The following is a 57,671-nucleotide window of genomic DNA, read 5'->3' as shown; positions in this document are numbered from 1 at the left end:
GCAGTGCGCAGCCGATGAGCCGCTGGGGCCACAGCATGCTGCGCCTGGTCATCTGCCGCCCGGGCCGCGCGCCGGGGCCGGATTGCCGGTTGGATCTCGAGTATCACCGCGTCCTGTCCTTCCGCGCCTTCGTCGGCGACGTGCAGATTTCCAACTGGCGGGGGCTGACCGGCGGCTATCCGTCGCGGTTGTTCGTGTTGCCGTTGCAGCAGGTGGTGGACGAGTACACCAAGGTCGAACTGCGCGGGCTGCAATCGCTGCCGCTGGCGCTTGATCGCAGCGAAATCGCCAGCCTGCTCGAGCGCACCGCACAGGTGCACTGGAGCTATGACGGGCGCTATTACTTCGTCAGCAACAACTGTGCGGTGGAAACCGCCAAGCTGCTGCAGGCCGGGGTGCCACGGCTGGGCGAGGCCGGCCTGACCCAGCTGACCCCGCGCGGGTTGCGCCGGCGACTGGTGCGGCTGGATGCGCTGGATGAGCGGGTCCTGGACGACCGTGCCGGCGCGCAGGCCCAGGGCTATTACTTCGCATCGGCACGCGACCATTACCAGCAGTTGTTTGCGGTTGCTGCCGCGCAGAACTCCCTGCCGGCGCACGACGTGCAGGCTTGGCTGAAGCTGCCCGCGCGGCAGCGTGCGCCGTGGCTGCTGAAGGGGGATGTGCGCGCGAGCGCCGGGTTGCTGTTGCTGGAACAGGCCGCACAGCGCCGCGCCGAGCTGCGGGCGCGGGACACCCTGAAGCGGCGCCTGCTGGCCGCGCCGGAAAGCGAGGCCACCGCGCAGCTGCGCGGCCTGCTGGAACAGAGCGGGCAGTGGTTGCGGCCGGGCCGCCTGCTGGCCGATGGCGGCTATGGAGTGCCGCTGGCCGAAGAGCAGGCCGTTGTTGCCGGGGCCGTGGCCACCGCCAGTGCAGCGGCCGTGCCCGCCTGGCAGTCGCTGCGCCAGCAGCTGCGCGTGCAGCTGCCTGCCGGGCAGCAGCAGGAACTGGATGACATCGACGCCAACCTCGCGGCCCTCGGCAAGCGGCTGCGTGAGCAGGCGGCCGCGCCGGTCGCAGGCGTGGCCGTGCGCTGATCCGGGCGTGCTGCGGCTGCGGTCAGGCGGCTTTCAGGCCCTGCCGGTGCCAAGGTGGTACGGTGAGGTGTCCTCAGCAGTATCGACAAGGAGTCGAGCCATGCGTGTAGTTCCCGGCCTGTTGGCAGCCTCCCTGGGCATCCTCCTCACCGCCTGCCAGCCTGCGGCAGCACCTCCCGCAGCGGCGACCGCCGCCGATCTGCCGCCACCCGTGCCCGAGCCGGCGACGGAGGCCGCAGCCGCCAGCGAAACCGCTTACCGCTGCGGCGACCTGGATGTCCACGCGCGCTTCGAGGGCGAAGACGCGGCGACGGTGACGATCGGTGAACGACGCTTCGCGCTGCGTGCGGAACGGGTGGCGTCCGGGGCGAAGTACAGCGATGGCAAGGGCAACAGCTTCTGGGCCAAGGGCAGCGATGATGGCCTGTTGAGCCTGAAGGGTGAGCCCGATCGCGAGTGCCAGGCCCAGCAGGACATCGAAGGCGATGGCAGCGCGGGCAAGGCCGCATTCCGTGCCACCGGCAACGAGCCCGGCTGGCTGGCCGTGGTCGACGGCGATGCGCCGGGCCTGCAGGTGGACGTGGACTACGGCGAGCGCCGTTTCCAGGTGGCCGCGCCCACCACCGGCACGGATGGCTGGGCGGGCAAGGCTGCCGATGGCACCGACATCAAGCTGAGCTTCCAGCGCACCACCTGCCAGGACAGCATGAGCGGCGAATCGTTCGAAGCCAAAGCGATGCTGACCGTCGGTGCTCGCCAGTACCACGGTTGCGGCAATTTCGGCGGCAAATAACGCCGTACCGTAGAGTCGAGCTTGCTCGACTGCCTTTCGCAGAAGCAGTCGAGCAAGCTCGACTCTACGGCGGCCTTGGTGCTTAGTCGGCGCGGCCGGCGAATTCGCCGGTGGCGGTGTTCACCAGCACGCGTTCGCCGTTGGCGATGTACTCCGGCACCATGATTTCAATGCCGGTGTTCAGCTTGGCCGGCTTCGGGCGCTTGGTGGCGGTGCCGCCCTTCAGTTCCGGCGGGGTTTCGATCACTTCCAGCACCACCGAGGCGGGCAGCTGGATCGCCACCGGCTGCTCGTCGATGACCTGCACGTAGATGCCGGTCAGGCCGTCGGTGATGTAGCCGGCGTCGTCGCCGATCACGTCGGCGTCGAGGGTGTAGGGGGTGTAGTCCTCGTCATCGAGGAACACGAACGCATCGCCGTCCTTGTACGAATAGGTGGACTGGCGGCGCAGCAGTTCGACTTCGACCAGGTTGTCGTCGGCATCGAAGCTGGCGTCGAGCTTGTTGCCACCCGGCACGCTGTACATGATGAAGCGGAAGCGGACGTTGCCGCCGCGGCCCTGCGGCGAGCTGCGTTCGATGTCGCGGATCTGGTACACGCCGTTGTTGTACTCGACGACGTTGCCCTTCTTGATGTCGTTGGCTTTCATGATGTTGTTGGTCGTTGGGGGTGGGCGCCGTCCCGGCGCCCGGGGGAATCACTTCGGAGCGAGGCGGGTAGCGCCGTCCAGGCGGATGGTCTCGCCGTTGAGATAGGTGTTGCCGAGGATGAAGCCGACCAGGCTGGCGAAATCGTCCGGCTTGCCCAGGCGCGACGGGAACGGGATGGACGCGGCCAGCGACTGCTGCACGGCTTCGGGCATGCCATCGACCATCGGCGTCCAGAACACGCCCGGGGCAATGGTGTTGACGCGGATGCCGAAGCGCGAGAGCTCGCGGGCCATCGGCAGGGTCATCGACACCACGCCGCCCTTGCTGGCGGCATAGGCGGCCTGGCCGATCTGGCCTTCGTAGGCGGCGATGCTGGCGGTGTTGATGATCACGCCGCGCTCGCCGTCTTCGCCAGCGTCGTTGTGCTGCATGCGGTTGGCCGCGGCCTTGGCCACGTTGAAGCTGCCGACCAGGTTGACCATGACCGTGCCCTGGAAGCCGGCCAGCGGCATCGGACCCTCTTTGCCCAGCACGCGGCCGGCGCCGAGGATGCCGGCGCAGTTCATCGCCACGTTCAGGCCGCCGAGGAAATCGTGGGCCTGGTCGATGGCTGCGGCAACGGCCGCCTCATCGCTGACATTGACGTTGAAATAGCGGGCCGTGTCGGCGCCCAGCCCGGCCACGGCGGCCGCGCCCTTGTCGTCATTGAGGTCGAACAGGGCGACCTTGCCGCCGTTGGCGACCAGGTGCTGGGCCACGGCCAGGCCGAGGCCGGAAACGCCGCCGGTGATCACGGCACGTACGGAAGACAGCTGCATTGAACGGTCCTGCAGGTTCGAGAACCGCCGATTCTAACGGAAGCCACGGCGCGCGCCGTTGTGCGCCGCTGCAATCGAACTTCACCTGTAGAGTCGAGCCATGCTCGACTGGCGGGGGCAGGGCAGTCGAGCAAGCTCGACTCTACCCGGCGAGGTCCCGGGCCATCTCCGGCGGGTCGCGCCCGCGCAGGCGCCGCTTGAACTCATCGGGGGGCAGGCCCGGGGCGAACAGGAAGCCTTGGCCGATGGTCACCCCCAGCCCCAGCAGGCACTGGCGCTGGGCCTCGGTTTCCACGCCCTCGGCCACCACGCCCAGGCCCAGGCTGCGGGCGATCGCGCAGACCGCCTCGCACACGGCCACGTCCGAGCGGTTGCGCGGGATGCCCTCGACGAACAGCTGGCTCAGTTTCAGGCCATGGATCGGCAGCCGCCGCAGGTAGTTCAGCGCGCTGTAGCCCTCGCCGAAATCGTCGATGGTCAACATCACGCCCATCTCGCGCAGGCGGGCGAAGGTGCGCAGGGTGTCCGGCGCGTCCTCGATCAGCACCCGCTCGGTGAACTCCAGTTCCAGCACCGTGCCGGGCAGCTCGAACTCGTCCAGCACCTGCCGTACCCAGCGGGCCAGGTCCTCGCCGACGAACTGCCGCCATGAGACGTTGACCGCCACCCGCATCGTCTCCAGGCCATCGTCCTGCCATTGGCGTATCTGGCGGCACGCCTCGCGCAGCGCCCATTGGCCGATCCGCACGATGTCACCGGTGTGCTCGGCGTGGCGGATGAACAGGTCCGGGCGCATCTGTCCGAGCTGGCCGTTGTGCCAGCGCATCAGGGCCTCGCAGCCGGTGATGGCCGCTGTGCGCAGGTTGATCTGCGGCTGGTAGACCAGTCGGAATTCGTCGCCGTCCAGCGCCTTGTGCAGGCGGCTCTCGATCTGCAGGCGGTCGTTCTGGCGCTCGGCCAGCTCCTGCGAGAACACGTGCCAGCCGTTGCGGGTGCGACGCTTGCACTCGTACATGGCGGTGTCGGCGTTCTGGATCAGCTGCTGCGGGCGGTCGCCATCGCCGGGCGCCTTGGCGATGCCGATGCTGGCGGTGACCTGGAATTCATCGCTGCCCAGCTGGAAGGGGGAGGAGAACGCGGCGGTGATGCGCTCGGCCAGCTGCTCGGCCTGGTCGGGCTGGTCGCGCAGGTCGCAGATCACCAGGAACTCGTCGCCACCGAAGCGGGCGAGCAGGCCTTCGGTGCCGATGGCCGTGGCGATGCGCCGGGTCGCTTCGATCAACAGCTCGTCGCCGGCGTTGTGGCCGAGCAGGTCGTTGACGACCTTGAAGCGGTCCAGGTCGATGTACAGCACCGCCACCCGGTCGTGGCCGGGGCTGCCCATGCGCACGCCCAGGTCGGTGAGCACCGCATCGCGGTTCATGATGCCGGTCAACGGGTCGGTGCGCGCCTGCACGCGCAGGGTCTCTTCGGCCTGCTTGCGTTCGGTGATGTCCTGCACGGTGCCGGTGATGCGCGCGGCATCGACATCGCCGGTGGACACCTCGCCGATCATCCGGATCCAGAACGAATGCCCGTCGCGGCGCTGGCCCTGCAGTTCCAGGCCGAAGCTGCTGCGGTGCTCGATGGTGTCGGCCAGCGCCTGCTGCAGGGAGGTGCGGTCATCACTGCGCAGGCAGTCGAGCAGGTCGGTCATGTCCTGCAGGTCGTCGGGCTGGCCGACGATGCGCCGCGCCTCGTCGGTCAGGTACAGGCGCTGCAGGCTGCGGTCCCATTCCCACCCGCCGATGTGGGCCAGCGACTGCGCGCGCGCGAACAGCAGGTTGTTGCGCTTGAGCTCGGTGATGTCGCTGAACATCGAATAGACATGGTCGGCCTGGTCGCAGCCGGTGCCGAACACCGGCACGTTGGTGGTCGACAGCCACAGCATGCGCCCGCGCGGGCGGTGGTACAGGCCGATGATGGTGCTGCGGATGACCCGCCCGGCCTGGAAGCAGCGGATGGTCGGCCACTGTGCCTGGGTGAGGGTATTGCCGTGCTCGTCGACGATCAGCCAGGCCTCGGGGTCGAGCAGGGCATCAAACGCATTGCCATTGCTGGTGATGCCGAGGACGCGGTGCGCGGCCGGGTTGGCCGAGATCACCCGCAGGTTGCGGTCGAACAGGATCACGCCCTTGTCGATCGATTCCATCAGCAGGCGGTAGCGCGATTCGGCACGCCAGCGCCCGCTCAGGTCGCGCGCCACGGCCACGATGCAGGGCTGGCCATGGTCCTGGAAGCCGGCCGAGTGCACTTCCACCGGGAAGCGGCTGCCATCGCCGCGCATGTTGGTCACTTCGATGACGTAGGTGTCACCGCGGTTCAGCGCTTCCCAGACCGGCTGCAGGTGGTCGCTGGGCAGGTCGGGATTGAGCAGTTCGATCGGCTGGCCGACGATGGCCTCGCGCGGGCGGTCGTAGGCGTGGACGCCGGCGCGGTTGACGTCCAGCACCACGCCGTCGGCGCTGAGGATGCTGACCGGGTCGGGCACCGCATCGAACAGGGCGGCGTAGCGTTCCTGTGCTTCGCCCATGCGCAGGCGGGCGTCGATCAGTGCCTCCATCGCCTGCCGCAGCAGGCGGGCCTGGGCGGCGGGCGGGGCGCCTGCCAGCGCGGCCTGCAGTGCGGCCAGCGCGTCGTCGGTCACGGCGGATGGTTCGCCGTACACCGGAACGTCGCGCGGGCCGCTGTCGTTCATGTCGCCGCCAGGGCCTGCCCGACCCGGCTGGCAGTGGCACGGCCGAGCAACCCGGCCAGCCAACGGCCGGTTTCAGCCAGGGCCGGCAGATCCACGCCGCACTCCAGGCCCAGGCCCTGCAGCAGGTAGACCACGTCCTCGCTGGCCACGTTGCCGCTGGCACCCTTGGCATACGGGCAGCCGCCCGCACCGGACACCGCGCTGTCGACCACGCGCACGCCTTCTTCCAGGCAGCTGGCGATGTTGGCGATGGCCTGGCCATAGGTGTCGTGGAAGTGCACGGCCAGTGCGTCCATCGGGATCTCGGCAGCGACCGCCTTCAGCATGGCCCGCGCCTTGTGCGGGGTGCCGACGCCGATGGTGTCGCCCAGCGAAATTTCGTAGCAGCCCATGTCATGCAGGGCGCGCGCGACGCGCACCACGTCGGCCAGCGGCACGTCGCCCTGGTAGGGGCAGCCGAGCACGGTGGAGACGTAGCCACGCACACGCACGCCGTCCTCGGCGGCACGCCGGAGGATGGGCGCGAAGCGGGCCAGCGACTCGTCGATGCCGGCATTGGTATTGGTGCGGTTGAAGGCCTCGGAGGCGGCGGTGAACACCGCCACTTCCTGCACGCCGACGGCACGCGCCCGGTCATAGCCCTGCTCGTTGGGCACCAGCACCGGGTAGGCGATGCCGGCGCGGCGGTCGATGCCGGCGTAGACCTCGGCCGCATCGGCCAGCTGCGGCACCCAGCGCGGGCTGACGAAGCTGGTCGCTTCGATGGTGCGCAGGCCGGTGGCGGACAGGCGGTTGACCAGCGCGATCTTGTCGGCGGTGGCCACCGCCTGCTTTTCGTTCTGCAGGCCGTCACGCGGGCCCACTTCGACGATGCGGACGAAATCGCTCATCGACGCACCTCCGTGGCGGGCAGGGTGGGGCGGGCGGCAGGGGCGGAAGCGGGTGCGATCACGAGGGTTCCTGGAGAACGGGGGCAACCTGGTCTCCACCGGGCTGCCAACAGGGATACGCAGGTCGGCCGCGAAAGCGGCCACGTTCCTGCGCGGGAATCAGGCCGGGCGGTGGCAGACCGCCTCGATGTTGTTGCCTTCGGGGCAGATCACGAAGGCACCGTAGTAGTCCGGGTGGTACCACGGGCGCAGGCCCGGGGCGCCGTTGTCGCGGCCCCCGGCAGCCAGTGCGGCCGCATGGAAGGCGTCGACTTCGGCGCGGCTGCGGCAGGCGAAGGCCACGTGCACGCCCCGGCTGGGGGTGCCGCCGTTGCCGATCCAGAAGAACGGCTTGCCGTCGCTGCCGAAGCCGGCATGGTCGTGGCCGCCGGTCTGTTCGGCGCCCACCTCCATCACCAGGCCGATGCCCAGCGGGGCCAGCGCCTGCAGGAAGAACGCCTTGCTGCGCGGCAGGTCCGCGCTGCACAGGCCGATGTGGTCGAGCATGTCAGGCCTCCGTCACCCAATGCGGGGCACGCTTGTCGAGGAAGGCGCCGAGGCCCTCCTGGCCCTCGGCCGACACGCGCAGGCGTGCGATCAGGGCAGCATTGTCGCGGTCGAGGGTGTCACGGTCGTGGCTGTCGCGGACCTGCCGCACCAGTTCCTTGGCCGACGCCGAGGCGATCGGACCGGCCTTGTCCAGCAGGGCCAGCTGGCGCTGCACGGCGTCGTCCAGGCGCTCGGGCTCGACCAGCTGGTGGACCAGGCCGATGCGCAGGGCGGTTTCCGCGTCGAAGTGCTCGCCGGTGGCAAACCAGCGGCGGGCCTCGCGCGGGCCGATGGCCTCGATCACATAGGGCGAGATCACCGCCGGCAGCAGGCCCAGGCGGCTCTCGGTCAGGCCGAACCGGGCCGCGCTGGTGGCGATGGCGATGTCGCAGCAGGCGACCAGGCCGACGCCACCGCCGAAGGCCGCGCCATGGACCCGGGCCAGGGTCGGCTTGGGCAGCTCGTCCAGGGTGCGCATCAGCCGCGCCAGCGCCAGCGAATCCTCGCGGTTCTCGGCCTCGCTGGCCGCGGCCATGCCGCGCATCCACTGCAGATCGGCACCGGCGGAGAAGGACGCGCCGTGGCCGGCCAGGACCACCACCCGCACTGCGGGGTCGCGGCCGGCGGCCTCCAGGGCGGCGGTCAGCCGGGCGATCAGGCTGGCATCGAAGGCATTGTGCAGCTCCGGCCGGTTCAGCCAGAGGGTCAGGACGGCGCCATCGCGCTCGATCAGCAAAGCATCGTTCATGGGAATCCGGGGTTACTCCATACCTGTATGGATCATAGCGGGCCATTGGTCATGGGCCATGACGCGACGCGGGAATGTTAGAATCGAGAACCATTTACATCCAGCTGAGATCGCGCTAGATGACGCTGTCCGAACTGCCCCTGCATACCCCGGCCGTGGTCGATTCCGTGCAGGACCTGCACGCCAACGATGCCATCGCCCGGCGCCTGCGCGAGCTGGGCTTCGTCAAGGGTGAGGAAGTGCGGCTGGTGGCCAAGGGGCCGGTCGGCGGCGAGCCGCTGCTGGTGCAGGTCGGGTTCACCCGTTTCGCGCTGCGTATCAGTGAGGCCAAGCGGATCGTCATCGACACCGCCCGTCCGGAGTCCCGTGCATGAATGCTGCCGCCAACGCCGCCCCGCTGCGCATCGCGCTGGTCGGCAACCCCAACAGCGGCAAGACCGCGCTGTTCAACCAGCTGACCGGCAGCCGGCAGAAGGTGGCCAACTACACCGGCGTCACCGTCGAGCGCAAGGAAGGCCGCCTGCGTGCGCCGTCCGGCCGCGAGTTCGCCGTGCTCGACCTGCCCGGCGCCTACAGCCTGCAGCCGGCCAGCCTGGACGAGGCGATCACCCGTGACCTGTGCCGGGGCTTCTACCCGGGCGAGGCTGCGCCGGATGTGCTGCTGTGCGTGATCGACGCCACCAACCTGCGCCTGCACCTGCGCTTCGCGCTGGAGCTGCGTGAGCTGGGCAAGCCGATGGTGATCGCGCTGAACATGGTCGATGCGGCCCAGCGCCGTGGCATCCGCATCGACGTGGCCGCGCTGGAGCGCGAGATCGGCGTGCCGGTGGTGGAAACCGTGGCCGTGCGCAAGCAGGGTGCCAAGGCGCTGGTCGATCGCCTCGATGCGATGGTGCCGCACCTGGATGCGCCGCTGGCCGGCGTCGAGGGCGGCATCGATTACCACGCCAAGGTGCGTAGCATTCTTTCGGCCGCCGTCACCATGCCGGCGCGCACCGCGAAGATCGATGACACGCTGGACCGCTGGCTGCTGCACCCGGTGTTCGGCCTGGTCACCCTGGTGGTGGTCATGTTCCTGATCTTCCAGGCGGTGTTCGCCTGGGCGACGCCGCTGATGGACGGCATCGAAGCCGGCTTTGGCTGGCTGGGCGAGTTCGTTGGCGGCGTGCTGCCCGAAGGTCCACTGACCAGCCTGCTGACCGACGGCATCATCGCCGGCCTCGGTGGCGTGGTGGTGTTCCTGCCGCAGATCCTGATCCTGTTCGCCTTCATCCTTGCATTGGAGGAGTCGGGCTACCTGCCGCGCGCGGCCTTCCTGCTCGACCGCATGATGGCGGGGGCCGGCCTGTCGGGCCGTTCGTTCATCCCGCTGCTGTCCAGCTTCGCCTGTGCGGTGCCCGGCATCATGGCCACCCGCAGCATCCAGGACCCGCGCGATCGCCTGGCGACCATCCTGGTGGCGCCGCTGATGACCTGCTCGGCACGCCTGCCCGTGTATGCACTGCTGATCGGCGCGTTCATCCCGGCCGGCAAGGTCGGCATCTTCAACCAGCAGGGCCTGGTGCTGTTCGGCCTGTACGTGGCCGGCATCCTCAGCGCGCTGGTGATGTCGTGGGTGATGAAGAAGTGGCGCCGCGACAAGAGCGAGCACCCGCTGATGCTGGAACTGCCGTCCTACCGCCTGCCGCACGTGCGCGATCTGGCCGTGGGCCTGTACGAGCGCGGCATGATCTTCCTGCGCCGGGTGGGCGGCATCATCCTGGCCCTGACCATTCTGCTGTGGGTGCTGCTGACCTTCCCGGGCGCCCCGGCCGACGCCACCATGCCGGCCATCGACTACAGCTATGCCGGCCAGATCGGCCATGCGATGACCGCGATCTTCGCGCCGCTGGGTTTCAACTGGCAGATCTGCATCGCGCTGATCCCGGGCCTGGCCGCGCGCGAAGTGGCGGTGTCCTCGCTGGCCACGGTCTATGCGCTGTCGGCGGCGGACGATGATGCGGCCATCTCGGCGCTGTCGCCGGTGGTGGCTGATGGCTGGTCGCTGGCCACCGGCCTGGCGCTGATGGTGTGGTTCATCTACGCACCGATGTGCATTTCCACCCTGGCCACCATCAAGCGCGAAACCAATTCGTGGAAGACGATGGGCTTCTCGGCGCTGTACCTGTTCGCGGCAGCCTACGTGGCGGCACTGATCACCTACCAGGTGACCGTGGCGCTGGGAGGCGGCTGATGGACGCCGGCCTGCTGGTCCAGTACCTCATCATCGCGTTGGCGGTGCTGGTCAGCGCGTGGGTAGTGCTGAAAAAGCAGTTCCCCGGCACGGCGCGCAAGCTGCGGGGCACGCTGGCGCTGGCTCTGCTCAAGCCCGGTCGCGCCGCCTGGATGCAGGCGCTGGGACGGAAGGTCGCTCCGCCGGCCAGCGGCGGTGGCGGGGCGTGTGGTGGCTGCGACAGCTGCGGACCGACAAAGCGGTAGAGTCGAGCTTGCTCGACTGCGTTGGTTGGCGCCCATCCACGCGTGGCGTAGATCTACTGCAATGTCATCCACGCAGGGCGTGGATCTACACCTCTTTGCGGATGATCGCCCGGAAGCCTCCGTGCTGCGACAGCCGCCTCACTGATTCCCGGTTCCCATGGGCTGCCACGAAGCCCACGACATCGCCGAGGGCGCCCTGCAGCAGGTATTGCAGCTGGGCGCGATCGCCGGCGGCGAGCAGGTCATCAAGATCCTGCTGGATGAAGGCCTGGCGCAGGCCGGGGGTCTCTTCGATCCGCCAGTCGACATGTGGCGTGGGGATGCTGCTGCGATACCTGAACGCGGTTTCGAGATCGGTGGGTGTGAGGGCCTGCTCGAGCAGTTCCGGGAAATAGAGTCCGGCATTCACATAGAAGCCCCTGCTGGGTGTCGCGGCCTGGTGGTTCACGACCAGCGAGGCGCCTTCCAGCAACCGGTAGCGGGTAGTGGTGGTCCCGGCAAAGCCTGTCTTCCGCGCACATTTGCCGAAGACCGTCGAAGATTTCATGGGCGCTGTCCTGGCCGGGAAGGTGCCGGACAGCGTTGAGGGGCAGGGCTTTACCGTCAATTGGCGAATGCGACACGTGGTGCTTCATCGCGCGCGCGTTCCCAGCTCTGCGGCCAGCTGCAGCCAACGCTCGCGCTGTGCGGGCGTGCTGCTGCGGACCGCGCCCAGGCGACTGACCCGAACGGGCCGGATGCCGCAGAACTCGAGGACGGTGGCACGCACCTGGGCAATGCCCGCATCGCGGTAGAACCAGCGGTAGTACCAGGGCGGCGTGTCCAAAGTGGTGATCACCCGCGCGCTGCGGCCGGCCAGCAGCCGGTCCCACCAGACCGAGTCGCGCCGGTAGCGGAACGCGAATCCCGGCAGCAGCGTTCGGTCAAGAAAGCCTTTCAGCAGCGCGGGCATCGCTCCCCACCAGGTGGGGTAGACCAGCACCAGATGGTCGCAGGCTGCGATGGCGTCACGCGCGTCCTGCAGGTCGTGTTCCAGGGGTTGGATCTGCCGGTAGCCATGGCGCAGCACCGGGTCGAATTCCAGTTCGCCCAGGGCGATCAGGCGAACTGCGTGGCCGGCGTTCGTGGCCGCGGTGGCATAGCGCTGGGCGAGCGCGCCACACAGGCTGTCGCGGTCGGGGTGGCCAAGCAGGATGAGAACGGAGCGGGGCACGTGAACCTCGGGCAATGGAGAGTGCGCGAGGCTCCGCTATGCCCCAGGGGCAGAGTCAAACCCGCTAGGCGCAGGCGCCTTCATCCAGTGCGCAGGTGCTGCCGCCGGTGTCCAGCCAGTGCCGCAGCTCCCCGCTGATCTGCTGCAGGGCGGTGTCGACCTGGCCCAGGCGTTCACGCTCGCGGGCGATGCGCGCGCGCTGTCCTTCCAGGAGCGCGAGCACGGCGGGCCAGTCAAGCTGACCGTCGCCGTCCTGCAGGCGCGCAATGCTGGCCAGGCTGATGCCGAGGCCCATGGCCTGGCGGATCAAGCGCACCCAAGCGACATCCTGCGTGCTGTAGTCGCGGTAGCGGTTGAGCCGCGGCACGGGCGGCAGCAGGCCGCGTGCCTCGTACAGGCGGATGGCCTTCGCGCTGGCGCCGGTGAGTCGGCTGACCTCGGAAATGCGCATCTGCTCAGTCCCTGACCAGCCCGCCATCGACCACCAGGTTCTGCCCGGTGACCGCGCGTGCCCACGGGCTGGCGAAGAACAGCACCGCATCGGCGAACTCGGCCGGGGTGGTGACGCTGCGCAGCGGGGTGTTGGCGGCGATGTAGTCGAACACTGCCTCAGGCGTGGCGGCGCTGGCATCGGTGCTGCGCAGCAGGCCGCCGGACAGCATGTTCACGGTGATGCCGTGCGGGCCCAGGTCGCCGGCCAGGGTGCGGGTCAGCGAAAGCAGGGCTGCCTTGGCCGCGGTGTAATCGTGGTACGGCACCACCGGGTTCTGGAACAGGTTGGTGCCGATGTTGATGATCCGCCCGAAGCGCTGCGCCTGCATGCCCGGCAGCGCGGCCTGCACGCAGTTCAGTGCGCCGCGCACGCTGCCTTCGAACTGTGCCTGGAATGCCGGCCAGCCGATGTCAGCGGCCTTGTCGCGCGCATCGCCATTGAACGAGAACGCGGCCAGTGCATTGTTCACCACGGTGGTCACGCCCTGGCCGAAATGCGCCTGCGCCTGCTGCAGCAGGGCGGCGACCTGGTCGCGATCGGTGACGTCGGCCTGCAGGGCGACGGCCTGCCCGCCCAGTTCCCTTGCCAGCATGCGCGCCGGGGCCTCGCTGCGCTGGTAGTTGATGACCACGCGCGCGCCCTGTGCGGCGAATGCGCGGGCGATGTGCGTGCCCAGGCCGCGTCCTGCGCCGGTGACCAGGACCAGTTGTTCGCTGATCTGCATGATGGGAATGCGTTCCATTGCCTGAAAGGGCATGCAGCGTAGCAGTGATGGTGCTTGCCGGATCGACCGCGCTGCCGCTAGCCTGCGTGCATGAACCAGACTCCCCTTCGATTGCTCATCCATGGCGCTTCCGGGCGCATGGGCCAGGCCCTGCTGCGGCTGGCCGCCGAACATCCCGAAACCCTGCAGGTCGTGGCGGCGGTGACCGGCCGTGCGCCGGCGCAGCGCGTGATCGACGGCGTGCCGTACTTTGCCGCCAGCGAACTGCCGGGCGCGCCGGCGTTCGACGTGGCCATCGATTTCAGCCTGCCCGAGGGCTTCGACCCGATGCTGGCGCTGTGCGTGGAGCGCGGTGCGGGCCTGGTGTCCGGCACCACCGGCATTTCCGCGGTGCAGCGGCAGGCACTGGAGGCCGCCGCAGGTGCGATCCCGCTGGTCTGGGCCTCGAACTTCAGCCTCGGCGTGGCCGTGCTGGACGAACTGGTGGAACGCGCCGCACAGGCACTGGCCGGCTGGGACTGCGACGTGGTCGAGTCGCACCACACGCAGAAGAAGGATGCGCCGTCGGGCACGGCATTGACCCTGGGTGCCGCCGCGCAGCGGGGCGGGGCGGAGCCGCACTACGCCAGCCTGCGTGCGGGCGACATCGTCGGCGAGCACCTGGTGCAGTTTACCGGCCTGGGCGAGCGCATCGAGCTGGTGCACCGGGCAACCAACCGCGACATCTTCGCCCGCGGCGCGCTGTTTGCCGCCCGCCAGGTACACGGCCGCGCGCCGGGCAGCTACCGGGTGCGGGACCTGCTGGACGGTCCGGCGCGCTGATTCCCGGGGTCGGATCCCTTTCCAACGGAAAGGGCTCTGACCCCATTTGGGGGCACCAGGGGTCAGAGCCTTTCCCGTTCGGGAAAGGATCCGACCCCGGCCAATGGCCTGCATACGCCGCCGGATTGAAATGAATACGCAATCGCCTGTTCATAAAGCGATATAACCGCTGGCGCGAGCGCCCCGGCAGCGCTACAATTCGCACTCGCCGAATCACGAAAGCCGGACCGGTCCCAGACCGTACGTCCGCGCTTTTTTGCAACCGGATTTCCGTGAAGCGCAGGCGTGACTTCGGCAGCCCCCTCGGTAGCCAAAGTGAGATTTCCGTGACCCAAGCCGCAATCCTCGTCCTCGAAGACGGCACCGTATTCGAGGGCGAATCCGTAGGCGCGCCCGGCCTGTCCGTCGGTGAAGTGGTGTTCAACACCGCCATGACCGGTTACCAGGAAGTGTTGACCGACCCGTCCTACGCCCGGCAGATGGTCACGCTGACCTATCCGCATATCGGCAACACTGGCATGACCGACCAGGACAATGAAGCGTCCAAGGTGTGGTCGGCCGGCCTGATCGTGCGCGACGTGCCGCGCCGTCCCAGCAACTGGCGCAGCCAGGTGTCGCTGCAGGACTGGCTGATCCAGCGTGGCGTGGTCGCCATCGCCGGCATCGACACCCGCAAGCTGACCCGCATCCTGCGCGAGAAGGGCGCGCAGAACGGTGCGCTGATGGCCGGCGACATCGACGTGGAAAAGGCATTGGAAGCTGCCCGCAAGTTCCCGGGGCTGAAGGGCATGGATCTGGCCAAGGTCGTCACTACCGAGAAGACCTACACCTGGACCGAAGGCCAGCTGGACCTGGACGCCAACGCGTTCGTCAGCGTGCCGGCCAAGTTCAAGGTCGTGGCCTACGATTTCGGCGTGAAGACCAACATCCTGCGCATGCTGGCCGAGCGCGGCTGCGAAGTGACCGTGGTGCCGGCGCAGACCCCGGCCGCTGAAGTGCTGGCGCTGAAGCCGGACGGCGTGTTCCTGTCCAACGGCCCGGGTGACCCTGAACCGTGCGACTACGCCATCGAAGCGATCAAGACCTTCATCGACGTGAAGATCCCGACCTTCGGCATCTGCCTGGGCCACCAGCTGCTGGGCCTGGCCTCGGGCGCCAAGACCATGAAGATGGGCCACGGCCACCACGGTGCCAACCACCCGGTGCAGGACCTGGACAACGGCCGGGTGATGATTACCTCGCAGAACCACGGCTTCGCGGTTGATGAATCGACCCTGCCGGCCACCCTGCGCGTGACCCACCGTTCGCTGTTCGACGGCACCAACCAAGGCATCGCCCGCACCGACGTGCCGGCGTTCTCGTTCCAGGGTCACCCGGAAGCGTCGCCCGGCCCGACCGATGTCGGTCCGCTGTTCGACCGTTTCGTGGCCCTGATGGAACAGAGCAAGGCGTGATCAGTACGCCGCCGGCCCGCCGGTGGCGTCGCGATGGACCGTAAACCCCCGCATCGCTGCTGCCGCTGGCGCGGTGCTGCGGATCAAGATTCCTGATCGACAGCGTGCGATCACCCCCCTTGTCACGCTGTACTGACTTAGAGAAGAAAATGCCCAAGCGCACTGACCTCAAGACCATCCTCATCATCGGTGCTGGCCCGATCGTCATCGGCCAGGCCTGCGAGTTCGACTACTCCGGCGCCCAGGCCTGCAAGGCCCTGCGTGACGAGGGTTACCGCGTGGTGCTGGTCAACTCCAACCCGGCCACCATCATGACCGACCCGGAGATGGCCGACGCCGTCTACATCGAGCCGATCAACTGGCAGACGGTCGAGAAGATCATCGCCAAGGAAAAGCCCGATGCCCTGCTGCCGACCATGGGTGGCCAGACCGCGCTGAACTGCGCGCTGGACCTGGCCGACAACGGCGTGCTGGAGAAGTACAACGTCGAACTGATCGGTGCCAAGCGCGACGCGATCATGATGGCCGAAGACCGCGAGCTGTTCCGCGTGGCCATGGGTGAGATCGGCCTGGAATGCCCGACCGCCGCCGTCGCCCACACCCTGGACGAAGCGCTGGAAATCCAGACCCGCGTCGGCTACCCGACCATCATCCGCCCCAGCTTCACCCTGGGTGGCAGCGGTGGTGGTATCGCCTACAACCGCGAAGAGCTGGTCGACATCGTCAGCCGCGGCCTGGAACTGTCGCCGACCACCGAAGTGCTGGTCGAAGAGTCGGTGCTGGGCTGGAAGGAATTCGAGATGGAAGTGGTCCGCGATACCGCGGACAACTGCATCATCGTCTGCTCGATCGAGAACCTGGACCCGATGGGCGTGCACACCGGTGACTCGATCACCGTCGCCCCGGCGCAGACCCTGACCGACAAGGAATACCAGCGCCTGCGCGATGCCTCCATCGCCGTGCTGCGCAAGATCGGCGTCGATACCGGTGGCTCGAACGTGCAGTTCGGCATCAACCCGACCACCGGCCGCGTGGTCGTCATCGAGATGAACCCGCGCGTGTCGCGCTCCTCGGCACTGGCCTCCAAGGCCACCGGCTTCCCGATCGCCAAGGTCGCCGCCAAGCTGGCCGTGGGCTACACCCTGGACGAACTGAAGAACGAGATCACCGGCGGCCTGACCCCGGCTTCGTTCGAGCCGTCCATCGATTACGTCGTCACCAAGATCCCGCGCTTCGCCTTCGAGAAGTTCCCGGCCGCCGATGCCCGCCTGACCACCCAGATGAAGTCGGTGGGCGAGGTGATGGCGATGGGCCGCACCTTCCAGGAGTCGATGCAGAAGGCCCTGCGTGGCCTGGAAACCGGCAAGGTCGGCTTCGACCCGACCGGCCTGGACCTGTCCAGCGAAGACGACCTGCAGACCCTGCGCCGCGAACTGAAGGCCCCGGGCCCGGAGCGCCTGTTCTACGTGGCCGATGCGTTCCGCGCCGGCATGAGCGTGGAAGAGATCTACGCGCTGTCCTTCATCGACCACTGGTTCCTGGACCAGATCGAGGAAATCATCGCGGCCGAAGCTGACGTCGCTGCCGGTGGCATCGATGCGCTGGATGCTGCGCGCCTGCGCAAGCTCAAGCGCGCCGGCTTCTCCGACGCCCGCCTGGCCCAGCTGACCGGCACCAACGAAGCGGCCATCCGCGCGCTGCGTCGTGCCCACAAGGTGCGCCCGGTCTACAAGCGCGTGGACTCCTGCGCCGGTGAATTCTCCACCGGCACCGCCTACCTGTACTCGACCTACGAGGACGAGTGCGAGGCCGCGCCGACCAACCGCGACAAGATCATGATCCTCGGCGGTGGCCCCAACCGCATCGGCCAGGGCATCGAGTTCGACTACTGCTGCGTGCACGCGGCACTGGCCCTGCGCGAGGATGGTTTTGAAACCATCATGGTCAACTGCAACCCGGAAACCGTGTCGACCGACTACGACACCTCCGACCGCCTGTACTTCGAACCGCTGACCCTGGAAGACGTGCTGGAAATCGTCGAACTGGAACAGCCGAAGGGCGTGATCGTGCAGTACGGCGGCCAGACCCCGCTGAAGCTGGCGCGCGCGCTGGAAGCCAACGGCGTGCCGGTGATCGGCACCAGCCCGGATTCGATCGATCTGGCCGAAGACCGCGAGCGCTTCCAGCAGCTGGTCGATTCGCTGAAGCTGAAGCAGCCGCCGAACCGCATCGCCCGCAACGACCAGGAGGCCCTGCTGCTGGCCCGCGAGATCGGCTACCCGCTGGTGGTGCGCCCGAGCTACGTGCTGGGCGGCCGCGCGATGGAAATCGTCTACGGCGAATCCGACCTGGCCCGCTACGTGCGCGACGCGGTGAAGGTGTCCAACGATTCGCCGGTGCTGCTGGACCGCTTCCTGGACAATGCCGTGGAAGTGGACGTGGACATCATCGCCGACAAGGATGGCAACGTCCTGATCGGTGGCGTGATGGAGCACATCGAAGAAGCCGGCGTGCACTCGGGTGACTCGTCCTGCTCGCTGCCGCCGTACTCGCTGTCGGCCAAGACCCAGGCCGAGCTGCGCCGCCAGGTGGTGGAACTGGCCAAGGCCCTGAACGTGGTCGGCCTGATGAACACCCAGTTCGCGATCCAGACCAATGACGAGGGTGATGACACCATCTATCTGCTGGAAGTGAACCCGCGCGCCTCGCGTACCGTGCCGTTCGTGTCCAAGGCCACCGGCATGGCGCTGGCCAAGATCGCCGCGCGCTGCATGGCCGGCAAGACCTTGGCCGAGCAGGGCGCGACCGAAGAGATCGTGCCGGACTACTACTCGGTGAAGGAAGCGATCTTCCCGTTCGCCAAGTTCCAGGGCGTCGACCCGATCCTCGGGCCGGAAATGCGTTCCACCGGCGAAGTGATGGGCGTTGGCCGCACCTTCAACGCCGCCTTCGCGCGTGCGCAGGAAGCGGGCGGCATCAAGGCCCCGCCGGTCGGCAAGGCCTTCGTTTCGGTGCGTGACCCGGACAAGAAGCGCGTGCTGCCGGTGGCCAAGGCCCTGCTGGCGCGTGGCTACAGCCTGGTCGCCACCCGTGGCACCGCTGCGTGGCTGCAGCAGCACGGCATGGATTGCGAGATCATCAACAAGGTGGTCGAAGGCCGTCCGCACATCGTCGATTCGATCAAGAACGGCGAGATCGTCTACATCGTCAACACGACCGAAGGCCGTGCCGCGATCAACGATTCGTTCTCGATCCGTCGCGAGGCGCTGCAGCACCGCGTCACCTACTCGACCACCATTGCCGGCGCCAAGGCGCTGGTGGATTCACTGGAATTCCGCGGCACCGGCCCCGTCTGGTCGCTGCAGGAGCTGCACAAGGAGTTGAATGCATGAGAGCCCCCATCACGATGAAGGGCGCGCAGAGGCTGCGCGACGAACTGGATCACCTGAAGTCGGTCAAGCGCCCGAAGGTGATCGCCGCGATCGCGGAAGCGCGCGAGCACGGCGACCTGAAGGAAAACGCCGAGTACCACGCCGCGCGCGAGGAACAGGGCTTCATCGAAGGCCGCATCAAGCAGCTGGAAGGTGAGCTGTCGCACGCCGAGATCATCGACGTGAGCAAGCTCAACGCCGGTTCCAAGGTGGTGTTCGGCGCCAGCGTGACTTTGGCCGACGTGGAAACCGACGAAGAGAAGAAGTACCAGATCGTCGGTGACCTGGAAGCGGACATCAAGCTGGGCCTGATTGCCATTTCCTCGCCGGTGGCCCGCGCGATGATCGGCAAGCTGGAAGGGGATTCGATCGTGATCGACGCCCCGGCCGGCCAGCGCGAGTACGAGATCGTCAGCGTCAGCTACGTGGCCTGACCGGGTGGCAACGGCGACCCTGTTGTTGCCGGCGCGCAGCCGCTTTGCAGCGGCTGCATTGCCTGACGAGGTGGCGCGCGCCCTGGGCCGCGCCATCGCCGTGCAGCAGGAGGCGGGTGAACGCCCCCAGCTGCAGCGCCATTTCACCGTGGCCGCGCCGCAGTGGCCGGTCGCCGCATTGACCCGCCAGCGTGATGTCGGCGATGCCGCCGGTGCCTGCTGGCTGCGTGCCGATCCGGCCTGCATGGTGCCGGACATGCACGGTGCGCGGATGATGGGGCATGGCGAAACGCTGCGGCCGACCCTGGCCGACAGCCTTGCGCTGCTGCCGGTGCTGCAGCCGTTGTTTGCCGATGCTGGCTTCGTGCTGGACGCCCCGGACCCGGCGCGCTGGTACCTGCGCCTGCCGATCGACATCGACCTGCCGACCTTCGACAGCCCCGACGACGTGCTGGGCGATGACCTGTTCTCGCACCTGCCCGAAGGCGAGGCCGGCCGTCGCTGGCGTGCGCTGATGACCGAGGCGCAGGTACTGCTGCACAACCATTCGTGGAACCAGCAGCGTGCCGCGCAGGGCCAGCAGCCGATCAACTCCCTGTGGTTCTGGGGCGGCGGGGTGATGCCGGTCTCGGTGACCACGCCGCACGTGCAGGTACGCAGCCGCGATGCGCTGCTGCAGGGCCTGGCCCAGGCCGCCGGCGTATCGGTGGATGGCGAGCAGTCCGTCGACGCCCTGGTCGACCTGCGCCAGCTGCGTTCGCTGCAGCAGCTGGGCAACGATGCCATCCGTCCGCTGCTGGTAGCATTGCAGCGCGGTGAGCTGCAGCGCCTGGTGCTGGATTTCGAGGACGGCCTGCAGTTCCAGCTGGACAAGCGCCAGCGCTGGCAGTTCTGGAAAAAACCCCGCCAGCTGCACGACTGAGCGGGGCCTGGGCCGAGCGGGGTCGGATCCCGTTGCTGCGCAACGGGCTCTGACCCCAGATGTGTCGACCAAGGTCGACACCTACCAACAGCGGCGCGGGGTCGGATCCGTTTTCCTCAGGAAAACGGCTCTGACCCCATTTTGTCTATCGATATCTGAAAGATGTGCCGACCAACGGTCGGCACCTACCAGCAGATGTTGCTTCGGCAGGTGCAGGGCGCAGCCCTGCAAACAATCACCTCACCGTGCTGACCACTGTCGGCAACGTCCAATGGCCACCAAGCACATTGCGACACTGGCCCGTTGTGAAGTCGCTGCTCTTGACGAAGCGCTCGCCATCCCAGACCCAATCGTTGGCCGAGATGCAGTCGCCAACGCCGCGGCCTCGGAAACGGCCGCGCAGGGTCGCGTCGTCGCGATCAAAATCTTCGGCCGTGTCGGTGACGAAGGTGGCTTGGTACGGCGCTTTGTCTCGTACAACCCAGTAGCCGTTGCTCATGTTGTAGGGCCCTACGAAGCAGCTGGCCATGGCGAGCACGTGTTGTGCGTCCAGACGTTCGATCTCGATCTCCGCAGCAGGGTCGTCCCTCAGTTGAGAGCAGTCGTCAGGATTGGGCAATGTGGCAATCATCGCCTTGCGCAGCGCAGGCACCTTGCCCAGCGCCGCATCCGTGCTGCGCGGTGCCACCAGCTTGCCGCGCACGATCACCGGCACCGGCAGCGCCGCCGGCACGCTTGCTTCGGCCTTTTCGCCGCGCCGCACCAGCGCGCCAGGCGTTCCCAGCCGGCCCTGCGCCTCATCCATCTTCAACAGCACAGCCGTGGCACCGCTGTCGGAGATCGGCCACACCTTGCCTTTGCCATCGACAATCTCGATGCGCGCCTTGCGGGGCAGAGCAGCGACCAGGGCATCGGTCTGCGCCTGCTTCAGCAACACCTTCTCGGCATTGCCGGTGTCCTGCACCGGGCCGAGGTCCTTGCCATTCAGGCGCAGGCGCAGCGCACCGGTCGGCGCCGGGTCATCGCCCTCGCCATTGCGCAGGCGCGCGATGACCGGTGCATTCGGGCCGCCCGCGCGTTCCAGCATCAGGCTCAGCAGGTTGGCGGGTTCTTCCGGGCTGTAACCCGCGGCACGGCAGGTGCGGGTGTTGTCGCAGGCCAGCGACCAGTTGTTGTGCTCGAACTTCACACCGGCCTTCGGCTCGGGCGTAGCCGCGTAGGCGGTCTGGGCGAGGGCGAGGCCCAGCAGGGCGGGAAGCAGGGTGTGGCGCATGTGTGGAAGTCCGTTTCGGGGCCGGCAAGCATGGAAGAAACAGCCGGGGATTCCAAATGCTTCCGATGGGGTCAGAGCCCTCTGCGGGCAGAGGGGTCTGACCCCTGGCTCCAAATGTCTGGACTGGGGTCAGATCCCTCTGCCTGCAGAGGGCTCTGACCCCGTATGTAGCCCCGCGTTATCATGGCGACGTCTTCCGCAACCCGGCGATGCCGATGTCCCTTGCCGCCGATGGTGCGCCTTCCGTGTCCGATACGCCGATGATCCGCCGCCGCGAGCCGGTGCAGCCCGGTGCGTGGCCCGACGACACGCTGCCGCTGCTGGCCCGCCTGTATGCCAGCCGTGGCGCGACCACGCCGGAACTGGCGCTGCCGCGGCTGGGCAACCTGCACGCGCCGGAGCTGCTCACCGGCATCGATGCGGCCGTCGCGCTGCTGGTCGACGCCATCGCCAACGACAAGCGCATCCTGGTGGTGGGCGATTTCGATTGCGATGGCGCCACCGCGTGTGCGGTCGGCGTGCGCGGGCTGCGCATGCTCGGCGCGCAGCACGTGTTCCATGCGGTGCCCAACCGCATGGTGCACGGCTATGGCCTGTCGCCTTCGCTGGTCGAGGAACTGGCTGATCTGCAGCCGGACCTGCTGGTCACCGTCGACCATGGCATTGCCTGCCATGCCGGCGTCAACGCAGCCAAGGCGCGGGGGTGGCAGGTGCTGGTGACCGACCACCATCTGCCCGGGCCGCAGTTGCCGCCGGCCGATGTCATCGTCGACCCGAACCTGGAAGGCGATGACTTCCCCAGCAAATCGCTGGCCGGTGTCGGCGTCATCTTCTATGTGTTGATGGCACTGCGCCGGCAGATGCGCGAGGCCGGCGTGTTCGCCGATGGCAAGGGTCCGGACCTGACCACGCTGCTGGATCTGGTGGCCGTGGGCACCGTGGCCGACCTGGTGGTCCTGGATGCCAACAACCGCGCCCTGGTCAGTGCCGGCCTGCGTCGTCTGCGCGCCGGGCACGGCTGCGTGGGCCTGAAGGCGCTGATCGAAGCCAGTGGCCGCGACAGCGCGCGATTGACCGCCACCGACATTGGTTTTGCGCTCGGCCCGCGCCTGAACGCTGCCGGTCGCCTGGAGGACATGGCCCTGGGCATTGCGCTGCTGCTGACCGAAGACCCGCGACAGGCACGCGACATCGCCCAGACCCTGGAGCAGATCAACGCCGAACGCCGCGCGGTGCAGCAGTCGATGACCGACGATGCCGAACAGGCGTTGTCGCGCGTGGTACTGCAGTCCGAAGGCGAGCGTCCGGTGGCCGCCTGCCTGTTCGATGCCGACTGGCACCCCGGCGTGGTCGGCCTGGTGGCATCGAAGATGAAGGATCGCCTGCACCGTCCGGTGATCGCCTTCGCTCCGGCCGAACCGGGGGCGGACACCCTGCGTGGCTCGGCGCGTTCCATCCCGGGCCTGCATATCCGTGATGCGCTGGCGCTGGTCGACGCGCGTCATCCCGGCCTGGTCGAACGCTTCGGTGGGCACGCCATGGCGGCCGGGCTGAGCATGCGCCTGGAGCATCTGCCTGCGTTCGAGGCGGCCTTCGTCGCCATCGTGCAGGAAGTGCTGGACCCGGCCGCGCTGCAGCAGCATGTGCTCAGCGATGGCGAACTGGCCGTGCACGAGCTCGACCATCGCCATGCCGATGCCCTGCGCCTGGCCGGTCCGTGGGGGCAGGGCTTCCCCGAGCCGATGTTCGATGGCCACTTCGAAGTGGCCAACTGGCGCGTGCTGAAAGAGCGCCACCTGAAGCTGGAACTGCGCCTGCCCGGCCTGCCGGGCACGGTCAACGCCATCCACTTCGGCGGCTGGCACGGCAATGCACCGGGGCGGCACGTGCACCTGGCCTACCGTCTGGCCTGCGATGACTACCGCGGCGGTGCGGCGATCCAGCTCATCATCGAGCATTGCCTGCCGGCCTGAACCTGGAGTGCGGCCCATGCCGATGCACAGGCCGCGCCTTTTCTGTCACTCGCTCAGGGCTGGACCTTGCTGACCACGGTCGGCATGTCCCAGGCGCCGCCGGCTGCCACCAGGCGGCACAGGCCCGAGGTGGCTTCGCCGGTCTTCACGAAGCGCTTGCCGTCCCAGCTCCAGTCCGTGGTGTGCCAGCAGTCACCCAGGCCGCGTCCCTTGTGGGCGGCACTGATGACCCGGCCATCGCTGTCGCTGCCTGACGTGGTGACCAGCACCGGATTGAACGGCGCCTTGTCATTGGCCACCCAGAAGCCGTAGCCCTCGTTGTAGGCCGCGCGCCAGCACAGCGTGGACACCAGCACCTTGTCGCCGGACAGGCGGGTGATCGTCAGCTCTTCCGGCTCATCGATCATGGGGTGGCCTTCCGGGCTGATGGCCGCGCAGTCATCGGCCGGCGTCGCCGCGCGCAGTGCACGGCGCAGCGCCGTGGCCTGCGTCTGCGCCATGGCGGTGTCGGCAGGGCGCGTAGCGGGCAGCTTCGGCAGTGTCACCAGCGGCGGGGCCAGCGCCGGCAGCACCTTGTCCTCGCTGCCATTGCCCTTGCGTACCAGTGCACCCGGGGTGCCGAGGCGGCCCTGGAACTCGTCCATCTTCAGCAGCACCGCCGACGCGCCGCTGTCGGACAGCGTCCAGCGCTGGTTGCCCCCGCCCACCACCTCGATGCGGCTGGTGCGGGTAAGTGCCGCCAGCAGCGCATCGGTCTGTGCCGGCGTCAGCGCGCCGGTGCCTTCCTTCAGCGACAGGCGGCCCAGGTCGGTGCCGTTGATCTGCAGATGGACGTTCGCGCCTGGCGCCAGCTTCGGCGCGCCCTCATCGTACTGGCCCAGCATCAACTGGCCCTGCACGCGCTGCTGCGGGCCGGCCGCGCGGGTCAGCAGCACCGACACCGCCGGGCCGTCGCCCTCATCGGACTGGTAGCCCGCTGCGCGACAGGTACGCGTGTTGTCGCACGACAGCGTCCAGTCATTGTGGGTGAACGGGAAAGGCGAGGTCGGGGCAGCGGCGGCAGGCAACGAAACAGCCAGCAGCACGGACAGGAACAACGGGCGCATGCACATCCTTATGGGGGAAAACCGGACGCTATGGTGCCGCGCAGGTGCAGGGCTGACCAGCCGCTCTGTGACGGAATATATGTGACGCGAAGCACATTACGACGGAAAACCTTAATGAATTCATCTCGTTATATGACCATGTGACCGTCAAAAAGCTGGCGCCCGTCACGTCTGGATGGCACAGTCGGGCCACGACCAACATGGGACGACGGAACGCCCGATGTACGCCGAATCACTGCTCCCCGGCGCCGCACTGCAGCGCCTGCACCAGGACCGACGCCTGATCCGCGTCGAAACCGCTTTGGACCCGGATACCTTCCTGGTCAAGCGCTTCGATGGCATCGCCTCGGTCTCCAGCCCGTTCACCTACCGCATCGACCTGCTTTCCATCCAGCCACGGCTGGAGCTGAAGCAACTGGTCGGCCAGCCGCTGCGCCTGCAGCTGGGGGATGAATTCGGCGACCGCAGCGTGCATGGGTATGTGCGCGAGTTCGCCAGCACCGGGCAGCAGGCACAGTTCAGCGCCTACCGCGCCGAACTGGCGCCGTGGTTCGCCTTCCTCGACTACACCTGCAACTGCCGCATCTTCCAGGATCGCACTGCGCTGCAGATCATCGAGGAAGTCTTCGAGGGTTATGCGCAGCTGGCGCGGTACCGCTACGACCTCAACCCCGGCAAGCTTGCGCCGCTGCCGTACTGCGTGCAGTACAACGAATCGGACTTCGCCTTCGTCAGCCGCCTGCTGGAAGACGCGGGCCTGTACTACAGCTTCGTTTACGACGACGAGGGCCACGAGATGGTGATCAGCGACGATTCGACGCTGAGCACTGCCCACGGCGAGCCGCAGCCGATCGCCTACGTTTCCGACCAGGGCACCCTGGCCAGCACCGGCCTGCATCGCTGGGGCGCGCGGCGCCGGGTCGGCCCGAGCGTGCAGACCCTGCGCAGCTTCGACTTCAAGCAACCGGGCGAACGACTGGATGGCAACCAGGGCAACCAGGTGCCGATGGGCCTGCTGCCGCCGTTGGAGCAGTACCGTTACGACGGTGCCGCGCGCTTCATGAACAGCCGTATCGGCACGGCGCTGGCCGCCGTGCGCAACGAAGAAGTGACCTGGCCGACCAAGCTGTTCGAGTGTGCGGGCAATGCCGGCGAGATGGAGGCCGGCGGGTGCTTCGACCTGGAGCGCCATCCGGATTTCATCGGCCGCGACGACACTGATCGCAGCTTCTTCGTGGTCAGCGTGCAGCGCGAAGGCCACAACAATTTTGCCGCCGATTTCGGCAGTGCCGAAGCGCCCAGCGTGGAAGTGCAGGCCGAAGTGCTGCGCCGGCGCATCCCGTACCGCCCGCTGCGGCTCACCCCCTGGCCGCGCATGCCGGGCCCGCAGACTGCCACGGTGGTTGGCCCGCCGGGCGAGGAACTGCACGCCGACCGCTATGGCCGGGTAAAGGTGCAGTTCCACTGGGACCGCCAGCTGGACCGTCGCGAGAACGCCTCGTGCTGGATCCGCAGCGCCAGCCCCTGGGCCGGCGCCGATATGGGTGGCGTCTCGCCACCGCGCGTGGGCCAGGAAGTGATCGTTGATTTCCTCGACGGTGATCCGGACCGGCCGATCATCACCGGGCGCGTCTACAACGAAGACAACATGCCGCCGTTCGGCATGGAGGTCAGCGGCCTGAAGTCGAAGACCGTCAAGGGCGCAGGCTGGAATGAAATCACCATGCACGATGGCGCCGGCGGCGAGCTGCTGAACATGCGCGCCCAGCGTGACATGGTCACCACCGTCCTCAACGACCAGAACGCCAGCATCAAGAACAACAAGTCGACCACGGTGGCGGTGAACCACACCATGGGCGTTGGCGCCAACCAGGACATCACTGTCGGCGGCAACCGCGGCATCACCATCACCGGCACCGATACGCTCGGCGTTACCGGCACGCGCACCACCAATGTCACCGGTGCGGTCACCGAGAAATACGAAGCGGGCGAAACCAAGACGATCGTGGCTGCCGGCTACACCGAAACCATCACCGGTGATTTCAAGACCACGCTGACCGGCAACTACACCAGCCAGCGCACCGGCACCTGGGCCGAAACCGTGACCTCCACCTCCAGCCGCACCGTGGGTGGGCTGGTCACCGAGACCCTGCAGGCCGCTCGGGAAGTGACGATCACCGGGCAGGACAAGCGCAAGGTGCAGGGCAAGGTCGACGACAGCAACGTCGGCGAGCGCGTCATCGATGTCACCGGCAACTTCAGCCAGGATGCCACCGGCACCCACAGCCAAGGCTCGGACGGGGCGATGAGCCTGGAGTCGGCGGTCAAGCTCACCAGCAAGGTCGGCGGCTCGGTCATCGAGATCACCGACAGCGCGATCAAGATCACCGCCGGTGGTTCGGAGGTGGTGATCGACGCCGGTGGTGTTTCGGTCAACGGCAGCGAGATCAAGCTCAACTGCTGAGCCGCAAGGGAGAAGCACGATGCAGGACACCCCCATGCTGCGTGGCCTGAACGCACTGCGCGATGCCTGGCTGGATGCAAGCGCCGACAGCAGCCGGCGGCTGCTGGTCTGGCGCCTGCCGGCCGCCGCCAGCCGCTTGCTGGCCGCGTTCTTCGAAATGCAGCGCAACGACGCGGGTCGCGATACGCCGGATTACTTCCTGCGCATCGATACCGCCTATGAACTGGGCTTCCGCTACAGCCGCCAGGTCAAGCAGGACCTGCTGGACCGCTATCTGGCCAGCCAGGACGATCTGCGTTCGCAGCAGGTGCCGCTTGGGTGGCGGGGCCCGCATGAGGCGCACCCGGACAGCGCGCACGGCGTGGTGCAGGTGCTGGAGAGTTTCATCGACCATCACGGCGAACACCTGCGCCTGCTGGCGGCGGTGCTTGAGCCGGAGCGCAGCGTGCCGGGCGAGGGTTTCGAGCGCTGGGTGGACGCGGCGCTGGCCGCCGATCCTGGTGCGCGCCTGCGCCTGGTGCTGGTGGATACCGAAGAAGATCCGCGTTGGCAGTCGCTGCTGGACCGTCACGGCGCGCTGGCGCGTGTGGTCAGCGCCCCGGTCGACATGTTCGGCATCGCCCGCGACACCGCGGCGCAGTCCGGCGGCCGTGGCCCGGAAGTGCTGTACCGGCAGCTGCTGGCCGACCTGATGCTTCTGCTCGAGCGCGGCAGCCCCTCGCAGGTCGTTGCCCGCGCCGGGCGCGCGCAGGGGCTGGCGCAGCGGCATGGCTGGCAGGACCAGCAGTCGGTGGTGCAGATGATGGTGGCCGGCGCGTGGTTGAAGCATGGCGACCACGGGCAGGCGATCAACAGTTACCGGCAGGCGCGCAGCGCGGCCGAGGGCGCGCGCATGAGCGGCAACCCGGCTGCACCGGAACTGGTGATGCAGAGCTGGTTCGGCGAAGCCGGCTGCTGGCTGGCCGCCAAGCAGCCCGAGCGCGCCGCACAGACCTACCTGCAGGCCTCGACGTCGGCGGCGAGCATTCCGCACCCGATGTTCGCGCTGGAAGGCCAGCGCATGGCCGGGTGGTGCCAGTTGCAGGCCGGCCAGCGCGAGGCCGCGCGTACCCAGTTGCTGGAAGCCATCCGCATCGCCAAGCCACTGGCGCCGGCCGACCGCAAGGCCACCACGCTGCCGCAGGCGCTGTGGGACCTGCTGCAGCTGCAGGATGCGCGCCGCTGCGAATCGCTGCAGCAGGTGGCCAGCGACTACCTGCAGGCCAGCACCGGCCTGCTGGAAAAGGCCGACGCGCAGGGGCGTGCGCTCGGGCCGCAGCCGCCACGCCAGGCACTGGATGCGATCGATGCCGAGCTGGATGCAACGCTGGAGCGTGGTTTCCACCGTGCCCAGCAGGAGCGCGAGCGGCTTATCCAGGGCGGCGATGAGTTTTTCCGCAAGATCGTGGCTGTCGGTCGCGATTTCCTCGACCCGGGCTGGAATGGCCTGCCAGCCATCGAGCACCCGCTCGACCATGACATTCCGGTGTGGAGCGAGCCGCCGGCGATGCAGCCGCTGCCCGACCCGTCGGGCCTGCTGCAGCCGCCCGTGACCGCACCCGCCGGAACGACCGTTACAGGAGTTGCTGTTGCATGAAGTCGAACAAGACCGTGGTGATGCTGGTGGCCATCGTGCTGGGCATCATCGTCGTGACCTGGATCAGCGCCGAGTACCGTGACGAAGTAAAGGCGTTCCTGCGCGCGTTGTTCCGCGCCTTGTAAAGCAACAAGGAGTGTTGCCGTGAGCATCGCCGCCAAGCATTTCGATCCGCAGCTGGGCATCGACATCCACATGTACGCGGTGCCGCCGTGCCCGCTGCCGACGCCGCACATCGGCCTGGTGCTGGATCCGTTCGACTACATCCCGTTCATCGGGTCGACCATCAAGGTCAATGGCGTGCACCGCGGCACTGCCGGTACCGGTGGCCTGGACATCCACATTCCGCTGGGCGTGTGGGGGCCGCCGCTGGCTGCGCCGATGGGGCCGCAGTTCGACGGCGAAGAGATCTTCATGGGCAGCCGCACGGTGTCGGCCGATGGCGAGCCGTTCTCGCGGCTGGCCATGCCGGTGCTGGACTGCAACCTGGCCGGCATGATCAACCCGTTCCGGGTGAAGAAACCGAAGAAGCCGCTGCGCGCGATGTCGCTGCCCACCGGCCTGAACGTGGCCATTCCCACCAGCGTCACCATCGGCGGGCCGCCCACGGTGTCCTGGACCGCGCTGGCGTTCCGCGCCGCGTTTGCCGGGCTGGGCAAGCTGCGCAAGAGCGCCTTCTTTCGCAAGAAGATGGATGCCTTTGCCAACTGGCGGCGTGGCAAGTGGGGCCATCTGCCCTCGAGCTTCCTCAAGTGCAAGGTGCTGCGCGCCGAGCCGGTGGATATCCGCGATGGCAGCGTGGTGGTCAGCCACCAGGATTTCGACATTCCGGGGCGGCTGTCCTTCGCCTGGCAGCGCAGCTACGGCTCGCGCCGGGCGGGTGAGCCGGGCCTGTGCGGCGCCGGCTGGCAGACGCCGGCCGATATCCGCCTGGAACTTCTGGACGATGGCAGCGTGTGGCTGTCCGGCCCGGACCAGGCCGCGTTCTTCCCCGAGCTGCCACCGGCCGACGGCGAGGCCGGGGCGATCCTCGATTTCGTCGACGGCGCACGCCTGCTGCGGCGGCGCGGGCAATGGCAGGTGCGCTTCAAGAGCGGCCTGAAGTATGTGTTCGGCGGCGAACTGCCGGCAGGCGTCAGCGCGCTGCCGAATCCGCAGTCGTGGCCGATCGAGCGCATCGAGGATGCCCACGGCAACCACTGGCGGTTCGAGCGCCGCGACGGCCATCTGGTGCGCATTGTCGAAAGTGGCGTCGGCGACCTCCAAGGGCGCTTCATCGAGGTGGAGGCACGCCACGGACGCATCGACCGGATGGCGCTGCATGACCCGGCCACCGGCCTGGTGCATCCGCTGGTGAGCTACCGCTACAGTGGCGAGGGTGATCTGTTGGCGGCTGTCGATGCGCTGGGTGCGCCGCGCACCTTCGCGTACGAACAGCATCGTCTGGTGCGGCACACCGACCGCGTGGGCCTGTCATTCCACTACGCGTTCGACCCGCAGGGCAGGGTAGTGCACTCGTGGGGCGATGGCGGCCTGTACGACTACCACTTCGAGTACGACGCGCTGCTGCGCGAAACCCGCGTAACCGACTCGCTGGGCCATCTGAGTGTGGTCAAGTTCGACGAGAACCAGCTGCCGCTGTGCGAGATCGATCCGCTCGATGGCGTGACGCTGTTCGAGTACGACGACTTCGGGCGGACCGTGGCGGTGACCGATCCGGAGGGGCTGCGTACGGCATTTGCCTATGATGCGCAGGGCAACCTGGTCTGCCTGACGCGCGCCGATGGCACGTCGATCCAGATGGAGTACGACCTGGACGACCATATGGTGTCGCTGCGGACGCCGGATGGCGTCGACTGGCAACAGGCGTATGACGGCCGGGGCCTGCTGGTCAGCCAGACCGATCCACTGGGTGCAACCACACGCTTCGAGTACGACGCACGGGGACAGTTGGAGTCGCAGACCAACGCGCGGCAGGCAGTCACACGCCTGCGCTATGACCGACATGGGCTGGTGGCTGCCGTCATAGATGCACTCGGCCATGAGAGCCGCTTCGAGCATGATCCGCTCGGCAACCTGCTGCGCCAGGTGGATCCTTTGGGACAGGCCAGCCGCTACGAGTACGACGTCAAGGGACGCCTGCTGGCCACCGCTGGCCCCGATGGCGCCGGTGTGCGCTGCGAGTACGATGCCGAAGATCAGCTGGTGCGCTACACCGATGAAGTAGGCGCGCAGACGCGGCTGCAGTACGTGGGCATCGGACAGATCGGCAAGCGCCTGCAGGCCGATGGCCACAGCGTGGAGTACCGCTACGACACCGAAGAGCAGCTCATCGCGGTCATCAACCAGCGTGGCGAGACCTATCAGCTCGTACGCGATGCGTTGGGCCGCATCGTCGAGGAAGTGGACTACTGGGGGCAATCACGGCGTTACAGCTACGATGCTGCCGGGCGGCTGACGGCGACCCTGGATCCGCTGGGCCAGCGCATCGCCTTTACCACCGACAAGCTTGGGCGTATCACCCGCAAGACGCTGCCGGATGTGCGCCATTCTGGCCAGCAGGTGCAGGAACACTTTGTCTACGACGTGCAGGGTCAGATTGTCGAGCTGCGCAATCCGGCGCGCACGGTCAAGCGCTGCTATGACCCGCTGGGCCAGTTGCTGGAAGAGCTGCAGGATGGCTTCCGCGTGGGCTATGGCTACGACGCGGTCGGCAACCGCGTGTTGCGCGAGACCTCGGCGGGTAACCGCGTGGCGTTTGGCTACGACCTGCGGGACCAGACGGTGTCGGTGGCGATCAATGACGAGTCGCCGATCTCCATTGAGCGCGACGCGTTGGGTCGCACGACACGCGAGCAGCTGAGCCCACATCTACAGCGCGACTTCACCTATGACAGCCGCAACCTGCTGACCTCGCAATCGGTACTGAAGGATGCCGCGCCGCTGTTCGAAACGCGTTATGACTACGACCGCAGTGGCAACCTGACCCGGCGCAGCGACAGCGCACAGGGCGTGGACGAGTACCGCTACGACGCGATCGGGCGCCTGCTGCAGCACATCGACCCCAAGGGGAAGGTGGAGCGCTACTTCAACGACCCGGCGGGCGACCGGCTGCGCACCGAGGTGAAGCAGGTTCAGGCGCGCAAGGTGGTGGGCGGTGACGATGACGACCTGACCACCTGGACGCGCGAAGGCGCCTACCAGGGCATGCACTACGTGTTTGACCGGGCAGGCGACCTGGTGCGCAAGGGCGTGCCGCATGGGGATGCGCCGGATGACCTGACGCTGATCTGGGATGCCAACCATCGGTTGGCCGAGAGCCGCCGCAACGGGCAGTCTACGTACTACGGCTACGACCCGCTGGGACGGCGGGTGTTCAAGCGCAATCCGACGCAGACGACGTGGTTCTTCTGGGATGGAGATGCTTTGCTGGGTGAGGTGCAGCAGGCCAACGATGCCGAAGAGGCGGCGCCGGTCTGGGTGGGTAATGTGGCGAGCCTGGTGGAGGTGAGGCGTCGGCAGCGGCGGTTGGAAAAGCTGCATGAGCGGGTGCGGGAGTATGTGTACTACCCGGGGACGTTTGTGCCGTTGGCTTGGGCCGAATTTGTCAGATACGACGAGAAATCTGCCCCAGTTGCAGAGGCACCAGGGCCCCTCGATCCGATGCGTGAGGACGTGCTCGATGCTCTCTCTATTGACGCATCCGATGCAGGTGAGCGGAAAGTAGCCGCCAGCACAACTTCTCGTCCCTCCGGGTCCGCACTTGGTCAGCTGGGTGGGTCATTGTTGGGGCAAAGTAGACCTAGGCCCACAGACGAACTTCGCCTGAAGAATTCTTCAGTATCGAACGAGCTCGCTCACCCTGTAGGGGGTAGGGCAGTGCAAGATATGAACCTCCTGGCTGTGGATGAGGCTGACCAGCCTGTTGCGCCCGTGGATCGATCTGCACCCCGAGTGCGTCGAATGGGTCTTTTCTGGTTAGATCCGAATGGGGCGATTGTCAGGGCGCTGGATACTTCTGGGGCTCAGGTATGGACAATAAAATATGCCGTATGGGGGGCCGACGAGGGTAGCGAATCGGGGGGGATGGAGCTCTTCGTTCGTATGCAAGGGCAGTATCGGGACATTGAGACAGGTCTCTACTACAATAGAAACCGGTATTTCGATCCGTTGTTGGGGAGCTTTGTATCGCCTGATCCGCTCGGTCTCGATGCTGGGGAGTGTTTATACGAATACTCCATAAATTCGATCGCTTATTGCGACCCGTTGGGTTTGAAATACAGGAAGACCACGGCGAGCGATGGAAGGACGGTTTACCAGAATGATGAGGCATTCAATCCCCATAGGAAGGTGTCGTGGGAAGATGCGGAGACAGGTGAGTTCAGGCGAGGTACCAATCTGGACAGGATGTCTGAGGGTCTGGCCCCGATTGGCAAGGACGGGCGGCCTGTTCAACTGCATCATCTCACCATGACCGAGGCTCCAGGGATGAACGGGCGGCGAGGTTCATTGGCTGAAATCAAGGCATCCATTCATTCGAAGTACACGTCAATCCTGCACATACCGTTCCCCAGGAATCCGAACAACAAGCGTCAGACTCTTCCTCGGTACCCTAGCTTCAGAAGGAATAACGACGGAAGCGCGTCATTGCTCGCTGGTCAGTTTGATAGCTTTAGGGAGTCATATTGGAAATCAAGGGCGCAATCAATAATCGCTGGCTGTCGACAATGAGGTGTTACCATGTTTGATAATCTTGAGGCGTTGGTGGCGCAGCGTCCACGAGTCAAGGTGTTTGCCGGTCGTCAAGTTGATCCTGGTCTTATTCAGGACGCTGAGGATGAACTTGGAATCCCGCTGCCAGAATCGTATAAGGAATGGCTCCTCAAGTTCGGAAATCTTAGGGTGGGCGCACATCCTGTACTGACGCTTGCGCCGAGGGATGTGCGTGACATATCTGACAGTGATTTGATTTACAACTTCAGATTGGACGCTCGAGATGGTGAGTTGCCTGTCGGATACATCTCGATCCACCTCCCGGATACAGATGAGTCATTCTATTTTGATGCGAGCAACGGGCTGATCAATGGCGAGTACCCGGTTGTCAGGCGCGATTGGTCTGATGGCAGCTACGAGCCGTTTGCTGAAGATTTTCGACATTTTCTGGAGGAAATTGTCCGGCAGGCTTGAGGGTGCCAATCGCGTGCATCGTGGCTTGCAGACCATTCCAAGATTGACGGGCGCTTGAATGCCAAGCTTTCGGCCCATTCTTTTGAAGCGCACTGCGACCATGGCCACATGGTCGCGCGAAGGCGCCTGCAACTGCATGCACTAAATGTCTGCCCGCTCAAGCAGCATGGTGCGCATCGGGCCTAGGCCAGTTCGCATTACACGACGAAATCGTCAGGCATGTCGGACCACCGCTTGAACCGCCTGGCATAAGCTGCCAGAGGTTGTTGCCGGTCTTGATCTTCCCGGGTCTGCTGGTTGCTTAGGACTTGATGATACTGACTGGTCCATGTTGAGATGTGGTCATGGTGCTTCCGCCCTGGGTCCAGGTATGCAACACATTGGCGCGCAGCAGTTCAGCATGAAGTTCGACAATGGCGGCAGTGCTTTCGAGGCGCTTCGAATAGCGAAAACTTCTTTTGACAACTGTGGGATGTCGCTTTCGAAGCGACCTTCGAAGATGAGCGCCGTCCGCGATGTTCATGTGTCGAACTGCAAGGTGATCAACTGCGAGATTGGTCCAACGGTGCTTGAGGATGTCCAGATCGACGGGTTGGATGTGAATCCAATCCTCCTCCTTTGGTCCTGTTTCTTCAGAAGGGTCTCCCTTGCGGGAAAGATTGGAAAGATCAAGATCAATCTTGAACCCTTTGCGTTCTGCACTGATGCGGGCGTTCTCGCTGCATTCGCAGAGCAGCGTGCGGCATTCTATGAGGCTACGAACTGGGCGCTGGATATCAGTCGGGCAAGGTTTGTCGATTTCGCATGCAAGGATGTGCCCCTCGATCTGATCAGGAGAGATCCCCAGACCCAGGTCATCGTCCGGAAGCGGGACTTCGGCGAGCTCGACATGTTGGGATCACAATTCGCGGATGCATTTCCTGAGACGCATACGAGGCTGAGCATCTTCAGTGACTCGGATGCCGAGGAAGTCCTGCTGGTAGTGCCCTTGGCCGCTGCCAGGAAGCGCCGGGAAGACTGGGCAGTTGGGATCGCGGAGTTGAGGCGCTTGGGCATTGCTTCGGAATGAGCTGTTGTCGCAGCCAGGCATCAGGAGGATGTATGGAAGTGACCCTGAGTGGCAGGATGGGTGGTCCGGAGATGGGCGTGAAGGTCCTTCCCGGAATCGTCCAGGCCCGTACTTGGCTGAAATCTGCCTTTGAAGAAGTATCCGTCGACGGCTTGGACGTGATCGATGTCGAGCTGTGGATCAGTGGCAGTGTGGCCGACTATTGTGCGGCAGGCGTTTCATCGTCGACGAAGTTCTCTGCCAGAAGGAGAAGTGTGCGTATCGCCATCTGCATCGCAATTGAAGAGGCCTCGCGCATCGATGATGATTCCGTCGCATCTGCAATTGAGGGCTGGCTGGTTCGTGGTTTTGAAAGTGCGGCGCTGCCTCGAAGTGCTGGCAGCATCAGTTTATCGGGCGCTGTTGAAGCCTTGAAGTCGCGCTTCACGTGATTGGCCCCGGAGGTCCGGTGAATCCTGAGTGGAACTCCGATTTTGAGCGCCTTGGCGCGATGATCGCTGGATCATCACGCGTGAGGGTTTTTCCTGGTCGTGCTGCTCCTCCAGATCTGGTGGAGGATGTGGAGAGGGGGCTTGGCTTGCCTTTGCCCGCCTCATACAAATTCTGGCTGGTTGAGCATGGGAGCCTTTCTATTGGCCCAGATCCGGTGTTTGGCCTTGCAGAGCCGGAAGATCGAGATGTGGCAGATGATGATCTGATCTACAATGCTCGCTTGGTCGCGGAGGATGGATTTTCTCCTTCAGGAATTCTTCCTATTTTTGTTCCGGATTCCGATGAAGCCTTCTACTTCGATACACGCGGTGGCCTAAAGGACGGGGAGTATCCGGTTCTCAGGTACGACTACAACACCGGTGCATTCGAGACGTTTTCGAGTTCCTTTGCTGGGTTCCTCGTGGAGGTTGTTCGTCGGGCTGGGTAGCAGGGCGTCGCGTTCGCGCCGCTTGTGAAGACGGCCTATCCACCAGTGTCGCGATGCAGAAACCTGAGGAATGGGGGCTCTGCCGATGTACAGTGATGGCGTCCGCGGCGAGAAGTTCCGGGTCATCGAAGGCGAAGAACATGAAGCACGGCGTTGTTCTGATGGATGCCAGACACCAGACAGCATTCCCGACGCCAGATGCTGAGCTGGTGTTCTTCAATGCCCCCTTCAATTGCGACGAGCTTGACAGAATTCAGCAGGCCCATCTCTGGTCCCCGCCCGGTGACAAGCTTGAGGCGTTGCCAGAGATACTCAGGGAAATGCGAGGTCTCAAGTCGCTCAGCATAGGGCCTGGATCCATTGCGCCATCGATCATGGATGGGCTTGAGGACGGGCTCCTGCCTGAGGGAATCGAGGCGCTGAGCATCCACCTTGGCACGGGAACTCTGGTGTGGCCGAGTGTTGTACTGCCCAATCTCAGGATGCTGTACGTTGACGTGCCTGTGCGCTTCGATGCATCGAGCTTCCCGATGTTGAGGGTCCTCTCCATCTACCCCGACAGGTCATTGAAGAATCTAAGGTTGGCTCTGGCGTTACCTCTCCAGGAGTTGAACCTGCTGAACGTGCCCGTAGCTGATGAGATCTTCGATGCCCTGTCCTCATCGGCGGGTGGCCTTGAGCGCCTGGGGCTGCTAGGGGGAGCGAATCTGAAGAGCCTCGATGGACTTGAGAAGCTTGCCCATTTGGAGGCAGTGCGGCTGAAAAATCTGAGTTCGCTGGCAGATATTGGCGCACTGTCCAGGCTCGAGCATCTCAAGATGCTTGATATCCAGTACTGCAAGCGGATAGCGAATATCGAGATCATCAATGATCTTGCCGCGCTTCGTGAGTTGAAGATTGTGGGATGCGGGAAGCTGGGTCTGGAAAAAGTGGACGCGAAAATTAGCTCACTTCAAAAGAAAACGGTTGGAGCTACAGCCTGACCATCGGCGCGTACGGTGTCTCGGCGCTATGATTGCAGCGAAGCAGGCTTGGCTGGAAAATTATTCTTCAGCAACGTGCCCGCGCCGTCGAATCGATCCATCGAAGGTGGGCAAAGCAAGCGGAAAGCAGATCGAGCATGGACCTTATCGGGAAGCGCGTGCAGAGGGTGATTTATCCAAGTACATCTGTATTCTCATATGATCCTCGATGGGAAGAGATCCGCCTGGGAGCTGTCCCTGCGCTCTACTATATGTGCACCAGTTCAAGCTTCTTTGTCGATCAGAATCCGGGAGGAGATCGCGCCCTGGTTCCTGTTGCAGATGTGCTGGTCGACCAGCCGGGTGGCGCACTGAGGTTGACGTTCGGCGTCAAGGACAAGCCTGTCGACTATCTCGTATCTGCAATGAGTGTCTTCGACCATCTGATTTTCGGACTTGTCTCCGCGTTGTCGCAGAACTCGGGCCTGACAGCAGGCGCTGCCGATGACAAGCTTGATGTGGCCTGCGAGAAGGGTCTGGTAAGAACGTGCTACATCACCCGCGTGTTCGAAGGGGATGCTCCCAGGTCGCTGCGCATTGTTCGTAAAGACGAGGGGCTTCATGTCGTCATCCCAAGCCCTCGATACCAAGCCCGGGTCACCTCCCTGACAATGAATGGCACCGAGCTTCGCATTGATTGTGATGACGGAGTCACCGTGGGAAGGATGCTCTCCCTACCTCAGCCCATCTTGGCGTTCTTCACTGAAGTGGTCGACGAATTGCGGGAAGCTGCGGGTAGATGATGACTGCCCATCTGACCGATGATCGAATCGAGAGCTTCTTCCGACGCGTGGTTCACCCATCTATCGGACAGTGTCTTCCTGCCTGTGAGGTCTGGACGTGACTGGAAATTCCTTCCCTCGCATTTACGATGCGGGTTCTCTGGAGGTAAGTGCCAAAGTACTGAGCGACTTTGGGCTTGATCCCTTGTCCAGCGAGCCGATGTTGCGCCTCGGGTTGCCTTCAAAACTGCCGGGCGAAATGCCCCTTGTGCAGTTCGAGGCGCCGCAGAGAGTCGATTTCAACGGGGAGGAGCTTCTCGTCGTCGCGCACGAGCCGTGGGGAAGGGGGCTTCTGCTCTGCCTATCACCAGACGGGAAGGTGATTGCGGCGGGTGATGGCATGCATCAGTTCGTCAATAGTCGCTTGTCCAGCTTCCTCGGGTTTCTGGCGTTGTATGAGACATTTCAGGAGCAGGCCAGGTCAGGTGATTCCGGTCCCGTTGTCTACTCCCAGTCAGAGATGCAGGCCAGGCTTGAGGCTTTCAGGCGAGGAGAGTTCCAGGCGCGTCCAGCAGAGCAACGGTTCAATCGTGATGTTGCAATCAGCACGATGGCGGCGGAATGGACCACGCTTGACCCTGCTGCACTCGTGGAAGGCGCGTGGTGGTCTGTTGTGCTGGAGCAGCTGGAAGACGGCCAGATCTGATGTTGCGCGACGCAGAGGAGCGTCGCATGGGGCTGCAAGGATGACTGGACGGGAGGCGATTCTGAATCAGGTCAAGGCAGGCGGCGGTCCTGGAAAGGGGCATGCGCGCCGGCTGCCTCCCCAGCAACCCCATTCCCCCCACCCAGGCGTTGAACCATCCATCCTCCCGCTGGAGCCGTCCAATGCCCCTCGTCCTCCGTCGCGCCCCCTGCGTGCTGGCCCTGTTGCTCGGCACCCTGGCCGGGTCTGCCTACGCACAGTCTCGCCCCGCCGTCCGGCCGCTTGCTCCAGCCCCCCTGCTGCAGGTTGCGGGTGCCGAACAGGCCATTGAGCTGCGCCAGGCCAGCATCGAGGGTGAGGTCCGCGCCGGCATCGCCCAGACCCGCATCACCCTGCAGTTCCACAACCCGAACCGGCGCGCGATGGAAGGCGAGCTGCAGTTCCCGTTGGTGGATGGCCAGCAGATCAGCGGCTTTGCATTGGACATCAATGGCGAGCTGCGCGATGCAGTGCCCGTACCCAAGGATCGTGGCCGCCAGGTCTTCGAGGAGATCGCCCGTCGCGGTGTTGACCCGGGTCTGCTGGAGCAGATGGCCGGTAACCAGTTCCGCCTGCGCATCTATCCGCTGCCGGCCGGTGGCAGTCGTCGCGTGCAGCTCGTGCTGCGTGAGCCGCTGGCCTTCTCCAACCAAGGCTGGCGGTGGACGCTGCCGTTGCAGTTCGCGGCAGGCGCCGCATCGGTTGAGCTGAAGCTGCAGGCGCCGGGCGAAGTCACTGCAGGAACCGCCCCGTTCCGCATCGACGCGGGCCGGTTGCAGTGGCGAGGCAAGGGGGCGCAGTTGCCGGCGCAGCTCCAATGGAACCTGCCCGCAGTACGCCGGGCAGACGTGCAGGTGGCGAAGTGGGAGGAGGGCCACTACCTGCTGGCGCAGCTGCCGGTGCCGGTGAGCCGCGCGCCGCGCACCGTGCCAAGCGAGGTTGGCCTGCTGTGGGACGGTTCGGGATCGTCGGGACAGCGCGACCGCACGCGCGAGTTCGCATTGCTGGATCGGTACTTCGCTGCAATGGGCAATGGCACGGTCGCGCTGACCGTGCTGCGCGACCGCGCCGAGCCGGTGCGTCGCTTCCGCATCCAGGGTGGCAACTGGAGTGCGCTGCGCACGGCACTGCAGGCGGTTCGCCCGGATGGCGCCAGTGCGCTGGCCGGATGGCAGCCGCAGCCGACCGTAAAGGAATATCTGCTGCTCAGCGACGGCCTGCTGACCTACGGGCCGGAGACTCTGCCGGCTCTGGCGGCGGATCAGCGCCTGTTCGCAATCAGCAGCGCTGGCGCCCGCACCGACAGCACCCGCCTGCGCGGCTGGAGCGAGGCGCATGGCGGGCGTTTCGTGCCCGTGGGTACGGACGTGGATGCCGCCGCCCGCGAATTGCTGTCCGCACCGCTGGACCTCCAGATCGACGCCGGGCGTGGTGTGCAGGATGTGGTGATCGATCGCCGCAGTGAAGCGCAGGGCTGGGTGTGGCTGCATGCGCGCCTGGCCGCCGACGGCGTGCCGATGCGCGTGCGGGTTGCCGGTGGTGAGTGGCAGGCGCTGCCGCCTGCCCGCCGCAGTGACGACGGTGATCTGCTGGCGGGGCTGTGGGCGCAGGCGCGTCTGCAGCAGTTGGCGGTGGACGCGCGCAGCAACCGCGAGGCGATGCACCGTCTGTCCCAGCAGTTCGGGATGGTCGGGCCGGACACGTCGCTGATCGTTCTGGAGACGCTGCAGGACTACCTGCGCTATGCGATCCGCCCCGCCGGCGCGCTGCGCGCCGACTATGACCGTGGATATGCCCGCCAGGTCGCCGATCGTGCGGCCGAGGATCGCCGCCGCCTCGACAAGGTTGCCACGCAGTGGAAGGAGCGCCAGCAGTGGTGGAACCGCAGCTGGCCGAAGCAGGCGCCGCCGTCTGCGGCCAAGGAGATCCTGGCCAACGATGCAGCGGCCAGTGCGCCGATGGCGCTGCTTGCCGCGCCAGCACCTGCGGCACCGCCGCCGCCCGCGCCGATGATGGCTGCCGAGTCGCGGATGGAGTCCGCGCGTGCGCGCCGGCAGGCCCCATCGGCGGAGGCTGCATCACTGGATGCCACGGGTGCGAGTGCATCGGCTGCGGAGGCTGCACCTTCGCCCGCCAACGGCGGCCAGCTCGGCATCCAGTTGGCAGCGTGGCAGCCCGACTCGCCGGTTGCGCGCCGCCTGCGGCAGGGCCCGCCCGCCCAGCTGTACGACCGCTACCTGGCCGAGCGCGCTGCGCATGCCGACAGCAGCGCGTTCTTCCTGGACGTGGCAGACCTGCTGCTGCAGCAGAACCAGCGTGAGCTGGCCCTGCGCGTGCTTTCCAACCTGGCCGAGATGGACCTGGACAACCGCCATCTGCTGCGCGTACTCGGCTACCGGTTGCTGCAGGCTGACGCGCCGGCACTGGCCGTGCCGGTGTTCGAGCAGGTGCTGGCGATGGGGCAGGAGGAGCCGCAGAGCTTCCGTGATCTGGGCCTGGCGCTGGCGGCGGCCGGCAAGCCGCAGCAGGCGCTGGAACCGCTGTACCAGGTTGTCGTACGCCCGTGGGATGGCCGCTTCGATGGCATCGCCCTGATCGCACTGGATGAACTGACCAACCTGGTATCGCGCAGCCGGCCAAAGCTGGACACCCGGGGCATCGATCCGCGCCTGCTGCAGGCCATGCCGCTGGACCTGCGGGTGGTGCTGGCCTGGGATGCCGACAACAGTGACATGGACCTGTGGGTGACCGACCCCAACGGCGAGCGCGCCTACTACGGCAATCGCCTGACCTACCAGGGCGGGCAGATGTCGCAGGACTTCACCGGCGGCTATGGTCCCGAGCAGTTCTCACTGCGCGATGCCAAGCCGGGCAAGTACAAGGTGGAGGCCAACTACTTCGGCAGCCGCCAGCAGCTGGTGACCGGCGCCACCACCCTGATGCTGCGCCTGACCACCCACTGGGGTACGCCGCAGCAGAAAGACCAGGCGGTCACCCTGCGGCTGAAGGACCGTGCCGAGACCGTGCTGGTGGGCGAGTTCGAGGTGCGGTAGCGCCACGCCATGCGTGGCTGTCGCACGGCGTCGGAACGGCTCATCCACGCATGGCGTGGATCTACCGGGTCCGTTGCCGAGGAATCCACCGTGCCAGCGCAACGCCGCCACCGAGGATCAGCAGCGTGCCGACGGTATGCCACAGCAATTCGGTGATCGGCGCATCGGGCAACGGAATCGTCTGCGCGAGCCAGTCGATGATGGGCCGCGCCAGCAGGTAGACCAGCACAACGCCCAGCACGCGCAGCACCCGTTGCACGATGCCGCGCGGATCGGCTGGCCAGCCACGCCACTGCAGCCACGCCACCAGCAGGCCAAGCGCCAGCAGGCGCGCGGCTTCGCCCAGCGGCACGAGCGGTGTCCACAGCGAGGCCCAGGCCAAGGTTGTGCCGAGGCCCAGCAGTACCGGCAGCTGCCAGCGCCGATTCCCGCGCAACCCCGGCATCAACTGCCAGGCCAGCACGGCCACGCCGAGGCCGATCAACCAGCCTGCCAGTACGTCGCCCAGGAAGTGCCGGCCCAAGTACATTCGCGAGAGTGCCATCAGCAGCGGCCAGCCCAGCGCCAGTGTCCATCGGTGCCAGCGACGGCGGATGCCGAAGGCCAGCAGCAGCCCCACGCAGGCGGCCGTCGCCACGCCGACATGGCCGCTGTTGAAGCCGTAGTCGGCGTCGGGCTGTGCCCGCAGCATTGCGGTGGCCTGCGCGTCCGGCAGTGCCCAGAAGGTGTGGCCTCCACCATCCACCACGAACGGATGCGATGGCTCGCCCTTGTCCAGTACTGCTGCATCCACATCGGTGGGGCGGGGCAGGGCGGCGCTCTGCTTGATCGCATGCGTGGCGCAGGCCATCAGCAGTACTGCAAGCATTACGCACAGGCCCGCGCGCAGGCGTGCCCCGAAGGCGCAGACCAGGATCAGCGCGGTATAGGCCATCTCGTAGCCCAGCAGGCTGATGAACTGCATCAGCGACAGCACCCAGGTGCTGTCGAAGGTGTGCTGCAACCACAGGTGCCATTGCGTCTGGAACATCCGTTGTCCTCATCGTCCGTGGGTAGTCAGGCCAGGTAGAGCCGAGCCGATGCTCGGCTCACGGCCAGAGCAGCCGAGTGTGGACTCGGCACTACAGCGGCGCAACGCGTGCCACGGGCAGCGCTGACGATCCGGCACGCAGGCCGAACAGGGGGCGCAGCCAGCGTACGCGGCGGATCAGCAGCTCGTGGATGAGCAGGCAACCGCCGACGGTGCCGGCCACAAGCAGCGCAGGTTCCAGCCACGCACCCAGCTGCAGCGGCCGCAACGCATACAGGAGCACGATCAGCACGGTCTGGTGCAGGATGTACCAGCTGAAAACAGCCTCCCGGCAGTAGTCCAGGCCGGGCCAGGGGCGGGACAGCAGCACCCGCGCCCAGCCGAACAAGGCCAGCAGCATGCTCCACGTATAAAGGGCGCGGCCGATGCGCTCGGTCTGGGCCCATGGCAGTGCCAGCACCCAGGCATCGAGGTCGCCCACGTGCGGCAGCCGGGCCAGTGCACGGATGCCCAGTTCCAGGCACAGCCCCAGCAAGGCCAGGCCGAGGGTCAGGCGGCGCCCGCGCACCAGCAGATGCCAACCGCGTTGCCAGCGTGCCGCGAGGAAGCCGCCGAGGAACAGGGGCAGCGATTCGGCGTGCACGTAGACGTCGTTCAGCAAGGCGTGGGTGGGCGGCCAGCGTGGCATCAGCACCATCAGCGCCCAGCCCAGCCAGGCGACCGGCAGCACCAGCAGCAGGCTGCCCAGCAGGCGGTCACTCGGCTGCCAGCGTGGCAGCGCCTCGCGCAGCGGTCTCAGCAGGCTGGCCAGCGTCACGGCCAGGACGGTGTAGGGCAGCAGGTAGGCCAGGTACCAGAGGTGGTTCCAGGTGAAGCCGTATTCGGCGCCACTGAAGTGCGCGCCCGGCCAGGGGCGGAACTGCCAGTAGCGCCAGAGGAACCGGGCCAGCCCCGGTGCCGCGTCGCCCTTGTCCAGCGCTTCGCAGTACGCCTGCAGGGAGACGACGGCAACGATGCCGAACAGCAGGGGCAGCTGCAGGCGCCAGCAGCGGCGCAGGGTGTGCCGCAGCCGCCCCTGGTCGGGCAGGGACAGGCCCAGCCCGATGCCGCTGATGGCGAAGAGCAGGGGCATGCGCCATCGGTTCATCGCGATCATCGGCCATTGCAGCCACTCGGCGGTGTAGGCGCTCTTGAGGTGGAAATCCCAGCCGGCCACGTAGGCCATGGCGACGTGGTAGAGGATCAGCAGCCCGAAGGCGGCGACGCGCAGGGTGTCCAGGTCATGGCGACGGTGCATGGAGGGCGGCCTGAAGAAGGAAGCTGCACCCTCCGCCTGCCAACGCCGGGCCGCCAGCGGATGGGGCGCAGTGGCGGGCGCGCAGGGGCCAGTGGTGGTGATGCTGGGACCAATGGCGGATGCGCGCGCGGCCGGATGGGCAACAATGGCGGCATGGAAAATGGAGATCCGGCGGCCTCGACCGCCCCTGTTGCAGCGCGGCCACAGCGGTCGCGGCGGCCTCGGCTTGCCGCCGCGTTCTGGTCACTGCTGTTCCTGGGCACCGCGGCGGGCAACGTGCTGGCACAGTGGATGCGGGCGTTGCGTGACGGCCAGCCGTTCCCCGCGGCGGCGACCTCGATCGAGGAGTTCAGCAGTGCGCTGGCCAGCCTGGGCCTTCTGGCGTTGCTGCATGCGGCCGCGCGCCGCTGGCCGCTGCATGCCGACACCTGGCGGCGCCGGATCGGTTTCTATCTGCTGGGCGGCATCGCCTGGTGGCTGCTGCACGTCAGTGCCATGGTACTGCTGCGCAAGGTGGCCTTCGCCCTGGCCGGCCAGCACTACACCTACGGCGCCTGGCCGGCGCAGTGGTTCTACGAGTTCTTCAAGGACGTGCAGACTTACAGCCTGCTGGTGATTGCGGTGCACGCGGTGGCCTGGTTCGGCCGCCAGCGGCAGGGCGAGGCCCATCTGTTGGCCCCGCCCGATGAAGGCCCACCGGTGGAGCCGGTCGAGCGTCCGCAGCATTTCCTGGTGCGCAAGCTGGGCAAGGAGTTCCTGGTGGCCACCGGCGATGTGGAATACGCCCAGGCGGCCGGGAACTACGTGAACCTGCGGGTGCGCGGTCACGACTACCCGTTGCGGATCACCATGGCGGCGCTGGAGCAGCGCCTGGACCCCGCGGAGTTCCTGCGCCCGCACCGCAGCTGGTTGATCCACCGGGGCCAGCTGCGCTCGATCGAGCCGCTGGACGGCGGGGAAGCCCTGCTGCACATGGCTGATGGCGTCAAAGTGCCATGCAGCAGGCGACAGTTGCCGCTGCTGCGGCAGGCCCTGGCAGGCGTGTGAACGGGCGGACCCAAGGAGTCCGCCCGCCCGTGGCTTACTTCTTGTCCTTCTTGATCATCGCGTCGATGCGCCCGGCGCGGGCTTCCGAGCCCGGGTGCGAGGACATCAGGCCGCCGTCGCTGGACAGCTTGCGGAACATGCTGGCCAGGGCTGCCGGATCGTAGTTGTGGCGCTTCATGAACTGGTAGCCGTACTCGTCGGCCGCGCTCTCTTCCTTCTGCGAGAACTGGGCGTTGACGAAGCCTTCGGCCAGTTCGCCGAGCTGGCCCTGGCTGAGCTGGGTCAGGTTGCCGTTGCCGGAGGCCGCCAGGCCTTCACGGCCGGCCGAGGCGAGCAGGGCGGTGCGCATCTTGGTCTTGCTGTGACCGAGCTTCACATGGCCAATTTCATGGCCGATCACGCCACGCACTTCGTCGTCGCTGGCCATGTCCATCAGGCCGGTGTAGACGCGCACGCAGCCGTTGGCCATCGCCCAGGCGTTGACGTCGGCGGTGCGGTAGACCTTGAAGTTGAGGTTCAGCCCGTCCTCGTTGGCCAGGCCCTGGGTGATCTTGGCCAGGCGCTGGGCATACGGATCGTTGCCGGACACCACCTGGTTTTCCTTGTCCATGTAGGTGCAGGCCTGGTCGGCGGCCGCCGAGACTTCCGCGTCGGACAGGGTCAGGGCCTTGCCGGCCTTCAGGCCGGTGCTGGACAGGCCCTTCAGGTCGATGGCCGAGGCATTGGCGGCCAGCAGGCAGGCGGCCAGGCACAGGGTGGAACGGATGATCGTCATTGAAATGGTGCTCCTTGGTTGGGATGGCCCGCGTGGCCCCTGTTCCCGCGGTGGTGGGGAAGTCTACCGGGATCGTGTGGCGGGATGTCCAGTGCTGGCCCCGGCCCCCGGCCTGCCTCGCCGGAGGCCCGGCGCCTGCGGTATCATTGGCAGTCATCTATTTAGTGCATAACCGCCGACATGATCGAATTGAATCCTGTCCGCCAGCGCATCGCCGATCTGACCGATCGTGTGGTGTCGCTCAGGGGGTATCTTTGACTACGACGCCAAGAAAGAGCGTCTTGAAGAAGTAACGCGGGAGCTGGAAAGCCCCGACGTCTGGAACAACGCCGAATACGCGCAGAACCTGGGCCGTGAACGCTCCACCCTGGAAAAGACCGTGGGCGGCATCGCCTCGGTGCTGGACGGCCTGACCGACGCGACCGAACTGCTGGAACTGGCTGAATCCGAACAGGACGAAGATACTGCCCTGGCCGTGGTTGCCGATCTGGACAAGCACCAGGCCCACGTGGAGAAGCTGGAGTTCCAGCGCATGTTCTCCGGCGAAATGGACAATGCGGCGGCCTTCGTCGACATCCAGGCCGGTGCCGGTGGCACCGAAGCCCAGGATTGGGCGGAAATCCTGCTGCGCATGTACCTGCGCTGGTGCGAATCGCGCGGCTGGAAGACCGAGCTGATGGAAGTGTCGGGTGGCGACGTCGCCGGCATCAAGTCCGCCACGCTGCGCGTGGAAGGTGATTACGCCTATGGCTGGCTGAAGACCGAGACCGGCGTGCACCGCCTGGTGCGCAAGTCGCCGTTCGACTCGGACAACCGCCGCCATACCAGCTTCACCTCGGTGTTCGTGTCGCCGGAAATCGATGACAACATCGATATCACCATCAACCCGGCCGACCTGCGTACCGACGTGTACCGCTCGTCCGGTGCCGGTGGCCAGCACGTGAACAAGACCGAGTCGGCGGTGCGTATTACCCACATCCCGACCAACATCGTCGTGGCCTGCCAGACCGGCCGCAGCCAGCACCAGAACCGCGACAACGCGATGAAGATGCTGGCCGCCAAGCTGTACGAGCTGGAAATCCAGAAGCGCAACGCCGAAAAGGACGCCGTGGAAGCGACCAAGTCCGACATCGGCTGGGGCAGCCAGATCCGCAACTACGTGCTCGACCAGAGCCGTATCAAGGACCTGCGCACCGGCATCGAGCGTTCGGATACGCAGAAGGTGCTCGACGGCGACCTGGACGAGTTCGTCGAGGCCAGCCTGAAGGCCGGCCTGGCGGTGGGTTCCAAGCGCATCGATGCCTGATCCACGCGCCTGCGCGGATGTCACCGCCTTCCGCAACGGAGGGCGGTTGAACCGGTTTTCTGTAGAGCCAAGCCATGCTTGGCTGCTTTTCGCGGGCTAGCAGATGCGTCGAGCATGGCTCGACGCTACAACCAGTGCGGCGGTAGCGATGATGCGCAGCGAGAGTGAACGCAAGGAACTTGGCGGCTTCCTGAAAGCCTGCCGTGCCCGTGTCGATCCCGCCACGCTCGGCCTGCCGGCCGGGCGCCGGCGCACCCCCGGGCTGAAGCGCGAGGAAGTGGCGCTGGCCATCGGGGTCAGCGTCAGCTGGTACACCTGGATCGAGCAGGGGCGCGAAGTGCGCGCCTCGCCGGAGGTGCTGGAGCGCCTGGCCAAGGTGCTGCGCCTGAGTGATGACGAACGCGCCTATGCCTTTGCGCTGTCCGGGTACGGTGTTCCGCTGGAGTCGCCGGACGAGAGCGTGACCGACGGCCTGCGCCAGCTGGTGGAGGCGATGCAGCCGCTTCCGGCCTATGTGCGCAACACGCGGTTCGACATCCTGGCGTGGAACGCGGCCATCGCCGATCTGTTCGTGGATTACAGCCAGTTCCCGCCGAACCAGCGCAACACGCTGTGGCTGATGTTCCTGTATGCCCCCTACCGCGAGCGCATCCTCAACTGGGAAGAAATGAGCCGCGGCTTGCTGGCCGGGTTCCGCGCGGCCATGGCGCAGGCGCCGGACAAGGCGCCGTTCCTGGCGTTGGCCGAGGATATTTCGGCGCAGAGCGAGACGTTCCGCCTGTGGTGGCCGGAGCACGACGTCCGTCGTTTCGACGAGGGCGCGAAGAAACTGATGCATCCCACGCGCGGCCTGCTGGACCTGCAGTACGTGGCACTGGTGCCGGAGAGCCGGCATGACCTTTCGCTGGTGACCTACCTGCCGCGGAAGTAGGGGGTGTTCGGCAGGGCTTGCAGCCCTGCACCTGCTCAATGCAACGGCCAAAGCCAGAGCCAAAGCGGGCTATCCGTGGGATGGCGGGGCACTGTGGGTTTGCGGGGACGCCGTGAACCCATCCATGGGGGCTTGGTCGCCGCATCCATGCGGCTCACACCCCGCAAACCCACAGTGCCCCGCCTTCGACAGGTTGGCCGGCGGCTGTTGGTGGGTGCCGACCGTTGGTCGGCACATCTGTCAGATATCGAATAAATCATCCACGCATGGCGTGGCTCTACTGTGTCGGCTTCGAGAGGCTGTTGGTAGGTGTCGACCTTGGTCGACACGATTTTTCTGTCAGATATCGAATGAATTCATCCGTGTCGACCAAGGTCGACACCTACCAGAGCAGATCGCTCCTTTGACCGACCCCGTGCCGACCAACGGTCGGCACCCACCATCAGCAGCAGGCTCCATCAGCAGCAAGCTCCAACAGCTCGCGAGAAACTGTCGAAGGCGGGGTGGGTCCGGTTGAGGGGGTGTGAGCGCCATGGATGGCGCGACCAAGCCCCCATGGATGGGTTTACGGCGTCCCCCTCAACCGGACCCACCCCGCCAACCCACGGAATGCACGCATTTGACGTTGACGTTGACGTTGCATTGAGCGGGTGCAGGGCGCAGCCCTGCCATGACCCCCCCTCCCTATACAGGTAACTGCAGGTCACAGGATAAGCAGACGCCTTGTTGCTGCCATCGAACAGGTCCACATTCCTGTGCAGGAGGCGGGCTGCCCGCCCGTTCTCGAGACAACAGGAGACCTGCATGTCCGCTGCCCCCACCACCGCCATCTCCCGCGATCCGGCCACCGGCCAGCAGATCGCCAGCCATCCCTTCGCCACCGCCGCCGAACTTGAAACCCTCCTGCAGCGTGGCCAGGCAGGCTTTGCCGCCTGGAGCACCCAGCCGCTGGAGGCGCGCGCTGCCGTGCTGCGCGCGATGGCCGCCGTCCTGCGCCGCGACCGTGAGCCGCTGGCCGCGCTGGCCACCGCCGAAATGGGCAAGGTCCACGCCGAATCGCTGGCAGAAATCGAGAAATGCGCGCTGCTGTGCGACTGGTACGCCGAAAACGGTGCGCAGTTCCTGCGCGACGAACCCACCCAGGTGCCCAATGACAAGGCCTACGTGTCCTACCTGCCGCTGGGCGTGGTGCTGGGCATCATGCCGTGGAATTTCCCGTACTGGCAGGTGATGCGGGCGGCCGTGCCGATCCTGATGGGCGGCAATGGCTTCCTGCTCAAGCCGGCCGAGAACATCGTCGGCACCGCGCAGCTGCTCGATGCCGCCTGGCGCGAGGCTGGGCTGCCGGACGGCACCTTCATTGCGGCCAACATCAGCCGCGAAGGCACCAGTGCGGCCATCGCCGATGACCGCATCGCCGCGGTCACCCTCACCGGCAGCGTGGCCGCGGGCCGCAGCATCGCCGCCCAGGCCGGGCAGGCGCTGAAGAAGGTGGTGCTGGAACTGGGCGGTTCTGATCCGTTCATCGTGCTGGCAGACGCCGATCTCGACGCTGCCGTCGATGCGGCCGTCGCTTCGCGCTTCCAGAACACCGGGCAGGTCTGCATTGCCGGCAAGCGCATCATCGTCGAAGCGGCGGTGTACGACCGCTTCGTGGCGCAGTTCTGCCAGAAGGTGCAGGCCCTGACGATTGGTGATGGCCGCGAAGCCGGTATCCGCATCGGCCCGATGGCCCGGCAGGATCTGCTGGAACAGCTGGATGCGCAGGTGCGTGCCTCGGTCGATGCCGGCGCGCAGCTGCTGGTCGGCGGTCACCAGTTGGACCGCCCGGGCAGCTTCTACGCACCGACCGTGCTGGCCGGCGTGGAGCCGGGCATGCAGGCCTTCGATACCGAGACGTTCGGGCCGGCTGCCTCCATCACCCGTGCGCGCGACGCCGACCACGCGGTGGAGCTGGCCAACCAGAGCGAGTTCGGCCTGAGCGGCAACCTGTGGACCGGCAACCGTGAACGGGCCATGCAGCTGGCGCGCCGCCTGCAGACCGGTGGCGTGTTCGTCAACGGTTTCTCGGCCTCCGACCCGCGCGTGCCGATCGGTGGCGTGAAGAAGAGCGGCTTTGGCCGCGAGCTTTCGCACTTCGGCATCCGTGAATTCGTCAACGCGCAGACGGTCTGGTTCGACAAGCCTTGACGCGCGGCTTCCATCCTTCCTGCAACGATCCACCATCAGTCCAGCGAAAAGGACGGCATTCCAATGTCAAAGGGTTCAGATCTGCTTGTCGCCGCACTTGAGAACGAAGGCGTCGAGCGTATTTTCGGTATTCCCGGCGAAGAAAACCTCGACGTGGTCGAGTCGCTGCGCCATTCCAGCATCGAGCTGGTTATCACCCGCCACGAGCAGGCGGCGGTGTTCATGGCGGCCACGTACGGCCGCCTGACCGGCAAGCCCGGCGTGTGCCTGGCCACCCTCGGCCCCGGCGCGCTCAACTTCACCACTGGCGCGGCCTATGCGCTGCTGGGGGCGTGGCCGGTCATCATGATCACCGGCCAGAAGGGCATCGTCGCCAGCAAGCAGGCGCGTTTCCAGATCGTGGACATCGTCAGCACGATGAAGCCGCTGACCAAGCTGGCCCGGCAGATCGTCTCGGCCCGGACCATTCCGACCATCGTCCGCGAGGCCTTCCGCGTGGCCCAGGAGGAGCGCCCTGGCCCGGTGCTGCTGGAGCTGCCCGAGGACATCGCCGCCACCGAAGTCGAGGATGTGGCGCTGATTCCCACCCACGCGGTGGACCGGCCGATTGCGAGCCCGGAAGCGCTGGATCGCGCGGCGGAGATCATCCGTACCGCAAAGCGGCCGCTGCTGATGATCGCTTCGGCGGCGTCGCGGCCGCAGTCCAGCGAGGCGCTGTCGGCCTTCGTGCAGCGCGCCGGCATTCCGTTCTTCACCACGCAGATGGGCAAGGGCGCAGTGGCCGGTGGCTCGGGCCTGTACATGGGCACCGCGGCGCTGACCGAGCGCGACTACGTGCACATGGCCATCGACCAGGCCGACGTGATCGTGACCATCGGCCACGAAGTGACCGAGAAGCCGCCGTTCGTGATGCGCCCGGGCGGCCCGACGGTCATCCATATCGGTTATTCGCAGGCGGCGGTGGAGCAGGTGTATTTCCCGCAGGTGGAGGTGATCGGCGACATCGGCCGTTCGCTGACCCAGCTGGGCGACCGCATCGAAGGTGCCGTGGCCAACGCCGATGCGCTGCTGCCGCTGCGCGCGACCATCCTGGAGCACCTCGCTGATCGTGCCGAGGAGGACGGGTTCACCCCGCAGCGGCTGGTGCATGACGTGCGCCAGGTGATGCCGCCGGACGGCATCGTGGCGCTGGACAACGGCATGTACAAGATCTGGTTCGCGCGCAATTACCGCACCCAGGTGGCCAATACGCTGCTGCTGGACAACGCCCTGGCAACAATGGGGGCGGGCCTGCCGTCGGCGATCATGGCCTCGATCCTGTATCCGCAGCGGCGGGTGCTGGCGGTCTGCGGTGATGGCGGCTTCATGATGAACAGCCAGGAGCTGGAGACGGCGCGCCGGCTGGGCCTGAACCTGGTGGTGCTGATCCTCAACGACGGCGCCTACGGCATGATCCGCTGGAAGCAGGCGGTGGACGGCTTCACCGACTACGGCATGACCTTCAGCAACCCGGATTTCGTGAAGTACGCCGAGGCCTATGGGTGCAAGGGCCATGAGGTGACGGCCATCGAGCAGTTCATCCCGACCCTGGAAGCGGCCTTCAACGAGGGTGGGGTGCACCTGGTGTCGGTGCCGGTGGACTATTCGGAGAACCAGCGGGTGCTGGTGGAGGAACTGCGGCAGGCGTTCCCCGGGAACGCCTGAGGTAGCGCCGGGCCACGCCCGGCGGATTCTGGGCGACTGACCGCCGGGCATGGCCCGGCGCTACCGGCTGCGGCGGGGCCGGGGCAGGGCGGTTTTGGTATGCTGGGCAACCGGCTGTGCCGGGTGCAACCTCCCCCCTCACTACACGATTCCCGCAGATCCATGAGCGAAGCTACCGATACCCCCCCTGTCGACGAAAACAAGTTGATCGCCGAGCGCCGTGAGAAACTCAAATCGCTGCGTGGGCAGGGCATCGCGTACCCGAACGACTTCCGTCGCGAGGACTTCGCCGGGCAGCTGCAGGCCGAATTCGCCGATGCCGAGACCTGGACAGCCGAGGCCCTGGAAGGCAACGGCCGCCAGGTGAAGATGGCCGGCCGCCTGATGGCCAAGCGCATCATGGGCAAGGCCAGCTTCGCGCAGATCCAGGACGAGTCCGGCCGCATCCAGCTGTTCCTGCAGGGCGGCACGCTGGGCGATGCCTACACCGCCTTCAAGGGCTGGGACGTGGGCGACATCATCGCCGTCGAAGGCGCCCTGACCCGCACCAAGACCGGCGAACTGTCGGTCAAGGCCGAATCGATCCGCCTGCTGACCAAGTCGCTGCGCCCGCTGCCGGACAAGTGGCACGGCCTGGCCGACGTCGAGCAGCGCTACCGCCAGCGTTACGTCGACCTGATCGTGACGCCGGAATCGCGCGCGGTCTTCATCAAGCGCTCCAAGATCATCCGCGCCATGCGCGCGTGGCTGGACAACCGCGACTTCCTGGAAGTCGAGACGCCGATGATGCATTACATCCCCGGCGGCGCAGCGGCCAAGCCGTTCACCACCCACCACAACGCGCTGGACCTGGACCTGTACCTGCGCGTGGCGCCGGAGCTGTACCTCAAGCGCCTGACCGTGGGCGGCCTGGAGCGGGTGTACGAGATCAACCGCAACTTCCGCAACGAAGGCGTCAGCACCCGCCACAACCCGGAATTCACCATGATGGAGCTGTACGAGGCCTACGCCACGTACAACGAGATCATGGACCTGACCGAAGGCGTGATCCGTGACGTCGCCACCACCGTCAACGGCGGCACCGAAGTGGAATGGGACGGGGCGAAGATCGACCTGGGCCCGGCCTTCCGCCGCTGGCGCATGGACGAGGCGGTGCGCCACCACAATCCGGAAATCTCGGCGGCCGACTGCACCGACCGCGAGGCGCTGCTGCGCCATTGCGAGCGCCTGAAGATCCGCGTCAAGCCGTCCTACGGCTGGGGCAAGCTGCTGCTGGAAATCTTCGAAGCGACCGTCGAACACACCCTGATCCAGCCGACCTTCATTACCGACCATCCGGTGGAAGTCTCGCCGCTGGCCCGTGCCAACGACAACGATCCGGGCTACACCGACCGCTTCGAGCTGTTCGTCAACGGCAAGGAGCTGGCCAACGGCTTCTCCGAGCTGAACGATCCGGAAGACCAGGCGCAGCGCTTCCAGGCCCAGGTGGCCGCGAAGGAAGGTGGCGATGACGAGGCCATGCACTACGACGCCGATTACATCCGTGCGCTGGAGTACGGTATGGCCCCGACCGGTGGACTGGGCATCGGCGTGGATCGCCTGGTGATGCTGCTGACCGGCAGCAGCTCGATCCGCGACGTGCTCCTGTTCCCGTACATGCGCCCCGAGCAGTAAGACGCAGTACCGCTCCCGACTGTGCGCGCCGTTCCGGATCCGGGCGGCGCCATTGACGCGATGCTTACTCGGCGTATGGTTGTTGCACGGCCTTGACACCCACTGTGGCTTGATGGGGTTGGGGAGGGGCGATGTGAAGAACCCGCTTCACATTGTGACGACGATCATGAACCGGGGACGCTCGTGACGGGAGTCGTGCCTATGCAGGGTGCCAGTGTGCACAGCGGCGGGGTATCCTCGCTGGCTGATCTTCCAGCGTGGTCGAGAAGGCAGGCAGAGAACGCCTTGAACATCGTCATCGTCGATGACCAGACGTCCGCACGGACGATGCTGCGCCATGTCATTGAAGACATCGCGCCCGAATTGAGCGTGCATGACTTTGGTGATCCACTCACCGCACTTGCCTGGTGCGAGTCGTACCCGGTTGACCTGCTGCTGCTGGACTACCGCATGCCGGAGATGGACGGGCTGGAATTCGCCCGCCGCTTCCGCCGGCTGCCCAAGCACCGCGATATTCCCGTGATCCTGATCACCGTGGTCGGCGACGAGCCGATCCGGCAGGCCGCGCTGGAAGCAGGCGTCATCGATTTCCTGGTCAAGCCGATCCGCCCGCGTGAGCTGCGGGCGCGCTGCTACAACCTGTTGCAGCTGCGCCAGCAGGCCGAGAACGTGAAGCAACGCGCGCTGTCGCTGGAACAGCGGCTGCTGGCCAGCATGCACGAGGTGGAGGAGCGCGAACGCGAGACCCTCTCGCGGCTGGCACGCGCCATCGAGTTCCGTGATGCCGGCACCAGTGCCTACCTCGAGCGCATGGCGCGCGTGGCCGGGCTGATCGCCGAGCAGCTGGGGCTGCCCGAGGAAGAGGTCAAGCTGATCGAGATGGCGGCGCCCCTGCACGACATGGGCAAGATCGCCATTCCCGATGCGGTGCTGCTCAAGCAGGGCAAGCTCAACGACGAGGAGCTGGCGATCATGCGCCGGCATCCGCGCATCGGCCATGAGCTGCTCAGCGGCAGCCAGAACCGCTTCATCCAGGTCGGCGCGCTGATCGCGCTGCGCCACCATGAGCGCTACGACGGCAGCGGCTACCCCGATGGCCTGGTCGGCGACGCGATCCCGCTGGAAGCGCGCATCGTCGCGGTCGCCGATGTGTTCGATGCCCTGATCTCGCCGCGCCCCTACAAGGAAGCGTGGACGTTCGAGGCAACCCTGGCGTACCTGTACGCCCAGCGCGGGCGCCTGTTCGACCCGCGCTGCGTGGATGCGCTGCTGCGTGGCCGCGAAGCGCTGGAACAGATCTGCGCCGAGCATTCCACCGCGTCGGCGCGGCCGGGGATGGGCGCGTGACATCCCTGCTGTCGCGGGCCCGCCTGCGGTTGTCCCAGCGCCACGACAGCGAGCACGGGCAGCAGATCGTCCGTATCGTCCTGATCAGCCTGATCCTGGCCTATGTGCTGCTGCCGGCACCGCGCCACGATCTGCCGCACGACCAGTACGTGGGCGTGCTGGCCATCGTGCTGACCGGACTGTCGCTGTCGCTGCTGCTGTTCGGCTGGCTGCTGTGGAAGCCCGGGCGTTCGGACCCGCGCCGCGTGCTGGGCATGCTGGCCGACTACGGGCTGATCGCCGCGGGCATGATCCAGATGGGCGAGCCGCTGTCGTGGGTCTACATCGTGGTGATGTGGGTGACCGTCGGCAACGGCATGCGCTTCGGCAACAACTACCTCTACGTCGCCGTGGCGATGGCGATGGCCAGCTTCGGCAGCACCGTGCTGCTGACCCCCTACTGGGAACAGAACCTGCGCCTGGCCATCGGCCTCTGGCTGGGGCTGGCGGCCGTGCCGCTGTACTTCTCGACCCTGCTCAAGCAGCTGACCAAGGCCATGGCCGAGGCGCGCCGCGCCAGTGAAGCCAAGAGCCGCTTCCTGGCCAACATGAGCCACGAGTTCCGCACCCCGCTCAACGGCCTGAGTGGCATGACCGAGGTGCTCGCCACCACCCGTTTGGACGATGAGCAGCGCGAGTGCCTGAACACCATCCAGGCCTCGTCCCGCAGCCTGCTGGCGCTGGTCGAGGAGGTGCTGGACATCTCCGCCATCGAGGCTGGCAAGCTGCGCGTGGTGGCCGACGATTTCGTGCTGGCCGACGTGGTCCAGGCGATCGGCCTGATCCTGCTGCCACAGGCCAAGGCCAAGCATCTCGATTACCGGGTGAAGGTGGCCGCGAACGTTCCGGCCACGCTGCGGGGCGACGTCGGTCACCTACGGCAGATCCTGCTCAACCTGGCCGGCAACGCGGTGAAGTTCACCGACCACGGCAAGGTGGAAGTGCGCGTGGGCCTCGTCCACGCCGACACCCAGGGTTCGGTGCGCCTGCGCTTCGACATCATCGATACCGGCATCGGCGTCCCGGTGGCGATGCGCCCGCGGCTGTTCGAAGCGTTCGAGCAGGCCGACGTCAGCATGGCCCGTCGCCACGAAGGCACCGGCCTGGGCACGACCATCGCCAAGGGCCTGGTCGAGGCCATGGACGGCGAGATCGGCTATCTCGACAACCCGCCGCAGGGCAGCCACTTCTGGGTTGAACTGCCGTTCGCGCCGCCGCAGCCGGTGGTGGCCGGTGCGGTGCCGAGCGTGGCCGCCGGCGAAGACGTGGGCCCGGGTGGCAACGTCATCGCCTTCGCCGACCCCTTCCTGCGCCATCGGGCCCGCGTGCGCAGCATGCAGATCCTGGTGGCGGACGACCACGAGGCCAATCGCATGGTGCTGCAGCGCCTGCTGCAGAAGGCCGGGCACAAGGTGATGTGCGTCGATGGTGGCGAGGCGGTGCTGGATGCGCTGGCCGAGAGCGAATTCGACGCGGCCATCGTCGATCTGCACATGCCGGGCATGAGTGGGCTGGACATGCTGAAGGAGCTGCGGGTGATGCAGTCCGGTGGCGGCCCGCGCACGCCGGTGCTGGTGCTCAGTGCCGACGTCACCCCGGAGGCGATCCAGCGCTGCACGCAGGCCGGCGCGCACGCGTTCCTGGCCAAGCCGGTCGTGGCCGTGCGCCTGCTTGACACCCTGGCGGAGATCGCCAACAACGCCCAGCTGAAGGCCTCGGCGCCGCCGATCGTGCGTACCGTGACCAACCTCGATGGCGTGCTCGACACCGGTGTGCTGGACGAGCTGGCTTCGCTGGGCATGGGCGATGGTTTCGAGCGCGAGTTCATCCGCCAGTGCCTGGAAGATGCCGACAACTGCCTGCGCAAGGCCGAAGGCGAGGGCGAGGCTGGTCGCTGGGATGCCTTCCGCGAGCAGTCCCACGCGATCAAGGGCGTGGCCGGCAACCTGGGCCTGGTGCGCGCCGCCAACCGCGCCGGCGAACTGATGCGGATGGCCGATTGGCAGCTCAAGGCCGAGTGGCGCGCGCGCCTGGCCGTACTGCAGGGCGCGATCAAGGAAGGGCGCCACGCGTTGGACGCGCGCGCCGAGCGCAGGGCCCGCGGTGCCGCCGACGACATGGAGCGGTAGAGTCGAGCTTGCTCGACTGCCTTCGTTCCATGTAGTGCCGAGCCATGCTCGGCTGCATTCCGCGCGGTCCGCGACGCAAGGCATCCACGCATGGCGTGGATCTACTGCCTTGGTGGCGCGAGCGCGAAAAAAAGCCCGGTGGCCAGCCGGGCTTGAACCCAGAGGGGGAGGACAGCAATCAGGCCGCGTCGAGGCCGGCGCGACGGGTCTGCGCCTTCACCAGGCGATCCATCGTGCGCAGCGAACGGTCACCCAGGGCCAGCGCGGAGTCGACCCACACCTTGGTGATTTCCAGCAGTTCGTCGTAGCTGACCGCCTGCGCCAGGTTGCGCGCCGCGTTCATGGCCAGGTACGACTGCGGCAGGCGCTGCTGCTGGCGGATCATGTCTTCGACGGCGGCGCGGCCTTCGCCCTTCTTCACCAGCACGTCGACCACGCCCAGTGCATGCATTTCCTCGGCGCTGTAGACGCGGCCATCGAGGATGATCTTCTCGGCCAGCTGCGGCGACACCCGGCGGCACAGGAAGGAATAGGCGCCCATGCCCGGGAACAGGCCGAACAGCACTTCCGGCAGGCCCATGCCGCAGCCTTCCTCGGCCACGATGGTGTGGCAGGCCAGGGCCATTTCCAGGCCGCCGCCCAGCGCATCGCCCTGGATGAGCGCGATCGAACGCACGTCACCGCCGAAGCCGGTGTGCAGGTGATGCACGCCTTCCACGCAGCGCTGGGCGTAGGTCAGCAGCAGGTCGCGGTTGCCCTCGC

Annotated in this window: 47 protein-coding genes (2 of these 47 cut by a window edge); 31 read left to right on the top strand and 16 right to left on the bottom strand. The window is 66.4% G+C overall.

Annotation, left to right across the window (positions count from 1 at the left end; all coding sequences use genetic code 11):
• Both C1926_RS11915 and C1926_RS11910 read left to right on the top strand, forming a co-directional pair.
• A protein-coding gene (locus tag C1926_RS11915) for a DUF4105 domain-containing protein (protein WP_108759335.1) crosses the window boundary here: on the top strand, positions 1–1,076 show its 3' portion. Its footprint begins 721 nt before the window's first position; the window shows 1,076 of its 1,797 coding nt (coding positions 722–1,797); its start codon lies off the left edge, out of view; its stop codon occupies positions 1,074–1,076.
• Positions 1,077–1,176: 100 nt separating this feature from the next.
• Positions 1,177–1,869: an MliC family protein gene (locus C1926_RS11910; RefSeq protein ID WP_108759334.1), complete on the top strand. Its 693-nt coding sequence runs from the start codon at positions 1,177–1,179 to the stop codon at positions 1,867–1,869.
• 82 nt (positions 1,870–1,951) lie between these two features.
• Here C1926_RS11910 and yeiP read toward each other — a convergent pair whose 3' ends face one another.
• The 6 genes from yeiP to C1926_RS11880 form a co-directional block, all read right to left on the bottom strand.
• Positions 1,952–2,518: an elongation factor P-like protein YeiP gene (gene yeiP, locus C1926_RS11905; RefSeq protein WP_079221730.1), complete on the bottom strand. Its 567-nt coding sequence runs from the start codon at positions 2,516–2,518 to the stop codon at positions 1,952–1,954.
• Between the two features lie 48 nt (positions 2,519–2,566).
• Positions 2,567–3,337 carry an SDR family NAD(P)-dependent oxidoreductase gene (locus C1926_RS11900; protein WP_108759333.1) on the bottom strand — a complete coding sequence of 257 codons (771 nt, stop codon included), beginning with the start codon at positions 3,335–3,337 and terminating at the stop codon, positions 2,567–2,569.
• A gap of 142 nt (positions 3,338–3,479) precedes the next feature.
• Entirely contained in the window at positions 3,480–6,074 is a 2,595-nt protein-coding gene (locus C1926_RS11895; protein ID WP_108759332.1) for an EAL domain-containing protein, read from the bottom strand.
• Complete coding sequence (locus C1926_RS11890; protein ID WP_108759331.1) at positions 6,071–6,964, bottom strand: hydroxymethylglutaryl-CoA lyase; 894 nt, start codon at positions 6,962–6,964, stop codon at positions 6,071–6,073. Before C1926_RS11890 ends, C1926_RS11895 begins: the two co-directional genes overlap by 4 nt.
• 159 nt (positions 6,965–7,123) lie before the next feature.
• Positions 7,124–7,510: a VOC family protein gene (locus C1926_RS11885; protein WP_108759330.1), complete on the bottom strand. Its 387-nt coding sequence runs from the start codon at positions 7,508–7,510 to the stop codon at positions 7,124–7,126.
• A gap of 1 nt (position 7,511) precedes the next feature.
• Complete coding sequence (locus tag C1926_RS11880; protein WP_108759329.1) at positions 7,512–8,300, bottom strand: enoyl-CoA hydratase/isomerase family protein; 789 nt, start codon at positions 8,298–8,300, stop codon at positions 7,512–7,514.
• Between the two features lie 119 nt (positions 8,301–8,419).
• Here C1926_RS11880 and C1926_RS11875 point away from each other — a divergent pair, with 119 nt between their 5' ends.
• The 3 genes from C1926_RS11875 to C1926_RS11865 are packed head-to-tail and all read left to right on the top strand — an operon-like array spanning position 8,420 to position 10,778.
• A complete protein-coding gene (locus tag C1926_RS11875) occupies positions 8,420–8,674 on the top strand; it encodes a FeoA family protein (protein ID WP_079221735.1) in 255 nt (84 codons plus the stop codon).
• Positions 8,671–10,533, top strand: coding sequence for a ferrous iron transport protein B (gene feoB, locus C1926_RS11870; RefSeq protein WP_108759328.1), 1,863 nt, complete (start codon positions 8,671–8,673; stop codon positions 10,531–10,533). The genes C1926_RS11875 and feoB overlap by 4 nt, the downstream gene beginning before the upstream one ends.
• Entirely contained in the window at positions 10,533–10,778 is a 246-nt protein-coding gene (locus tag C1926_RS11865) for a DUF6587 family protein (protein ID WP_108759327.1), read from the top strand. The genes feoB and C1926_RS11865 overlap by 1 nt, the downstream gene beginning before the upstream one ends.
• Before the next feature lie 85 nt (positions 10,779–10,863).
• Here C1926_RS11865 and C1926_RS11860 read toward each other — a convergent pair whose 3' ends face one another.
• The 4 genes from C1926_RS11860 to C1926_RS11845 all read right to left on the bottom strand — a co-directional run bounded on the left by C1926_RS11860 (position 10,864) and on the right by C1926_RS11845 (position 13,226).
• The gene (locus C1926_RS11860; RefSeq protein WP_108759326.1) at positions 10,864–11,325 is read right to left on the bottom strand and encodes a DUF4304 domain-containing protein; all 462 of its coding nucleotides are present in this window, start codon (positions 11,323–11,325) and stop codon (positions 10,864–10,866) included.
• Between the two features lie 84 nt (positions 11,326–11,409).
• Positions 11,410–11,991 (bottom strand): NAD(P)H-dependent oxidoreductase, encoded by a 582-nt coding sequence (locus tag C1926_RS11855; protein WP_108759325.1) that lies wholly within the window; start codon positions 11,989–11,991, stop codon positions 11,410–11,412.
• A 64-nt stretch (positions 11,992–12,055) separates the two neighbouring features.
• Entirely contained in the window at positions 12,056–12,442 is a 387-nt protein-coding gene (locus tag C1926_RS11850; RefSeq protein WP_108759324.1) for a MerR family transcriptional regulator, read from the bottom strand.
• Between the two features lie 4 nt (positions 12,443–12,446).
• Positions 12,447–13,226, bottom strand: a complete 780-nt coding sequence (locus tag C1926_RS11845; protein WP_108746601.1) for a 3-oxoacyl-ACP reductase — start codon at positions 13,224–13,226, stop codon at positions 12,447–12,449.
• 72 nt (positions 13,227–13,298) lie between these two features.
• Between C1926_RS11845 and dapB the strand changes: the two genes are divergently transcribed.
• The 5 genes from dapB to C1926_RS11820 all read left to right on the top strand — a co-directional run bounded on the left by dapB (position 13,299) and on the right by C1926_RS11820 (position 20,271).
• Positions 13,299–14,030: a 4-hydroxy-tetrahydrodipicolinate reductase gene (dapB, locus tag C1926_RS11840; RefSeq protein WP_108759323.1), complete on the top strand. Its 732-nt coding sequence runs from the start codon at positions 13,299–13,301 to the stop codon at positions 14,028–14,030.
• A 326-nt stretch (positions 14,031–14,356) separates the two neighbouring features.
• Complete coding sequence (gene carA, locus C1926_RS11835) at positions 14,357–15,484, top strand: glutamine-hydrolyzing carbamoyl-phosphate synthase small subunit (RefSeq protein ID WP_008265442.1); 1,128 nt, start codon at positions 14,357–14,359, stop codon at positions 15,482–15,484.
• A gap of 149 nt (positions 15,485–15,633) precedes the next feature.
• Complete coding sequence (gene carB / locus C1926_RS11830; RefSeq protein ID WP_108759322.1) at positions 15,634–18,876, top strand: carbamoyl-phosphate synthase large subunit; 3,243 nt, start codon at positions 15,634–15,636, stop codon at positions 18,874–18,876.
• Positions 18,873–19,349, top strand: coding sequence for a transcription elongation factor GreA (greA, locus tag C1926_RS11825; protein ID WP_108759321.1), 477 nt, complete (start codon positions 18,873–18,875; stop codon positions 19,347–19,349). The genes carB and greA overlap by 4 nt, the downstream gene beginning before the upstream one ends.
• A gap of 4 nt (positions 19,350–19,353) precedes the next feature.
• Positions 19,354–20,271: a phosphoglycerate mutase gene (locus C1926_RS11820; protein ID WP_108759320.1), complete on the top strand. Its 918-nt coding sequence runs from the start codon at positions 19,354–19,356 to the stop codon at positions 20,269–20,271.
• Positions 20,272–20,506: 235 nt separating this feature from the next.
• On the opposite strand, the gene C1926_RS11815 is transcribed toward C1926_RS11820, so the two are convergent.
• Entirely contained in the window at positions 20,507–21,544 is a 1,038-nt protein-coding gene (locus C1926_RS11815; RefSeq protein WP_108759319.1) for a DUF1176 domain-containing protein, read from the bottom strand.
• A gap of 215 nt (positions 21,545–21,759) precedes the next feature.
• Between C1926_RS11815 and recJ the strand changes: the two genes are divergently transcribed.
• On the top strand, positions 21,760–23,517 hold the full coding sequence (gene recJ, locus C1926_RS11810) for a single-stranded-DNA-specific exonuclease RecJ (protein WP_108760680.1): 1,758 nt from the start codon (positions 21,760–21,762) through the stop codon (positions 23,515–23,517).
• A gap of 53 nt (positions 23,518–23,570) precedes the next feature.
• On the opposite strand, the gene C1926_RS11805 is transcribed toward recJ, so the two are convergent.
• Positions 23,571–24,623, bottom strand: a complete 1,053-nt coding sequence (locus C1926_RS11805; protein ID WP_108759318.1) for a DUF1176 domain-containing protein — start codon at positions 24,621–24,623, stop codon at positions 23,571–23,573.
• A gap of 220 nt (positions 24,624–24,843) precedes the next feature.
• Here C1926_RS11805 and tssI point away from each other — a divergent pair, with 220 nt between their 5' ends.
• From tssI to C1926_RS11750, 12 genes are all read left to right on the top strand, one after another.
• Positions 24,844–27,087 (top strand): type VI secretion system tip protein TssI/VgrG, encoded by a 2,244-nt coding sequence (gene tssI, locus C1926_RS11800; protein WP_108759317.1) that lies wholly within the window; start codon positions 24,844–24,846, stop codon positions 27,085–27,087.
• Positions 27,088–27,106: 19 nt separating this feature from the next.
• Positions 27,107–28,723 (top strand): hypothetical protein, encoded by a 1,617-nt coding sequence (locus tag C1926_RS11795; protein WP_108759316.1) that lies wholly within the window; start codon positions 27,107–27,109, stop codon positions 28,721–28,723.
• Positions 28,720–28,848: a hypothetical protein gene (locus C1926_RS21915; RefSeq protein WP_006441023.1), complete on the top strand. Its 129-nt coding sequence runs from the start codon at positions 28,720–28,722 to the stop codon at positions 28,846–28,848. The genes C1926_RS11795 and C1926_RS21915 overlap by 4 nt, the downstream gene beginning before the upstream one ends.
• Positions 28,849–28,867: 19 nt before the next feature.
• A complete protein-coding gene (locus C1926_RS11790; protein WP_108759315.1) occupies positions 28,868–33,454 on the top strand; it encodes an HNH/ENDO VII family nuclease in 4,587 nt (1,528 codons plus the stop codon).
• A 9-nt stretch (positions 33,455–33,463) separates the two neighbouring features.
• Positions 33,464–33,910: an SMI1/KNR4 family protein gene (locus C1926_RS11785; protein WP_108759314.1), complete on the top strand. Its 447-nt coding sequence runs from the start codon at positions 33,464–33,466 to the stop codon at positions 33,908–33,910.
• A gap of 400 nt (positions 33,911–34,310) precedes the next feature.
• Positions 34,311–34,979 (top strand): hypothetical protein, encoded by a 669-nt coding sequence (locus C1926_RS11780; RefSeq protein WP_216822009.1) that lies wholly within the window; start codon positions 34,311–34,313, stop codon positions 34,977–34,979.
• 32 nt (positions 34,980–35,011) lie between these two features.
• Positions 35,012–35,410, top strand: a complete 399-nt coding sequence (locus tag C1926_RS11775; protein ID WP_159095096.1) for an Imm12 family immunity protein — start codon at positions 35,012–35,014, stop codon at positions 35,408–35,410.
• A 17-nt stretch (positions 35,411–35,427) separates the two neighbouring features.
• Positions 35,428–35,898, top strand: coding sequence for an SMI1/KNR4 family protein (locus tag C1926_RS11770; protein ID WP_108759311.1), 471 nt, complete (start codon positions 35,428–35,430; stop codon positions 35,896–35,898).
• 140 nt (positions 35,899–36,038) lie between these two features.
• Entirely contained in the window at positions 36,039–36,881 is an 843-nt protein-coding gene (locus C1926_RS11765; protein ID WP_108759310.1) for a hypothetical protein, read from the top strand.
• Between the two features lie 137 nt (positions 36,882–37,018).
• Entirely contained in the window at positions 37,019–37,663 is a 645-nt protein-coding gene (locus C1926_RS11760) for a hypothetical protein (protein ID WP_159095095.1), read from the top strand.
• A gap of 97 nt (positions 37,664–37,760) precedes the next feature.
• Positions 37,761–38,348 carry an SUKH-4 family immunity protein gene (locus C1926_RS11755; protein WP_159095094.1) on the top strand — a complete coding sequence of 196 codons (588 nt, stop codon included), beginning with the start codon at positions 37,761–37,763 and terminating at the stop codon, positions 38,346–38,348.
• Between the two features lie 182 nt (positions 38,349–38,530).
• The gene (locus C1926_RS11750; protein ID WP_108759307.1) at positions 38,531–41,440 is read left to right on the top strand and encodes a VIT domain-containing protein; all 2,910 of its coding nucleotides are present in this window, start codon (positions 38,531–38,533) and stop codon (positions 41,438–41,440) included.
• Positions 41,441–41,501: 61 nt separating this feature from the next.
• Here C1926_RS11750 and C1926_RS11745 read toward each other — a convergent pair whose 3' ends face one another.
• Together C1926_RS11745 and C1926_RS11740 are read right to left on the bottom strand one after the other, a co-directional pair.
• On the bottom strand, positions 41,502–42,470 hold the full coding sequence (locus tag C1926_RS11745; RefSeq protein WP_108759306.1) for a phosphatase PAP2 family protein: 969 nt from the start codon (positions 42,468–42,470) through the stop codon (positions 41,502–41,504).
• A gap of 91 nt (positions 42,471–42,561) precedes the next feature.
• Positions 42,562–43,767, bottom strand: coding sequence for an acyltransferase family protein (locus C1926_RS11740; RefSeq protein WP_108759305.1), 1,206 nt, complete (start codon positions 43,765–43,767; stop codon positions 42,562–42,564).
• Between the two features lie 135 nt (positions 43,768–43,902).
• On the opposite strand from C1926_RS11740, the gene C1926_RS11735 reads away from it, so the two are divergent.
• Complete coding sequence (locus C1926_RS11735; protein WP_108759304.1) at positions 43,903–44,814, top strand: LytTR family DNA-binding domain-containing protein; 912 nt, start codon at positions 43,903–43,905, stop codon at positions 44,812–44,814.
• A gap of 34 nt (positions 44,815–44,848) precedes the next feature.
• Here C1926_RS11735 and C1926_RS11730 read toward each other — a convergent pair whose 3' ends face one another.
• Entirely contained in the window at positions 44,849–45,589 is a 741-nt protein-coding gene (locus C1926_RS11730) for a M48 family metallopeptidase (RefSeq protein ID WP_079221758.1), read from the bottom strand.
• 180 nt (positions 45,590–45,769) lie between these two features.
• On the opposite strand from C1926_RS11730, the gene prfB reads away from it, so the two are divergent.
• The 7 genes from prfB to C1926_RS11690 all read left to right on the top strand — a co-directional run bounded on the left by prfB (position 45,770) and on the right by C1926_RS11690 (position 56,909).
• Positions 45,770–46,895 (top strand): peptide chain release factor 2 gene (gene prfB / locus C1926_RS11725; protein ID WP_108759303.1). Its coding sequence is split into 2 segments (ribosomal slippage): positions 45,770–45,844 and positions 45,846–46,895, totalling 1,125 coding nucleotides; the frame shifts between segments, so codons are not numbered across the junction.
• Between the two features lie 148 nt (positions 46,896–47,043).
• On the top strand, positions 47,044–47,826 hold the full coding sequence (locus C1926_RS11720; protein ID WP_079221759.1) for a helix-turn-helix transcriptional regulator: 783 nt from the start codon (positions 47,044–47,046) through the stop codon (positions 47,824–47,826).
• A gap of 804 nt (positions 47,827–48,630) precedes the next feature.
• A complete protein-coding gene (locus C1926_RS11710; protein ID WP_108759302.1) occupies positions 48,631–50,016 on the top strand; it encodes an NAD-dependent succinate-semialdehyde dehydrogenase in 1,386 nt (461 codons plus the stop codon).
• Positions 50,017–50,079: 63 nt separating this feature from the next.
• The gene (locus C1926_RS11705; protein WP_108759301.1) at positions 50,080–51,720 is read left to right on the top strand and encodes an acetolactate synthase large subunit; all 1,641 of its coding nucleotides are present in this window, start codon (positions 50,080–50,082) and stop codon (positions 51,718–51,720) included.
• Between the two features lie 162 nt (positions 51,721–51,882).
• The gene (lysS, locus tag C1926_RS11700) at positions 51,883–53,394 is read left to right on the top strand and encodes a lysine--tRNA ligase (RefSeq protein WP_079221762.1); all 1,512 of its coding nucleotides are present in this window, start codon (positions 51,883–51,885) and stop codon (positions 53,392–53,394) included.
• Between the two features lie 201 nt (positions 53,395–53,595).
• Complete coding sequence (locus C1926_RS11695) at positions 53,596–54,741, top strand: two-component system response regulator (protein WP_079221763.1); 1,146 nt, start codon at positions 53,596–53,598, stop codon at positions 54,739–54,741.
• On the top strand, positions 54,738–56,909 hold the full coding sequence (locus tag C1926_RS11690; RefSeq protein ID WP_108759300.1) for a response regulator: 2,172 nt from the start codon (positions 54,738–54,740) through the stop codon (positions 56,907–56,909). Before C1926_RS11695 ends, C1926_RS11690 begins: the two co-directional genes overlap by 4 nt.
• A gap of 178 nt (positions 56,910–57,087) precedes the next feature.
• On the opposite strand, the gene C1926_RS11685 is transcribed toward C1926_RS11690, so the two are convergent.
• On the bottom strand, positions 57,088–57,671 hold the 3' portion of the coding sequence (locus C1926_RS11685) for a crotonase/enoyl-CoA hydratase family protein (protein ID WP_079221765.1). It continues 289 nt past the right edge of the window; the window shows 584 of its 873 coding nt (coding positions 290–873); its start codon lies off the right edge, out of view — the gene reads right to left on this strand; it ends in the stop codon at positions 57,088–57,090.

The sequence above is a fragment of the Stenotrophomonas sp. ZAC14A_NAIMI4_1 genome (assembly GCF_003086915.1).
GTDB lineage: Bacteria > Pseudomonadota > Gammaproteobacteria > Xanthomonadales > Xanthomonadaceae > Stenotrophomonas.
This window is presented reverse-complemented; position numbering and strand designations above follow the sequence as displayed.

Excerpts from the sequence above, each read along its gene's own strand:
- C1926_RS11750 (WP_108759307.1), top strand. The coding sequence starts at position 38,531 with ATGCCCCTCGTCCTCCGTCGCGCCCCCTGCGTGCTGGCCCTGTTGCTC.
- C1926_RS11875 (WP_079221735.1), top strand. The coding sequence starts at position 8,420 with ATGACGCTGTCCGAACTGCCCCTGCATACCCCGGCCGTGGTCGATTCC.
- C1926_RS11740 (WP_108759305.1), bottom strand. The coding sequence starts at position 43,767 with ATGCACCGTCGCCATGACCTGGACACCCTGCGCGTCGCCGCCTTCGGG.
- C1926_RS11910 (WP_108759334.1), top strand. The coding sequence starts at position 1,177 with ATGCGTGTAGTTCCCGGCCTGTTGGCAGCCTCCCTGGGCATCCTCCTC.
- greA (WP_108759321.1), top strand. The coding sequence starts at position 18,873 with ATGAGAGCCCCCATCACGATGAAGGGCGCGCAGAGGCTGCGCGACGAA.
- C1926_RS11865 (WP_108759327.1), top strand. The coding sequence starts at position 10,533 with ATGGACGCCGGCCTGCTGGTCCAGTACCTCATCATCGCGTTGGCGGTG.
- carB (WP_108759322.1), top strand. The coding sequence starts at position 15,634 with ATGCCCAAGCGCACTGACCTCAAGACCATCCTCATCATCGGTGCTGGC.
- C1926_RS11815 (WP_108759319.1), bottom strand. The coding sequence starts at position 21,544 with ATGCGCCACACCCTGCTTCCCGCCCTGCTGGGCCTCGCCCTCGCCCAG.
- C1926_RS11695 (WP_079221763.1), top strand. The coding sequence starts at position 53,596 with ATGCAGGGTGCCAGTGTGCACAGCGGCGGGGTATCCTCGCTGGCTGAT.
- C1926_RS11785 (WP_108759314.1), top strand. The coding sequence starts at position 33,464 with ATGTTTGATAATCTTGAGGCGTTGGTGGCGCAGCGTCCACGAGTCAAG.
- recJ (WP_108760680.1), top strand. The coding sequence starts at position 21,760 with ATGTCCCTTGCCGCCGATGGTGCGCCTTCCGTGTCCGATACGCCGATG.
- C1926_RS11860 (WP_108759326.1), bottom strand. The coding sequence starts at position 11,325 with ATGAAATCTTCGACGGTCTTCGGCAAATGTGCGCGGAAGACAGGCTTT.
- C1926_RS11710 (WP_108759302.1), top strand. The coding sequence starts at position 48,631 with ATGTCCGCTGCCCCCACCACCGCCATCTCCCGCGATCCGGCCACCGGC.
- C1926_RS11745 (WP_108759306.1), bottom strand. The coding sequence starts at position 42,470 with ATGTTCCAGACGCAATGGCACCTGTGGTTGCAGCACACCTTCGACAGC.
- feoB (WP_108759328.1), top strand. The coding sequence starts at position 8,671 with ATGAATGCTGCCGCCAACGCCGCCCCGCTGCGCATCGCGCTGGTCGGC.
- C1926_RS11845 (WP_108746601.1), bottom strand. The coding sequence starts at position 13,226 with ATGGAACGCATTCCCATCATGCAGATCAGCGAACAACTGGTCCTGGTC.
- dapB (WP_108759323.1), top strand. The coding sequence starts at position 13,299 with ATGAACCAGACTCCCCTTCGATTGCTCATCCATGGCGCTTCCGGGCGC.
- C1926_RS11890 (WP_108759331.1), bottom strand. The coding sequence starts at position 6,964 with ATGAGCGATTTCGTCCGCATCGTCGAAGTGGGCCCGCGTGACGGCCTG.
- C1926_RS11735 (WP_108759304.1), top strand. The coding sequence starts at position 43,903 with ATGGGCAACAATGGCGGCATGGAAAATGGAGATCCGGCGGCCTCGACC.
- C1926_RS11850 (WP_108759324.1), bottom strand. The coding sequence starts at position 12,442 with ATGCGCATTTCCGAGGTCAGCCGACTCACCGGCGCCAGCGCGAAGGCC.
- C1926_RS11705 (WP_108759301.1), top strand. The coding sequence starts at position 50,080 with ATGTCAAAGGGTTCAGATCTGCTTGTCGCCGCACTTGAGAACGAAGGC.
- C1926_RS11805 (WP_108759318.1), bottom strand. The coding sequence starts at position 24,623 with ATGCGCCCGTTGTTCCTGTCCGTGCTGCTGGCTGTTTCGTTGCCTGCC.
- C1926_RS21915 (WP_006441023.1), top strand. The coding sequence starts at position 28,720 with ATGAAGTCGAACAAGACCGTGGTGATGCTGGTGGCCATCGTGCTGGGC.
- C1926_RS11795 (WP_108759316.1), top strand. The coding sequence starts at position 27,107 with ATGCAGGACACCCCCATGCTGCGTGGCCTGAACGCACTGCGCGATGCC.
- C1926_RS11720 (WP_079221759.1), top strand. The coding sequence starts at position 47,044 with ATGATGCGCAGCGAGAGTGAACGCAAGGAACTTGGCGGCTTCCTGAAA.
- C1926_RS11730 (WP_079221758.1), bottom strand. The coding sequence starts at position 45,589 with ATGACGATCATCCGTTCCACCCTGTGCCTGGCCGCCTGCCTGCTGGCC.
- lysS (WP_079221762.1), top strand. The coding sequence starts at position 51,883 with ATGAGCGAAGCTACCGATACCCCCCCTGTCGACGAAAACAAGTTGATC.
- C1926_RS11900 (WP_108759333.1), bottom strand. The coding sequence starts at position 3,337 with ATGCAGCTGTCTTCCGTACGTGCCGTGATCACCGGCGGCGTTTCCGGC.
- C1926_RS11775 (WP_159095096.1), top strand. The coding sequence starts at position 35,012 with ATGGAAGTGACCCTGAGTGGCAGGATGGGTGGTCCGGAGATGGGCGTG.
- C1926_RS11765 (WP_108759310.1), top strand. The coding sequence starts at position 36,039 with ATGAAGCACGGCGTTGTTCTGATGGATGCCAGACACCAGACAGCATTC.
- C1926_RS11880 (WP_108759329.1), bottom strand. The coding sequence starts at position 8,300 with ATGAACGATGCTTTGCTGATCGAGCGCGATGGCGCCGTCCTGACCCTC.
- C1926_RS11885 (WP_108759330.1), bottom strand. The coding sequence starts at position 7,510 with ATGCTCGACCACATCGGCCTGTGCAGCGCGGACCTGCCGCGCAGCAAG.
- C1926_RS11780 (WP_216822009.1), top strand. The coding sequence starts at position 34,311 with ATGAAGTTCGACAATGGCGGCAGTGCTTTCGAGGCGCTTCGAATAGCG.
- C1926_RS11760 (WP_159095095.1), top strand. The coding sequence starts at position 37,019 with ATGGACCTTATCGGGAAGCGCGTGCAGAGGGTGATTTATCCAAGTACA.
- tssI (WP_108759317.1), top strand. The coding sequence starts at position 24,844 with ATGTACGCCGAATCACTGCTCCCCGGCGCCGCACTGCAGCGCCTGCAC.
- yeiP (WP_079221730.1), bottom strand. The coding sequence starts at position 2,518 with ATGAAAGCCAACGACATCAAGAAGGGCAACGTCGTCGAGTACAACAAC.
- C1926_RS11895 (WP_108759332.1), bottom strand. The coding sequence starts at position 6,074 with ATGAACGACAGCGGCCCGCGCGACGTTCCGGTGTACGGCGAACCATCC.